Source organism: Janthinobacterium algoris, from assembly GCF_051380935.1.
Lineage (GTDB): Bacteria > Pseudomonadota > Gammaproteobacteria > Burkholderiales > Burkholderiaceae_D > Janthinobacterium.
In genome coordinates this window covers 279,989-335,143 of record NZ_JBNYXZ010000005.1, presented here as the reverse complement: position 1 = coordinate 335,143, position 55,155 = coordinate 279,989, and the positions used below count along the sequence as shown (strand labels likewise).

The window sequence follows — 55,155 nt, the reverse complement described above, 5'->3', positions numbered from 1 at the left end:
CGCGTGTGCCGACCGGCTGGCGCGTGGGCCAGTACTTGCAGGTGACGACGACGAATCTGACCGCCTTGCCGAAGACAGTGTCTGCGGCGCAAGGCGTGCTGACCCTGAACCGTTTGAATTTTGGCCTGGCGCCCGCCACCATCCGCAAGCTCGACGATCAGCGCATCGCCGCCGCTTACAAGAACCTCAACGAGCGCGTGGCCGCCATCGCCGGCGCCATGGGCCGCAATGTCAATGACGCCGTGATCGATACCATCGATTTCGAAGGTTCGGGCAACTACGCGCAGCGCGCCAACATGGCAGGTGCGCGCGCCATGAGCGCGGACTCCGTGGGCTATGGCGGCAACCAGGTAGCCGAACCGAGCTTTGAGGCGGGCGAAACGACCCTGAATATGGGCCTGGTGGCGAAAATACGCTTCAAATAAAGCTTGAATGGGCGGCAATATTGTCAGCTTGATGCTGCCGCGCTTTTCTTTGGCGGTGGCTCCTCTATAATGGCAGGATCGGCGCGCGCATGGTGTAATGGCCGTGCGCCCGTCATCTGGCGCCGAATCCCCGGCAGTACACAAGATATGGAACAACATGGCAAACTTCCCCCGTCGTAGAGGCAAGAACGGCAACCCCGCAGTCTCCAAAGCTTCCCGCTTCAGCAAATTCGTGCGCCAGCCGGTAAACGATGGTACTGGCAAGAAAACCTTGCGCCGCCGCGGCATCTATCTGTTGCCGAATGCCTTCACGACGGCAGCCCTGTTTTGCGGCTTCTACGCCATCGTCATGGCCATGAACCAGAAATTCGAACACGCGGCCTGGGCCATCTTCATCGCCATGATCCTCGATGGCCTCGACGGCCGCATCGCGCGCCTGACGAATACGCAGAGCGAATTCGGCGCCCAGTACGACAGCCTGTCCGACATGGTGTCGTTTGGCGCCGCGCCGGCGCTGGTGATCTATGAATGGTCGCTGCGCGGCATGGGTAAGCTGGGCTGGCTGGCGGCCTTCGTGTATTGCGCAGGCGCCGCCCTGCGCCTGGCCCGCTTCAACACAAATATCCAGGTCGTCGACAAGCGCTTCTTCCAGGGCTTGCCCAGCCCGGCGGCAGCGGCCATGGTGGCCGGCTTCATTCTGCTGATGAATGACCTGGAGTTTGCCGGCAACCAACTGGCCTGGGTCTCGTGGACGATTGCCCTGTTCGCCGGCCTCACCATGGTCACGAATGTGCCGTTTTACAGTTTCAAGGATGTGAATTTCCGCAAGTCCGTGCCCTTCATCGTGGTATTCCTGCTGGCATTGTTCTTCGCGCTCATTTCCATCGACCCGCCGAAAGTGCTGTTCCCGATTTTCGTCGCCTATGGCCTGTCCGGCTACGCCGTGTTTTTCTGGCGCATGGCGAAGGGCAAGCCCGTCAGCATCATCCAGACCGACCCCGAGCATTGATGCGCTGAGTCGGTAGCGTCGCCAGTCTTCAGCCAGCCAGGAGCAGCCATGAACACCAGCAACCGACTCATCATTTTTGACACCACCTTGCGCGACGGCGAGCAATCGCCGGGCGCCTCCATGACGCGCGAGGAAAAGCTACGCATCGCCAAGCAGCTCGAGCGCATGAAGGTCGACGTGATCGAAGCGGGCTTCGCCGCCGCCTCGCAGGGCGACTTCGAGTCGATACGGGCGATTGCGGGCGCCGTGCGCGAGTCCACCATCTGCTCGCTGTCGCGCGCCAACGACCGCGACATCGCCCGCGCCGCCGAAGCCCTGCAACCGGCTGAGCGCAAGCGCATCCATACTTTTATTGCCACTTCGCCCCTGCACATGCAGATGAAGCTGCGCATGACGCCAGAGCAAGTCTTGCTGCAGGCGCAAAACGCCGTGCGCTACGCGCGCCAGTTCACGGACGACATCGAATTCAGCCCCGAAGACGGCAGCCGCTCCGACGAGGATTTTTTGTGCCGCGTGCTGGAAGCCGTGATCGCCGAAGGCGCCACCACCATCAATTTCCCCGATACGGTCGGTTATGCCGTGCCTGAAATCTTTGGCAATACCATCAAGCGTTTGCGCGAACGCATACCGAATTCAGATAAAGCCATCTGGTCTGTGCATTGTCATAACGACCTGGGCCTGGCTGTCGCCAATTCGCTGGCCGGCGTCATGATTGGCGGCGCGCGCCAGATCGAGTGCACCATCAACGGCCTTGGAGAGCGGGCCGGCAACACGGCGCTGGAAGAAGTGGTGATGGCGCTGCGCACGCGCGCCGCCTATTACAACTTGACGGTGGGCATCGACACCACGCAAATCGTGGCGACCTCGAAAATGGTGTCGCAAATTACGGGCTTTGCCGTGCAGCCGAACAAGGCCGTCGTGGGCGCGAACGCCTTTGCGCACGCGTCCGGCATCCACCAGGATGGCATCTTGAAAGCGCGCGAGACGTATGAAATCATGCGCGCCGAAGACGTGGGCTGGACGGCCAACAAGATCGTGTTGGGCAAGCTGTCGGGCCGCAATGCCTTCAAGCAGCGGCTGCACGAATTGGGCATCGCGCTGGCATCGGAGGCGGAAGTCAACGCGGCCTTCCTGCGCTTCAAGGAGCTGGCGGACCGGAAATCCGAGATTTTCGATGAAGATATCATGGCCCTCGTCAGCGAGGAACAGCAGGCGCAGGAGAGTGAACACTACCGTTTTATTGCGCTGACGCAGCAATCGACGACGGGTGCCGTGCCCCATGCGCGCGTGGAATTTCTCGTCGGCGGCGTGCAACGCAGCTGCGAAGGGCAGGGCGACGGCCCCGTCGACGCCACCGTCAACGCCATCGAAAGCGCGGCCGCCAGCGGCGCAGAGCTGGTCTTGTTCTCCGTCAATGCCATCAGCACGGGCACGCAGTCGCAGGGCGAAGTCACGATGCGTTTGTCGCGCGACGGGCGCATCGTCAATGGCGTGGGCTTTGATTCTGACATCATCGTCGCGTCGGCCAAGGCGTATTTGTCGGCCCTCAATAAACTGCACGCCAAGGATGAGCGTATCAACCCGCAGCCGTAGTAAAGGATGCCTGATTAAACCTACTGCGCGTCGCGCTTTGCGGCCGGCGATGCTCACCGTGCTCTAGCACGGCTGCGCTTCTCGGCCACAAATCACTGCCACTCGCTACGGTTTTATCAGGCGTCGTTACACCGGTAATGTTTTACCAGAAAAAGCGCCGCTCTTCCTTGGCCGGATCGGGGCCGTTCATCATCATGCGCACGATGCCGTCGTGGTCGAAGTGCACGTGCATCATGGAATCCCAGACGCCCGATTCCTTGTAGCGGTAAGACCAGACGTAGAGCTTGGGTAGCGCCAGATACGATTTTTCCGTCGGGCGACCCAGGGTGTGCAACACGTCTTGCTGAGTCGACACGCCCACCTTGATGCGGGCAAAGCCTGGCGTGTCGAGTACTTGCTCGTAGGAAATTAACTTGTCGTCGGGGCCGAAGCGGGCCATATACGTGTACTGGCCGTACGGCCCCGTGGCGTATTCCAGTTCCGGGCCCGTGGGCAGTGAGTAGATGGCCGTCGGCCGGCCCAGGCGCGCTTCCACGGCGGCGCGCGGCTCGCCCGGCTGGGGCGGCGGGACGTTCCAGCTGGCGCAGCCGGCCAGCGCGGCAAACAGCAGCGGTGTTGCCAAATTGAGCAGTTTTTTCATGTTTGACCTCCTGAAATGCAGGAAAAACCTATCATGCGCCGAGAAAAGCCCGCACGACAGGATACAGGCGGGCTTTTTTCCGATATACTTGCGCGTCTGGTTGGAAGCATAGACCGGTATTTTAATAATCGTAGTTCACGGTGGATAGGGTTCAGACTCTGTGCACCGCATGTGAAAGGTTTATCATGACAGTAGAAAACATCAACAAAGCCGCTATCATCGCGGACAACGCACGTGGTCAAAACGACACCGGCTCCCCTGAAGTGCAAGTTGCACTGCTGACAGCTCGCATCAACGAACTGAACGGCCACTTCAAAGCCCACTCGAAAGATCACCACTCCCGCCGCGGCCTGATCATGATGGTCAACCGTCGTAAGAGCCTGTTGTCCTACCTGAAGGCTAAAGACGCTACCCGTTATCGCGACCTGATCGCTAAACTTGGTCTGCGCAAGTAATTTTTGCCGTACAAGGTTTATACAGAAATGCCTGCGCCAGTTCGCTGACGCGGGCATTTTGTCATTTGAATTCCGGATTTATGTCGGGAAGTACAGTATTCTCTTACCGATATCATGTTTTAAAAGTAAGGTAGTAAAGGCGGCAACGGTTTTTCCACCGCCTGTGGTGAGGTGAACGACAGCCCCTGAAAATCTGTCGGCAATTAGAAAAGGGATACCCCATGTTTAACAAAGTTACGAAAACCTTCCAGTACGGTCAACATCAAGTGACCCTGGAAACCGGCGAAATCGCACGTCAGGCATCCGGCGCAGTGCTGGTGTCGATCGAAGATACCGTCGTTCTGGCAACGGTGGTGGCACGCAAAGATGCCAAGCCAGGCCAGGATTTCTTCCCTTTGACGGTTGATTATGTTGAAAAAACCTATGCTGCCGGTAAAATCCCGGGCGGTTTTTTCAAGCGCGAAGGCCGTCCTTCCGAAAAAGAAACACTGACATCCCGTCTGATCGACCGTCCTATCCGTCCGCTGTTCCCGGAAGGCTACCTGAATGAAGTGCAAGTCATCATTCACGTGCTGTCGGTCAACCCGGAAATCGATCCGGACATCGCCGCCATGATCGGTGCATCGGCTGCCCTGTGCGTATCGGGCGTGCCTTTCAGCGGCCCGATCGGCGCCGCGCGCGTCGGTTACGCCAACGGCCAGTACATCCTGAATCCAACCGTTCAGCAACTGAAAACGTCGGAAATGGACCTGGTGGTCGCCGGTACCGAAACGGCCGTGCTGATGGTCGAATCGGAAGCGAAACAACTGTCCGAAGAAATCATGCTGGGCGCCGTGGTCTTCGGCCACGACCAGATGAAAGTCGTCATCGACGCGATTCACGACCTGGTGCGTGACGGCGGCAAGCCGGAAGTGGAATGGGCGCCTGCGCCGAAAAACGAAGCACTGATCGCCCGCGTCGCGCATTTCGCCAACGCCAAGATCAATGATGCGTATCAAACCAAGGACAAGCAAGAGCGTACGGCCAAGCTGAAAGCAGCGACGTCGGAAGTGATCGCCGACCTGTCGGCCGAAGCGGCTGCTGCCGGCGGCGCGTCCATCGACAGCGCCGAAGTCAACAACATCCTGTTCGACATCGAAGCGAAAATCGTGCGTACGCAAATCCTGGACGGTGAGCCACGCATCGACGGCCGCGACACGCGCACCGTGCGTCCGATCTCGATCCGCACCAGCGTGTTGCCACGCACCCACGGTTCGGCCCTGTTCACGCGCGGCGAAACGCAAGCGCTTGTCGTCGCCACCCTGGGCACCGCCCGCGACAGCCAGAAGATCGATGCACTGATGGGCGAGTTCACCGATTCGTTCATGCTGCATTACAACATGCCTCCGTTCGCCACCGGCGAAACGGGCCGTGTCGGTACGCCTAAGCGCCGCGAAATCGGTCACGGCCGCCTGGCCAAGCGCGCGCTGATCGCCGCCCTGCCAGCAGCTGAAGAGTTCAGCTACTCGGTGCGCCTGGTATCGGAAATCACGGAATCGAACGGTTCCTCGTCGATGGCATCGGTCTGCGGCGGCTGCCTGGCACTGATGGACGCCGGCGTGCCGATGAAAGAACACGTGGCCGGTATCGCCATGGGCCTGATCAAGGAAGGCGGCAAGTTTGCCGTGTTGTCCGACATCCTGGGCGACGAAGATCACCTGGGCGACATGGACTTCAAGGTAGCCGGTACCCGCAACGGTATCACAGCGCTGCAGATGGACATCAAGATCATGGGCATCACCAAGGAAATCATGCAAGTGGCACTGGCGCAAGCCAAGGAAGGCCGCGAGCACATCCTGGGCGAAATGCAAAAAGCCATGCCGCACGTCAAAACCGAACTGTCCGATTTCGCACCGCGTCTGATCACCATCAAGATCAACCCGGAAAAAATCCGTGACGTGATCGGCAAGGGCGGCGCCGTGATTCGTGCGCTGACCGAAGAGACGGGCACCCAGATCGACATCAGCGACGAAGGCGTGGTCACCATCGCTTCCGTCGACGCGCAAGCCGGCCAGGAAGCCAAGCGCCGCATCGAAGAACTGACCGCTTCGGTCGAAGTGGGCAAGACCTACGAAGGCACCGTGCTGAAACTGCTGGACTTCGGCGCCATCGTGCAAGTCATGCCAGGCAAGGACGGCTTGCTGCACATCAGCCAGATCGCCAACGAGCGCGTCAACGCCGTGGCCGATTACCTGAAAGAAGGCCAGCTGGTGCGCGTTAAAGTGCTGGAAACGGACGACCGCGGCCGTCTGAAGCTGTCGATGAAAGCTGCTGAAGGCAACGAAGCGCCAGCCGCTTAAGTTCGTTTAAGTTCGCCTGAGTGCGGCCTCGGCCGCATGCTCAAAACCGCCAGCGCGCAAGCCTGGCGGTTTTTTACGTCTTGTTTGCGCTGTATCGAAGGTCGATGCCGCCTTGTCCGCCTGTCTGCGCCGGCCTTGATGTAGCGCGTATCGACCGCTGTCGCTCTCTGTAGATTCGGCATGGGATCTTCCCCTGAACGAGTCTTCCAAGGAGATGCAGCATGCGCACATTCTGCGGGCTGGCCGCCGCCTTTTTGCTTGCCGTCGTGCCCGGCGTCCGGGCACAGCTGGACAGCGCGCCCACGCCGGTGCCGCTGCCGATTCCCATCGCCGCCGCGTCCACGGCCATGCCGGCGCAGGATATCGACGCCTTGCGCGCCGTGCATGCGCGCGAAATCCATGACCTCAGCACCTTCAAGACAGCGGGCTTGCAGCGGGAAGCGATCGATCCCTATCTCGATAGCGAACCAGGGCAGCAGTTCCTGCGCGAACTGCGCGCCGCCGATCCCGCCGCCCCGGCCGACACCATCTATGCGCGGGCGGTCGAGCAGCTGGCTTCCGGCAGTACCTTGCCGGACTTGCAAGCCATGTCGGCCGCGCTGGTGAAGATCGTGCCGCATGGCCAGAATGTGTCGCCGTATTCGCCGTATTTCACCACCAGCGCGCAATTGCAGCTGGCCTCGGGCCAGTGTGCCAGCCTGGCTGACTGCTTCGGCTTGCCCCTGAAGAGTGAGGCGCCGCTGTATGATGTGTATCAGATCATGCCCAAGGGCACCGTCAAGGTGTTTGTCAGCCAGGTGGCGCCCACGCAGGAGCTGGGCGGCTTGGTGCGGCGCAAGGGCGGGGCGCAACAGTATTTGCTACCCAACCGAAACTTGTGGTCAGTCCCTGTGCTGATCGGCACGATCAAAAACTGAGGAGAGATGATGGACCAGCAGCGCTTGCAAGCCCTTGCTACCGAACTGGAACAGTTGCTGGCGCGCCTGACGCCGGCCGACGGGGAGGTGGCCGACCTGCGTAGCGCGCTGGCGCCGCTGCTGGCGCAGGTGGCCGCTGGCGCCGTGAGCGCGCCGCTGGCCTGGGGTGAGATCCCCGGGGCGCGCTATTTTAACGAAGGCGGTCTGCGCCGTTACCCCGAACTGGAGCAGACGTTTGCCCGTTTCCGCATCGAGGCCACGGGCGGCGAATCGCCGGCCTTGCGCAAACTGCGCGGCGAGACGTAGTTACTATATAGTTATTAGGTAGTTAACATAAGGTATCAATTGTTGTTTATGGGTAATTGATAGTCGGTATTGCTTGACGACAAAATCTTATTCCCTGACCATGGCGCATCCCTCCCGATTTTCTCTTTTTTATTGGATGCACCATGTTGTCCTCCCTTAAGGCGCGGCTGATCGCCATCGCTGTTTCCATCGTCGTGCTGGCCATGCTGGCCGTCGCCATTGCCAATTTCTACACTACGCGCTCAAGCACCCTGGCCGCGCTCGACACGCAAATGCTGCAGTTATCGCACAGCCACGCGCAGGCCATCGCCGAATGGCTGCGTTCCAAGCAAGCCGTGGTGGCTTCGCTCAAGCAGGGCGCCACGGCGGCCGATCCGCTGCCGGCCCTGAAGGCCGCCGAGCAAGCGGGCACGTTTGACATGGCGTATATCGGCTTTGCCGACAAGCACGCCGTCTTTTCGCAAGAGCGCAAGCGCGCCGCCGACTACGACCCCACGGCGCGGCCCTGGTACAAGCTGGCGTCGGAAACGGGCGGCCCCATCATCACGGCACCGTATATCGGCGCCAGCACGGGCAAGCTGGTGGTGACGTTTGCCGAGCCGCTGGGCGGCAAGGGCAGCGTGACGGGCGTGATGGCGGCCGACGTGATGATGGATGCGGTGGTGCAAAATGTCGCCTCGATCAAGCCAACGGCGTCCAGCTACGCCTTCCTCGTCGATGGCGGCGGCAAGATCATCGCCCACCCGGACGGCAAGCTGACCCTGAAACCGCTGGCCGAGCTCGACCCGGGCTTGAGCGCGCAGGCGCTGGGCAATATTGAAAAGAGCGGCGATGGTGCCGCCATTCGCCTCGGCGAGCGCGATGGTATCTTGCATGTGAGTAAGGTGCCGGGCAGCGACTGGCTGCTGGCTACCGTGCTCGACCGTGCAGAATCCACGCAAGCCCTGAGCTCCATGCTGCGCGCCTCGGCCCTGACGGCCTTGCTGGTACTGGCCCTGGCCGCCACGGTACTGAGCGCGCTGGTGGCGCGTGCCCTGCGCCGCCTGGGTGTGGTGCGCGATGCGATGGAAGCGATCGCCACGGGCGATGGCGACCTGACCAGCCGCCTCGACGCGGATGGCACGGACGAACTGGCGCAGATCGCCAAGGCCTTCAATTTGTTCGTCGAAAAGATCGCCACCGTGCTGGTGCAGATCCGCAGTATCAGCACCCTGGTGCGCAGCGAGTCGGCGGACATTGCCGCCGGCAATGCCGACCTGTCGTCACGCACGGAAGCGCAGGCGGGCGCGCTGGAAGAAACAGCCAGTTCGATGGATGAGCTGACTTCGACCGTCAAGCAGAATGCGGAAAACGCACATGCGGCCAACGAGCTGGCCATGTCCGCCTCGGAAGTGGCGGCCAAGGGCGGCCGCGTGGTGCAGCAAGTGGTGGGCACCATGGCCGGCATTCAGGAAAGCTCGCGCAAGATCGTCGATATCATCGGCGTGATCGACGGCATCGCCTTCCAGACGAATATCCTGGCGCTGAACGCCGCCGTCGAGGCGGCGCGCGCGGGCGAGCAGGGCAGGGGCTTTGCCGTGGTGGCGTCCGAAGTGCGCAACCTGGCGCAACGGTCGGCTGGCGCGGCGAAGGAAATCAAGGCATTGATTGGCGATTCGGTGGAGAAGGTGGATGCAGGCGGTCGCCTCGTCGATGAAGCGGGCCAGACCATGGATCAGGTGGTGGCCTCGGTGCAGCAATTGACGACCATCATGAGCGAGATCACGGTGGCCAGCCGCGAACAGAGCGCCGGCATCGGCGAAATCAATACGGCCGTCACGCACATGGACACCATGACGCAGCAAAACGCGGCCCTCGTCGAGCAGGCTGCGGCCGCTGCGGAAAGCCTGCAGGAGCAGGCGGTGGACCTGGCGCAGGCGGTCGGCATGTTCCGCCTCGGTGAGGCCGGTCCTGCCGCCGCGCCCGCGCCCGTGACGCGCCTCAAGGCCAGGCCGGCCGCACCGGCGCCGCGCGTGCCGGCCCGCGCACTGTCGCCGGCCAAGCCGGTCAAGGCGGCCAAGGCGGCCAAGTCCGGCGCCGACGAGTGGGAAGAGTTTTAAGCGCGCAGCAATCAAGCGACGTTTACCCGCGACGCTTATTCGGCACGTTCATCCGCGTTTTTGTCAGGCCAGCCTGCCAAAAGCGCAGTTCGTCGCAATCGGCGTGTCTGCCGGGGGCGGTATGGCTATAGTGACACCATACCGCAAGCCCACTGCCAGACACCCGAGGAGAACAACATGAACGTCGCTAAAAACATGGAAATCATTGCCGTTGCCGCCGCCATCCTGCTCAGCGCCAGCTGCTACGCCATCGCCCCGGCCGCTCCGGCCCTGCAAGTGGCCAGTTCCACGGCCACTGTGGCCGCGCCAGCGAACAAGGCTGCCATGCAAGTGGTGGTGGTCAAGGCCAAGCGCCTGAGCGCCGCCGAAAAAGCCCGTTTTGCATAATTAATTGTCAGCAATTTTCGGCGCTGCTACAGTGGTGCTGCGCGAGCAATGCAGGCGCCCTTGGCGGGCGAGCAGGCAGATAAAAACAAGATACCGAGGATGCACTACATGAAAAAGACACTGCAACTGGCGCTGTTGTTCCTGGCGACACTGGGCCTGGTGCGCGGCGCGGCCGCCGAGACCCGTTTGCTGGAAATGCGCAACATCGACGCCCGCGTGGTGCGCGTCAAGCTCGATGGCGTGATGGAAGTGCGCATTCGCCAGGGCAATGTGCCTTCGCTGAGCATCACGGCCGACAAGCGCTACATCGCCGATGTCAGCACGGCGCAAAGCGGCGATACCCTGCACATCGAAACGGAAGTGCGCGGCTTCAAGCTCGGCCCCTCGTCGATACGCGCCGACCTGGTCTTGCCGAACTTACGCGAACTGAGCTCGGAAGGCTTTGGCAGCACGGATATCACGGGTTTCAAGGGCGAGGAGCTGACCCTGTCGCTGGAAGGGGCGGGCAGCATCAAGCTGGTGGGCGACTACCGCAAGCTCAATGCCAGCCTGGGCGGCGTGGGCAGCATGCAGCTCTGGATCGGCAACAATGAGCGCGCGGAACTGGACTTGCAGGGCGCCGGCTCGGTGGTGCTGGGCGGCCGCGGGCGCATCCTGAAAGCCAGCCTGGGCGGCCTGGGCAGCCTGAATGCGCAGCAATTCGAAGCGGACGCCGTCAACCTGGAATTGAGCGGCCTCGGCAATGCCACGGTGAATGCCCATACGAATGCCAAGTTGAACCTGAGCGGACTCGGTTCGGTGGTGGTGTACGGCAAGCCGGCCAACCGCGATGTCAGCGTCGAGGGCCTGGGCAAAGTAAGCTGGAAATAAAAGCATCCTGCCGCAAGCCTTCGGCAGGACAAGAATAAGTAGTCAGACCACATCCCATTCCGATGAAAAAACTGATCATTACATTACTCATGCTGTTGACGATACAGCTACCCGCGCGGGCTGGCTTCGTCGAAGGCGCCAGCGCCTACAACAACAAGAATTACGCGCTGGCTTACAAGGAAATACTGCCCCTTGCCAAGACCGGCAATGCCGATGCCCAGCATTTGCTGGGTTTGATGTATTACATGGGGCGCGGCTTGCCGCAGGATTACAAGCAAGCCATGTTCTGGCACCGCAAGGCGGCCGAGCAGGGCAAGGCCGATGCCCAGTATGTGGTGGGCGCCATGTATTACACGGGCAACGCCGTGCTGCAAGACCACAAGCAGGCCGTCGGCTGGTTCCGCAAGGCGGCCGAGCAGAACCATGCAGAGGCGCAGCAGGTGCTGGGGCTGATGTACCGCTACCACATGGGCGGCGTGCCGCAGGACAACGTTATCGCCTACATGCTGTGGAACCTGGCGGCAGCCAATGGCAACGCGAATGCGGCCGACCAGCGCGCCGCCGTGGTGCGCAAGATGACGCATGAGCAGGTCGAAGAAGGGCAGGCCCTGTCGTCGAAATGGAAGCCGGGCATGCCCTTGCCGCGCCAGTCGAAGACGGGCGGCGCTTAGGGGGAGGCCCTCAGCAAGGGGCGGCGGCTTGGCGTACAATCGCCGTTTTCCCTTGAAAGAGTCCCGCCATGCGTGCAGTTGCCATCAGCCAGCCAGGTCCCGCCGACGTTTTGCAGATCGCCGAACGTCCCATGCCGCAATATACGGCGGGCGAACTGCTGATCAAGGTGCACGCGGCCGGCATCAACCGCCCTGACGTGTTGCAGCGTCTGGGCAAATACGCGCCGCCAGCCGGCGCGTCGGACTTGCCCGGCCTGGAAGTGGCGGGCGAAGTTGTCGATGGCGACTTTAGCAACACCGAATTCAAAAAAGGCGACCTGGTCTGCGCGCTGGTGCAGGGCGGCGGCTATGCCGAGTATTGCGCCGCGCCTGTCGGCCAGTGCCTGCCCTTGCCGCAAGGCTTGACGCCGCTGGAGGGCGCGTCCCTGCCGGAAAACTTCTTTACCGTCTGGAGCAATGTGTTTGACCGCTGCGCCCTGGCCGATGGTGAAACCTTGCTGGTGCAGGGCGGCACCTCCGGCATCGGCGTGGCGGCCATTCAATTGGCGGCCGCGCTCGGCCACCGCGTCTTCGCCACGGCGGGCAGCGACGAGAAGGCGCGCGCCTGCGAAGCGCTGGGCGCCGAACGGGGCATCAATTACCGCACGGAAGATTTCGTGGCCGTTGTCAAGGAATTGACCGCTGGCCGCGGTGTCGACGTCATCCTCGATATGGTGGGCGGCGATTACTTGCCGCGCGAAATTGATTGCCTGGCCGACGATGGCCGCATCGGCCTGATCGCGGTGCAGGGCGGCAGCAAGGCCACGCTGGACCTTGGCCAAGTGCTGCGCCGTCGCCTGAGCGTCAGCGGCTCGACCCTGCGCCCCCGTCCCGTGGCCTTCAAGGCGGCCATCGCGCACCATCTGCGCACGACCGTCTGGCCGCTGATCGAGGCGGGCAAGATCAAGCCCGTGATCTATCAAACTTTCCCATTGGAAAAAGCCAGCGAGGCACATGCCTTGATGGAAGCGAGCACGCATGTGGGCAAGATCATGTTGCAAGTTGTTTGAAACGGGGTACTGCCTGTTTGACCGGCATCGGTGCCGGAGTTAGAATGACGGGTTATTAGAATTTAGGCTACTATGCGTCGCAAACTCGTCGTCGGAAATTGGAAAATGAACGGCAGTCGCACCTCGAACGCGGTGTTATTGTCTGAAATAGTGGCTGGCCTGACTGCCTCTGGCGCCGCCAGCGCTGTTTGTGTGCCTACGCCGTATCTGGCGCAGTGCCAAGCGCAATTGGCAGGCTCGGCTCTTGGCTGGGGTGCGCAGGATGTGTCCGCGCACGCCAGTGGCGCCTACACGGGAGAAATTTCGACCGCCATGTTGCAGGATTTTGGCTGCAGCTATGTGGTGATCGGGCATTCCGAGCGTCGTGCCTACCACGGCGAGAGTGATGCGCAGGTGGCAGCCAAGACGGTTGCCGCGCTGGCGGCAGGCATCACGCCTATCGTTTGCATCGGCGAGACGCTGGCGCAGCGCGAAGCGGGTCAGACCGACGCGGTGGTGGCGCAGCAGCTGGGCGCCGTGCTGGCGGCGATTTCCACCGACGACGTGGCGAAACTGGTGCTGGCCTACGAGCCGGTCTGGGCTATCGGCACGGGCAAGACGGCCACGCCGCAAATGGCGCAGGACGTGCATCAGGTATTGCGCGGCCAGCTGGCGGCAAAGAATGCGGTAGCGGCGGCCGGCGTGCAGATCCTGTACGGCGGCAGCATGAAGCCGGAGAACGCACAAGAATTGATGGCGATGCCGGATATCGATGGCGGTCTGATCGGTGGGGCGGCATTGAAGGCGGCGGATTTCCTGGCAATTATTCACGCCGCTGATTGAATTAATTTAAACTAAGAATGGAATTGCAATGAACATGATGTTCAATCTGGTAGTGGTAGTACAGGTTATTTCGGCATTGTCGATTATCGCGCTGGTATTGTTGCAACACGGCAAGGGCGCCGACATGGGTGCCGCCTTCGGTTCGGGCGCCTCGGGCAGCCTGTTTGGTGCGACGGGTTCGTCGAACTTCATGTCGAAATCGACGGGCGTTGCCGCCGCGATTTTTTTTGGCGCCACTCTGGCCCTGTCGCTGATGGCGAATCAGCGCGCCACCATCGTCGGCGGCGGCGTGATGGATAAAGTCGTCAAGCCAGTGCCAGTCACCGGCGCGGGCGCGATCCCGACGACGGTGCCAGCAGCCCCTGCAGCACCAGCGGCCAGCGCTCCAGCAGCGGCGGCACCGGTTGCCAGCACCCCGGCAGGCGCGATTCCAAAGTAATCGTCTAGTCACTGAGCAGTTACTGAGTGCTCGCGCGATACCTCATCGAGAGTAATTCTCATTACGGGCAGATTATTGCTGAATGTTTTAGCAGTGCGGCAGGAAAAAATCCTGGCGTGCTGGAAGATGTAAAAATTTATCGTTTTTATCTGTGTTTTGATGCATTTGTGCATTAACTTTAGCGGCAAAGCAGAGTAGAATACGGGCCTTACCGCCGACGTGGTGAAATTGGTAGACACGCTATCTTGAGGGGGTAGTGGCGAAAGCTGTACGAGTTCGAGTCTCGTCGTCGGCACCAGAAATCAGAAGCCAGCAACGGCGCACGAGCCATGGCTCGTACAAAGTTGCTGGCTTTTTTTACGAGGATGTGTCGTTCGATCCTGGTCTTAGCTTTGATTGGGGTCGTGCGTTAGATACGCTGCAAATGATCGCAGCGTCCTCATTTAACCGATCGTTCAATATAAGCTTATCAATCGTGAACCTCGAAAATTACTTCCCCGTCCTGCTGTTTATTATTATCGGCCTTGGTGTCGGTATCGCTCCCCAGCTCCTGGGGCGCCTGTTGGGCCCTCACAAGCCTGATGCAGCAAAACTCTCCCCGTACGAATGTGGCTTTGAAGCATTCGAAGACGCGCGCATGAAATTTGATGTGCGCTACTATCTGGTCGCAATCCTGTTTATTTTGTTCGATCTGGAAACGGCATTCTTTTTCCCATGGGGCGTTGCAATGCGCGACCTGGGCTGGGCCGGTTTCGTCACGATGATGGTGTTCATCGCTGAATTCGTGGTCGGATTTTGGTACATTTGGAAGAAAGGTGCCCTTGACTGGGAATAAGCCATGGCTATTGAAGGCGTATTAAGCGAAGGTTTCATCACCACCTCGGCCGACAAGCTGATCAACTGGGCGCGCACCGGGTCTATGTTCCCGATGACGTTCGGTCTGGCCTGCTGTGCGGTCGAAATGATGCATGTGGGCGCAGCCCGCTACGATATGGACCGTTTCGGCGTCGTGTTTCGTCCGTCGCCGCGTCAGTCCGACGTCATGATCGTTGCCGGCACCCTGTGCAACAAGATGGCGCCGGCCTTGCGCAAGGTCTACGACCAGATGGCAGAGCCACGCTGGGTCATCTCGATGGGTTCCTGCGCGAATGGCGGCGGGTACTACCATTACTCCTATTCCGTGGTGCGCGGTTGCGACCGCATCGTGCCCGTCGACGTGTATGTGCCTGGCTGTCCTCCGACCGCTGAAGCCTTGCTGTACGGCATCATGCAGTTGCAGAACAAGATCAAGCGTACCAGCACGATCGCACGCTAACCGGGCCGCTTCAGATTATGACAACACATTTAGAAGTATTGCAAAACGCCCTCGGCACTGCCCTGGGCGATCGCGTTAGCACGACGGTTGCGCTGGGCGAAGTTACCCTGGTCGTCAAGGCCGAGGACTACCTGGCCGTGATGCAGACCTTGCGCGACGATCCGACCCTGCATTTCGAGCAAATGCTCGACCTGTGCGGCGTCGACTACTCGACCTATGGCGACGGTAGCTGGGATGGCCTGCGTTTCGCGGCCGTCTCGCACTTGCTGTCGGTCAAGCACAACTGGCGCGTGCGCGTGCGCGTGTTCGCACCCGACGACGACATGCCGCTGCTGCCCTCCGTGGTGAACATCTGGCGTGCCGTCAACTGGTACGAGCGCGAAGCGTTCGACTTGCTGGGCATTCTCTTCGAAGGCCACAACGACTTGCGCCGCCTGCTGACCGATTACGGTTTCATCGGCCATCCGTTCCGCAAGGATTTCCCTGTCTCCGGCTATGTCGAGATGCGTTACGATCCGGAACAAAAGCGCGTGATTTACCAGCCTGTGACGATCGAGCCGCGGGAAAACGTGCCGCGCGTGATCCGCGAAGAACATTACGGGATGAAATAATGGCTGAGATTAAGAACTACACCCTGAACTTTGGGCCACAGCATCCGGCCGCGCACGGTGTGCTGCGCCTGGTGCTGGAGATGGACGGCGAAGTCATCCAGCGTGCCGACCCGCATATCGGCCTGCTGCACCGCGCTACCGAGAAGCTGGCCGAGCAAAAGACTTATCTGCAATCCGTGCCGTACATGGACCGTCTCGACTATGTGTCGATGATGTGCAATGAACATGCGTACGTGATGGCCATCGAAAAGATGCTGGGCCTGGAAGTGCCGCTGCGCGCGCAATACATCCGCGTCATGTTCGACGAGATGACGCGCATCCTGAATCACTTGATGTGGCTCGGTACCCACGCGCTGGACGTTGGCGCCATGGGCCCGTTCCTGTATTGCTTCCGCGACCGTGAAGACTTGTTCGACGCCTACGAGGCAGTCTCGGGCGCGCGCATGCACGCGGCTTACTACCGTCCGGGCGGCGTGTACCGTGACTTGCCGAACGCGATGCCGCAGCACAAGGCGTCGATCATCCGCAACGCCAAGGCCATCGGCAAGCTGAATGAAAACCGCCAGGGTTCGCTGCTGGACTTTATCGAAGACTTCGCGCGCCGTTTCCCGAATTCGGTGGACGAGTACGAAACCTTGCTGACCGATAATCGAATCTGGAAACAGCGTACCGTCGGCATCGGCGTGGTCTCGCCGGAAGATGCGCTGGCCATGGGCTTTACGGGCGCCATGCTGCGCGGCTCGGGCGTGCAGTGGGACTTGCGCAAGAAGCAGCCGTACGAAGTGTACGACCTGATGGATTTCGATATTCCTATCGGCACCAACGGCGATTGCTACGACCGCTACCTGGTCCGCGTGGAAGAGCTGCGCCAGTCAAACCGCATCATCAAGCAATGCGTGGAGTGGCTGCGCAACAATGAAGGTCCTGTCATGACCAGCAACCGCAAGGTGGCGCCTCCGGGCCGCGTCGACATGAAGACCAACATGGAGTCCTTGATTCACCACTTCAAGCTGTTTACCGAAGGTTTCCACGTGCCGCCAGGCGAGGCCTACAGCGCCGTGGAACATCCGAAGGGCGAGTTCGGCGTCTACCTGGTGTCCGATGGCGCCAACAAACCGTACCGCATGAAACTGCGCGCGCCAGACTACGCTCACTTGCAGTCGCTCGATGAGATGGCGCGTGGGCACATGCTTGCCGACGCCGTGACCATCATCGGGACGCAAGATATCGTGTTCGGCAGTATTGACCGCTAAGAGGCAAAAAGTATGTTGTTATCAGAGCAATGCTATAAGAAAATTGACCGCGAGCTGGCCAAGTACCCGGCCGACCAACGTCAGTCGGCCGTCATGGCCGCGCTGGCCCATGCCCAGGATGAACTGGGCTGGCTGGCGCCGGAAACCATGAAGGAACTGGCCGATTACATCGGCATGCCGGCGATTGCCGTGCAGGAAGTGGCCACGTTCTACAATATGTACAACGTGAAACCCGTGGGCAAGCACAAGATCACCGTGTGCACCAACCTGCCATGCGCGCTGTCGGGCGGCGTGCGCGCTGCAGACTACCTGAAGCAGAAACTGGGTATCGATTTCCGCGAAACCACCGCCGATGGCCAGTTCACCCTGGTTGAAGGCGAGTGCATGGGTGCTTGCGGCGATGCGCCTGTCTTGCTGGTCAGTAATAAAACCATGTGCAGCTGGATGTCGAACGAGAAAATCGACGCCATGCTGGAGGAACTCAAGAAATGACGTCACTCCACAACCGCCATATCGATCCATTGATCCTGAAGGATCTGGATGGCAAGAACTGGCATTTGCAAGATTATGTGAACCGCGGCGGCTATAGCGCCCTGCGGCGTATCCTGGAAGAGAAAATCACGCCGGAACAGATCATCGCCGACCTCAAGGCTTCGTCCTTGCGCGGCCGTGGCGGCGCGGGTTTCCCTACCGGCTTGAAGTGGAGCTTCATGCCGCGCCAGTTCCCGGGTCAAAAATACCTCGTCTGCAATACAGATGAAGGCGAACCGGGCACTTTCAAGGACCGCGACATCATTCGTTACAATCCCCATGCGCTGATCGAAGGCATGGCCATTGGCGCTTATGCGATGGGCATCACCGTCGGCTATAACTATATCCACGGTGAAATCTTCCAGGAATACCTGCGTTTCGAAGAAGCGCTGGAAGAGGCGCGCGCCGCCGGTTTCCTGGGCGACAAGATCATGGGCAGCGAGTTCTCGTTCCAGTTGCATGCGCACCATGGTTATGGCGCCTACATCTGCGGCGAAGAAACGGCCCTGCTGGAGTCCTTGGAAGGCAAGAAAGGCCAGCCGCGCTTCAAGCCGCCTTTCCCTGCCTCGTTTGGCCTGTACGGCAAGCCGACGACGATCAACAACACGGAAACCTTCGCGGCCGTGCCATTCGTGCTGAACATTGGTCCAGAGAAATACCTGGCGATGGGCAAGCCGAACAATGGTGGTTCGAAGATCTTCTCGATCTCGGGCGACGTGGAATTGCCGGGCAACTACGAAGTGCCGCTTGGCACGCCGTTTGCCACACTGCTGGAACTGGCAGGCGGCATGCGTGGTGGCAAAAAGATCAAGGCCGTGATCCCTGGCGGCTCGTCCGCGCCGGTGATCCGCGGCGACATCATGATGCAGACCGACCTGGACTACGACTCGATCGCGAAAGCCGGTTCGATGTTGGGTTCGGGCGCCGTCATCGTGATGGACGAAACACGCTGCATGGTGAAGGCGCTGGAGCGCCTGTCCTACTTCTACTTTGAAGAATCGTGCGGCCAGTGTACGCCTTGCCGTGAAGGCACAGGCTGGATGTACCGCATGGTGCACCGCATCGAGCAGGGGCAGGGTCGTCCAGACGACCTGGACATGCTCAACTCGATCGCCGACAACATCCAGGGCCGCACCATTTGCGCGCTGGGCGATGCGGCTGCCATGCCGGTACGGGCCTTCATTAAGAATTTCCGTGAAGAATTTGAATATCATATCGAGCACAAGCATTGCTTAGTGCCCGCATATATCTAAGCTGCGTCAGGTAACGATCACCATGGTTGAAATCGAAATAGACGGCAAAAAAGTCGAAGTCCCTGCTGGTAGCATGGTGATGGACGCCGCCAACAAATTGGGAACCTACATTCCGCACTTCTGCTATCACAAGAAATTGTCGATCGCAGCGAACTGCCGCATGTGCCTGGTCGAAGTGGAAAAGGCGCCCAAGCCTTTGCCCGCTTGTGCGACCCCGGTCAGTGCCGGCATGATCGTGCGCTCCGCCAGCGATAAAGCTGTGCAGGCGCAAAAGTCGGTCATGGAATTCTTGCTGATTAACCACCCGCTCGATTGCCCTATCTGCGATCAGGGCGGCGAATGCCAGTTGCAAGACTTGGCAGTGGGCTACGGCAAGAGCGAATCGCGCTACAAGGAAGACAAGCGCGTGGTGCAGCCGAAGGAAGCCGGTCCGCTGGTCTCCATGCAGGAAATGTCGCGCTGCATCCAGTGCACCCGCTGCGTACGCTTTGGCCAGGAAGTGGCCGGCGTGATGGAGCTGGGCATGATCGGCCGCGGCGAACACTCCGAAATCGTGTCGTTTGTGGGCCAGACGGTCGACTCCGAACTGTCGGGCAACATGATCGACCTGTGCCCGGTCGGCGCACTGACCTCGAAGCCGTTCCGCTACAGCGCCCGTACGTGGGAACTGTCGCGCCGTAAATCGGTCAGCCCGCATGATGGCCTGGGCGCGAACCTGATCGTGCAAGTGAAAGCTGGCAAGGTCAAGCGCGTATTGCCGCTGGAAAACGAAGCCGTCAACGAGTGCTGGATCTCGGACAAGGACCGTTTCTCGTACGAAGCGCTGGACAGTGCCGAACGCCTGACTTCCCCGATGCTGAAACAAGGCAATGAGTGGAAAGAAGTCGATTGGCAGACCGCGCTGGAATACGTGGCGCACGGTTTGAAAAATATCAAGCACGAGCATGGCGCTGACGCCATCGCCGCGCTGGCCACGCCGCATTCGACCGTCGAAGAGCTGGTACTGCTGCAAAAAGTCGTCAACGGTCTCGGTTCCGAGAACGTCAACTTCCGCCTGCGCCAGACCGACTTCGCGCTGGACGCAGGTGTGAAACCATGGCTTGGCATGCCGATCAACGAATTTGGCCAGATCAAGCGTGCCTTCGTCATCGGCTCGTTCCTGCGCAAGGATCATCCATTGCTGGCCACGCGTTTGCGCGCGTCCGTCAAGGGCGGCGCCAAGCTGTCGATCTTGCACGCCTCCGACGATGATCAATTGATCACCATCGCCAACAAGATGATCGTCGCACCAAGCGATTGGCTGGCGGCCTTGTCGCAAGTGGTCGTCGCGGTTGCCAAAGCCAAAGAAATCGCCGCGCCAAACGGTTTTGAAGCGGTGACCGCTTCGGACGTGGCTGTGGCCATCGCCGCCAGCCTGATGGCTGGTGACAACGGTGCCGTGCTGCTGGGTAACGCGGCCACGCAACACCCGCAAGCGTCGCAACTGCATGCTGCCGCGCAATGGATCGCCGAACAGACGGGCGCCAAGCTCGGTTACCTGACGGAAGCGGCCAATACGGTTGGCGCGCACCTGGTCGCCAAGCCGCGCGCCAATGTGCAAGCTGCCTTTGCCGCACCGAAGAAAGCTTACGTGCTGCTGCACGCCGAGCCGGAACTCGATGCCGCCAATCCACAAGCGGCCCGCGCCGCCCTGGATGGCGCCGACATGGTCGTGGCCATGTCCGCCTTCAAGCACGGCATGGACTACGCCGATGTTTTGCTGCCGATCGCTCCGTTCGCTGAAACCTCGGGCACCTTCGTCAACTGCGAAGGCCGCGCGCAAAGCTTCAACGGCACCGTCAAACCGCTGGCGGAAACCCGTCCAGCCTGGAAAGTGCTGCGCGTCCTGGGCAACATCCTGGGCCTGGCCGGTTTCGACTACGACACCTCCGAAGCGATCCGCGACGAAGCGTTTGGTGCTGGCGTGACCGATTTGTCGGCACAGCTGAACAACATCGCCAAGAACGCACCGGAAGCGGCATCGTACGCACCGGCTTCGCCAGCGCTGCAACGCATCGCCGACGTGCCGATTTACTTCGCCGACGCGCTGGTACGCCGCTCCGAACCTTTGCAACGCACGGTCGATGGTGCCGCGCCGCAAGCGCACCTGTCCCTGGCGCTGGCTGAAAAGCTGGGCATCAAGGCGGGCGACAAGGTCAAAGTGGCGCAAGGCTCCGGCAGCGCCATCCTGGTGGCGGCAATCCATGCCGGCCTGCCAGCCAATGTGGTGAAAGTGTCGGCGGCGCATGCCTCGACAGCAAAGCTTGGCGGCATGTTCGGTGATATCACAGTTGAAACAGCAGAGGGGAAAATCTGATGGCTCTGCCTGAATTTGTAAACGTCATCAACAGCAGCGGCCAGGATTTGCTGGGCGGCTCGTGGCCGTTCTTCTGGACCCTGATCAAGATCCTGTGCGTGTTGTTGCCGCTGATGGGCCTGGTTGCCTACCTGACCTTGTGGGAACGCAAGCTGATCGGCTGGATCCAGATCCGCGTCGGCCCGAACCGCGTAGGTCCGCTGGGCTTGCTGCAACCGATCGCCGATGCGCTGAAACTCTTGTTCAAAGAGATCATCATCCCGGCCAAAGCCGCCAAAGGCCTGTTCGTGATCGGTCCGATCATGACCATCATGCCGGCCCTGGCCGCCTGGTCGGTCGTGCCGTTCGGTCCGCAAGCCGTGCTGGCCAACGTCAACGCGGGCTTGCTGATGCTGCTGGCGATTACCTCGATGGAAGTCTACGGCATCATCATCGCCGGCTGGGCTTCGAACTCGAAGTACTCGTTCATGGGCGCCATGCGCGCTTCGGCGCAGATGATTTCGTATGAAATCCCGATGGGCTTCGTGATGGTCATCGTGCTGATGGTCTCGGGCAGCCTGAACTTCATCGACATCGTCAGCGGCCAGCAAATCGGCTTTTTCGCCGACAAGGGCGTGAACTTCCTGTCGTGGAACTGGCTGCCGCTGCTGCCGATGTTCGTCATCTACCTGGTGTCGGGCTTGGCTGAAGCCAACCGTCACCCGTTCGACGTCGTCGAAGGCGAGTCGGAAATCGTCGCCGGCCACATGGTCGAGTACTCGGGCATGGCCTACGCCATGTTCATGCTGGCCGAATACGCCAACATGATCCTGATCGCCGCCCTGGCTTCGATCATGTTCCTCGGTGGCTGGTCCGCACCGTTTGCTTTCCTTGAGTTCTGGGGTGGTTTCGGCGGCTTCTTCTGGCTGTTTGCAAAAACCTTCTTCATCGTGTCGGTGTTCATCTGGGTGCGCGGTACTTTCCCACGCTATCGTTATGACCAGATCATGCGCCTCGGCTGGAAAGTGTTTATCCCGTTGACGCTGGTCTACCTGGTCTTCGTCGCTGCCTGGATGCAGACATCCTGGAATATTTGGAAGTAAGAGAGTGCATACGAATGGATAAGGTAAAAGATTTCTTCAGCAGCCTCTTGTTAGGCGAGCTGATCAAGGGCATGGCGTTGACAGGCAAGTACATGTTTTCGCGCAAGATCACGGTGCAATTCCCGGAAGAGAAGACACCGATCTCGCCGCGTTTCCGTGGCTTGCACGCGCTGCGCCGCTACCCGAACGGCGAGGAACGTTGCATCGCCTGCAAACTGTGCGAAGCGGTTTGCCCGGCGATGGCCATCACGATCGAATCGGAACAGCGTGACGACGGCTCGCGCCGCACCACGCGTTACGATATCGACTTGACCAAGTGCATCTTCTGCGGTTTCTGCGAAGAGTCTTGCCCGGTCGATTCGATCGTCGAGACGCAAATCCTGGAATACCACGGCGAGAAACGCGGGGATTTGTATTACACGAAAGAGATGTTGCTGGCCGTAGGTGATCGTTATGAAAATGACATCGCCGCTGCGCGCGCCGCCGACGCACCTTATCGCTGATGGATGCGCCGTAGCCCATGGCTGCGGCGCGCCCCTCGTTCATCTGTACGTCTATTGGGTTTTTTATGGACTTTAAAACAATTTTGTTTTACGCCTTCGCGCTGATCTTGATTCTGGCAGCGACGCGCGTCATCACGGCCCGTAATCCGGTCCACGCAGTACTGTTCCTGGTGCTGTCCTTCTTTTCCGCAGCGGGCATCTGGATGCTGCTGCAAGCTGAATTCCTGGCCATCGTGCTGGTCTTGGTGTATGTCGGCGCCGTGATGGTGCTGTTCCTCTTCGTGGTCATGATGCTCGATATCAATATCGACCGCATGCGCGAAGGTTTCTGGGGCTATTTGCCGCTGTCCGTGACGGTGGGCGTGATCATTGTGCTGGAAATGGCCGCTGTCCTGTGGCACGGTTTCCGCAACTTTGCGCCTAGCATCGCTCCGGTGAACGTCAACCTGGGCGGCACCAAGGAACTGGGCCTGCTGATCTACACGAAATATGTGTTCGCCTTCGAGATCGCTGCCGTCGTGCTGCTGGTGGCCATCGTTGCCGCGGTTGCACTGACCCTGCGCAAACGCAAGGACACCAAGCATTTTGCTCCAGGCGATGCGGTACGCGTCAAGCGCAACGACCGCCTGAAGATCATCAAGATGGACGCGGTTGTCGAGCGTCCTGCGGCTGAGCCGGAAGTTAAGGAGGCACCATGACATTATCGCTCACACATTTTTTGGTCCTGGGCGCGATCCTGTTCGCAATCTCGATCGTCGGTATTTTCCTGAACCGCAAGAACATCATCGTATTGCTGATGGCAATCGAATTGATGCTGCTGGCGGTGAATATGAATTTCATCGCGTTCTCCCATTTCATGGGCGACGCGGCCGGTCAGATCTTCGTTTTCTTCATCCTGACGGTTGCCGCCGCTGAGTCGGCTATCGGTCTGGCTATTCTGGTGGTGATGTTCCGTAATCTGGATACCATCAACGTCGAAGACCTGGACAGCCTCAAAGGCTGATGTTTTTCAGACTCGATCTCTCGAATAATAACGATTAAGGTTCATCATGGCGGGGCAACTCCTCAACCCTAACCTCCTTCTTGCCGTACCGCTGGCGCCGCTGGCCGGTGCCGCGATTGCAGGTTTGCTTGGCACCCAGTTCCTGGGTAATTTGGTCGGACGCAAGACGTCGCATACCGCGACGATCCTGGGCGTACTGATTGCGTTCATCCTGTCCGTGCAGACACTGCTGGCAGTGATGGATGGCGCGACATTCAATGGCACGATCTATAACTGGATGACGATCGGCACCCTGAAGATGGAAGTGGGCTTCCAGATCGATTCGCTGTCGGCGATGATGATGTGCGTGGTCACCTTCGTCTCCCTGATGGTGCACATCTACACGATCGGCTACATGAAGGACGACGAAGGCTACAACCGCTTCTTCGCCTACATCTCGCTGTTCACGTTCTCGATGCTGATGCTGGTCATGGCCAACAACTTCCTGCAACTGTTCTTCGGTTGGGAAGCCGTGGGCCTGGTCTCTTACCTGCTGATCGGTTTCTGGTACCAGCGTCCGACGGCCATCGTGGCCAACATGAAGGCTTTCCTCGTCAACCGCGTGGGCGACTTCGGCTTCATCCTGGGCATCGGCCTGCTGCTGGCTTACGCCGGCACCATGAACTACCAGGAAGTGTTTGCCAAGAAAGACGAACTGGCGCTGTTGAGCCTGCCAGGCACCGACTGGGCCCTGCTGACCGTCGCCTGCATCTGCCTGTTCATCGGCGCGATGGGCAAATCGGCGCAGTTCCCGCTGCACGTCTGGCTGCCTGACTCGATGGAAGGTCCGACCCCGATCTCGGCGCTGATTCACGCCGCGACGATGGTGACGGCCGGTATCTTCATGGTCTCGCGCATGTCGCCGCTGTTCGAACTGTCCGACACGGCACTGTCCTTCATCTTGGTGATCGGTTCCATCACGGCGCTGTTCATGGGTTTCCTGGGCATCATCCAGAACGATATCAAGCGCGTCGTCGCTTACTCGACCTTGTCGCAGCTGGGCTACATGACGGTTGCGCTGGGCTCGTCCGCCTACTCCGTGGCCGTGTTCCACTTGATGACGCACGCATTCTTCAAGGCACTGCTGTTCCTGGGCGCCGGTTCCGTCATCATCGGCATGCACCATGACCAGGATATCCGCAACATGGGTGGCCTGCGCAAGTACATGCCCATCACCTGGATCACGTCGCTGGTCGGTTCGCTGGCCCTGATCGGCACGCCGCTGTTCTCCGGTTTCTACTCGAAAGACAGCATCATCGAAGCCGTCGAAGCGACGCACATCTGGGGCGCTGGCTTTGCCCAGTTCGCCGTGCTGGCTGGCGTGTTCGTCACCGCCTTCTACTCGTTCCGCATGTATTTCCTCGTCTTCCACGGCAAGGAACGTTTCGGCCAAGGTCACGCGCATGATGCGCACGCTCATGACGACCATCACGCAGCAGCGGCCAAGCATGATTCGGACGCGCATGATGAAGAAGAGGAAGACGATCACGCGCATCACGGCCTGGAACCTGGCCAGAAGCCGCATGAATCGCCATTCGTCGTGTGGTTCCCGCTGGTGATGCTGGCGATCCCGTCGCTGCTGATCGGTTACCTGACCATCGGCCCGATGCTGCATGGCGATTTCTTCAAGGGCGTGATCTTCGTCGGCGAAAACCATCCAGCAATGGAAGAGTTGTCGCATGAATTCCACGGCGCAATGGCGATGGCGATCCACGGCCTGTCGACGGCACCGTTCTGGTTGGCATTGTCCGGCGTCGTGGCAGCCTACTACTGCTACATGGTCAACCCGCGCGTGCCGGCCTGGTTCTTTGCCAAGTTCCACGCGATCCACACCCTGCTGGACAACAAGTACTACCTGGACAAGTTCAATGAAGTCGTGTTCGCCGGTGGTGCCCGCTTGCTGGGTAATGGCCTGTGGAACTTCGGTGACAAGAAGCTGATCGATGGCCTGCTGGTCAACGGTAGCGCCAAGGTCGTCGCCTGGCTGTCCTCGCTGGCGCGAGTGCTGCAGACCGGCTACATATATCACTATGCATTCGTGATGATCCTGGGCGTGCTGGGCTTCCTGATCTATTTCCTGCCATTCTGGCCCGCTAAGTAAGCTGACCTGATAAAAGAATACTGAGAACCATGATGCAGTCTACGATTTCTACACTACCTCCTTACCTGAGTCTGTCGATCTGGGTGCCGATCATTTGCGGCGTCCTGATCCTGGCTCTCGGCCGTGACAGCAAAGCGGGCTTTACCCGCTGGCTGTCGCTGGCTGGCGCCGTGCTCAGCATGCTGTGCACCTTGCCGCTGATCCAGCATTTCGACAATGCCGCGCACGGCATGCAATTCGTCGAAAAAGCACCGTGGATAGCAACTTTCAATATCTGGTACTCGCTGGGTATCGACGGCCTGTCGCTGTGGTTCATTCCACTGACGGCGTTCATCACGGTCATCGTCGTCATTTCCGCTTGGCAAGTGATCGAGAAGCGCATCGCCCAGTACATGGGTGCCTTCCTGATCCTGTCGGGCCTGATGATCGGCGTGTTTTGCGCGCTGGACGGCTTGCTGTTCTACTTCTTCTTTGAAGCAACCCTGATCCCGATGTTCATCATCATCGGTATCTGGGGCGGCTCGAACCGCGTGTACGCGTCGTTCAAGTTCTTCCTGTACACCTTCTTCGGTTCGCTGCTGACCCTGGTTGCCATCATTTACCTGCGCAATGTGACGGGTAGTTTCGACATCCTGGCCTGGCATGCGTTCAAGCTGACGATGAACGAACAGATCTTCATCTTCCTGGCCTTCCTGATGGCGTTTGCCGTGAAAGTGCCGATGTTCCCCGTCCACACGTGGTTGCCGGACGTCCACGTGGAAGCGCCTACCGGCGGTTCCGCCGTGCTGGCCGCCATCATGCTGAAACTGGGCGCGTATGGTTTCCTGCGGTTTTCGCTGCCGATCACGCCGGACGCCAGCCACTACCTGTCGGGCTTCATGATTGCCTTGTCGCTGATCGCCGTCATCTACATCGGTCTGGTTGCCCTGGTGCAAACGGACATGAAAAAACTGGTCGCCTATTCGTCGATCGCGCACATGGGTTTTGTCACCCTGGGCTTCTTCATGTTCAACGACATCTCGGTGCAGGGCGGTATCGTGCAGATGGTTTCGCACGGCTTCATCTCCGGCGCGATGTTCCTGTGCATCGGCGTGCTGTATGACCGCATGCATACCCGCAACATCGCCGACTACGGCGGCGTCGTGAACCGCATGCCGAAATTTGCCGCCTTCTTCGTCTTGTTTTCGATGGCCAACTGCGGTTTGCCAGCGACTTCCGGCTTTGTCGGCGAGTTCATGGTGATCCTGGGCGCGGTGCAATACAACTTCTGGATTGGCTTGCTGGCTGCAACGGCACTGATCTGGGGCGCGGCGTACTCGCTGTGGATGGCCAAGCGCGTGGTGTTCGGCAAGATCAAGAACAAGCATGTGGCCGAATTGACCGACATCAACAAACGTGAGTTCTTCATGCTTGCTGTGCTGGCCATCGCCGTGCTCGTGATGGGTCTGTACCCAGCCCCGTTCACCGACACGATGCAAACTTCGGTTGCCGACCTGCTGCAGCATGTCGCCATCAGCAAGTTGCCTTAAATAGAAGACCGATAACATGACTAATGCACCTAATCTGGTACCGCTGTACGCGGAAATCTTTCTGCTGATCGCCACATCGGCGCTCTTGCTGATCGATATGTTCTTGCCTGCGGCGAAGCGTTCGATCACCTATGTGCTGTCGCTGCTGACTTTGGCAGGCTGCGCCTTGCTGACCGTGGGCGACTTCAACGCGGGCACCACCGTCTACACCTTCCACAATATGTTCGTGTCGGACCCGATGTCGCAGCTGCTGAAACTGTTCTCGTACGGCGCCGTGGCGCTGACCCTGATCTACTCGCGTGCCTATGCCACCGACCGCAATATGCTGTCGGGTAACCTGGGCGGCGAGTTCTACGTGCTGGCCCTGTTTGCACTGCTGGGCCAGATGATCATGATCTCGGCCAACAACTTCCTGATCATCTACCTGGGTCTGGAACTGATGTCGCTGTCGTTGTACGCACTGATCGCCTTGCGTCGTGACAACGCCAAGGCCACGGAAGCGGCCATGAAATACTTCATCCTGGGCGCGCTGGCTTCCGGTTTCATGTTGTACGGTATCTCGATGCTGTACGGCGCGTCCGGCACGCTGGACCTGGGCGAACTGCGCGTGGCGCTGGAAAACGGCAAGACCAACGGCACCATCATGGTCTTCGGCCTGGTGTTCCTGGTAGCCGGCCTGGCCTTCAAACTGGGCGTCGTGCCATTCCACATGTGGGTGCCTGACGTGTATCAAGGTTCGCCAACGGCCGTGACCCTGCTGCTGGGCGGCGCGCCGAAACTGGCCGCGTTTGCCATCACCCTGCGTCTGTTGGGCGAGGGCTTGCTGCCGATGGCGCATGACTGGCAGCAAATGCTGCTGGTACTGGCCGTGATGTCGCTGGCCATCGGTAACTTCACCGCCATCGCGCAAACCAATCTGAAGCGCATGTTGGCGTACTCGACCATCGCGCAAATGGGTTTCGTGCTGCTGGGCCTGCTGGCGGGCACCGTGGACGCACCGAACAACACACTGAACGCGGCTGGCGCAGCCACCGCCTACGGTGCCTCGATGTACTACGTCATCACCTACGTGTTCACCACCCTGGGTACCTTTGGCGTGATTATGTTGCTGGCACGTAATGGTTTCGAAGCAGAAGAACTGGCCGACTTCAAGGGCCTGGGTAAACGCAGCCCGATCTTCGCGTTGGTGATGACCTTGTTCATGTTCTCGCTGGCCGGCGTGCCGCCGCTGATGGGCTTCATGGCCAAGTACTCGGTGCTGGCCTCCGTGCTGGCCACGGGCCAGCTGTGGCTGACCATCGCTGCCGTGCTGTTCTCGCTGATCGGTGCTTTCTACTACCTGCGCGTCGTGAAAATAATGTGGTTCGACGAGCCGACGGACACCAACGCGCTGGTCGTGCATGGCGACATGCGCATCGTGCTGGCCCTGAATGGCGTGTTTGTGTTGGCGTTGGGTGTGATGCCTAACAGCATCCTGGCTGCCTGCGCGACCGCCATCACCAAGACCCTGGCGTCCTGACCGATGGATGTCACCGCCTCGAGCTGGCTGGTAATCGCCCTGGGCATCCTGGGCGCCAACCTGCCATTCTTGAACGAGAAACTGTTTGCCGCCGTGCCCCTGAAAAAGGCGGCGCAGGCAGAGCAGGGCTGGCGCAAGCCGCTGGCGCTGCGCCTGCTGGAGATGGTGATTCTGTACTTCATCGTCGGCGCAGTGGCGTTCGCGCTGGAAGCGCGCATCGGCAACGGTTTCCCGCAGACCTGGGAGTTTTACGCCATCACCGGCTGTCTGTTCCTGGTGCTGGCTTTCCCCGGATTTGTCGGACGCTATCTGCGCAAACGCCGCTAGCATCACCCTCCGAAAGCGGCGCCTCTGGCGCCGTTTTTTATTGAATAAAGGAATTCCATGGATACCCAATCCACCGATACTCAATTGATTGAAACCAAAGTCGATGGCGAGCTCGTTTATCAAGGCGGTTTCCTGCGCGTGCAGCGCGACCGTGTTGCCCTGCCTGACGGCAAGATCACGGCGCGCGAATTCGTCCTGCACCCGGGCGCCGTCGTCATCCTGCCGCTGCTCGACGATGGCACGGTACTGATGGAACGCCAGTACCGCTATCCGCTGGACCGCGTCTTCATCGAATTCCCGGCTGGCAAGATTGATGCGGGCGAGGCCCACCTGGCCTGCGCCCAGCGCGAGTTGCTGGAAGAAACGGGCTACACGGCCAGCGACTGGCAATTCGTTTCCACCATCCACAATGCCATCGCCTACTCGGACGAGCACCTGGAACTGTTTTTGGCGCGTGGCCTGGTAGCGGGCGAACGCCAGCTTGACGAGGGCGAATTCCTGGAAACGTTCACGGCCACGGTGCCGCAGCTGCTCGACTGGGTCAAGGATGGCAGCATCACGGACGTGAAAACCGTCATCGGCATCTTTTGGCTGGACAAGATTACCAGCGGCGCCTGGCAGCCGGCCTGATTCCCCGCATGCGCTTGCCCATTTTCCTGCTGCTTGCCTGTGTCACCCTGGGTGCACAGGCGCAGACGCGCACGCCGTTCCAGGTGCGCTGCGAAGACACGATCAGCAAGACGGTGTCCGTGCTGACGGCGCAGCAGAACGGCTACAGCATCGACACGCATCTGCCGTACAAGGCGCTGACCGTCATGAAGGGCACGGCGCGCGCCAACACCTGGGTGCTGGGATTGACGAAGACCGACTCGCGCGTGGCCATCGCTCTGGCCGGCCCCATGCTGCAAGACCCGGCCAGCGGCTACGAATGCGTGGCGCCGCAGATTACCGTGACCCTCACCTATGCGCCCGTGGTGATCTATATCGGCCGCGAGTTTGCCCCCGGCAGCTGCGCGTATGATGAGATACTCGCACATGAACTGCGCCACATGAAAACCTATATGGAACATTTGCCGCGCGTGGAAAAGACCGTGCGCGCCGCGCTGGCCAAACGCTTCGAGGCGCGGCCCCTGTATGCGCCCAGCGGTACGGCCAAGGCGGCGCTGGCGCGCGAGATCGACACGGGCTGGTTGCCGTATATCAAGGCACAAATGCGCAAGGTGGAAACCTTGCAGGCGGCCATCGATTCTCCGCAGGAATATGCGCGCCTGGGCAAGGCGTGCAAAGGCGAGATCCAGAACATCCTGATGGGCAAGGCAGCGCCCGCCAACTAGACAAGGAATGGCATGACAGCAGCACCGAACACCGTCCGCTACTTTGCGCTGATCCCCGCCGCCGGCGTGGGCGCGCGCATGGAAGCGGGCAGTCCCAAGCAGTATTTGCCCATCGCCGGCAAACCCATGCTGCGCCACGCGCTGGACGCCTTTCTCGCCAGCCCGTTGATTGCGCACACCTATGTCGTCGTCAGCGCCGAGGATGGATTGATTGACACTGTCGTGCCGGAGCAGGGCGTGACGGTGCTGCGCTGCGGCGGCGCCACGCGCATGGAAAGCATACTGAATGGCTTGCACGCCGTGCAAGGCAGCATAGCCGCGCATGACCAGGTGCTGGTGCACGATGCGGCGCGGCCGGGCTTGACGCCGGCGCTGATTGCAAAGCTCATTACCGAAGTCGGTGAGCACCCGGCCGGCGGCTTGCTGGCCTTGCCCGTGGTCGATACCGTCAAGCGGGCCGGGCCGGACACGGGTGCCGCCACCATGTCAGCGCAGACGGTGCCGCGTGAGGGCCTGTGGCTGGCGCAGACGCCGCAAATGTTCAGCTACGCCTTGCTGCACCGGGCATTATCGGAAGCGCCCTACCCGCAAGCTATCACGGATGACGCCAGCGCCGTCGAAGCGCTGGGCCTGGCGCCCAGGCTTGTCGAAGGCCACCCGCGCAACCTGAAGGTAACCTTGCCGCGCGACATACACACGGCCGAGCTGTATTTGTCCCACTCTTGGCCCATCCTTGAATCCTGAACAGAAAGACCGCATGACGACCACCACGACTCCCGTACTTCCTTTCCGCATCGGCCAGGGCTATGACTGCCACGCGCTGGTGGAGCACCGCGACCTGATCATCGGCGGCGTGAAGATTCCGCACCACCTCGGTTTGCTCGGCCATTCCGACGCCGACGTGCTGCTGCACGCCATCACGGATGCCATCTTCGGCGCTGCCGCGCTGGGCGACATCGGCCGCCATTTCCCCGATACGGATGCGCAATTCAAGGGCGCCGATTCGCGCACCCTGCTGCGCGAAGCCGCGCGCCGCGTGCAAGCCACCGGTTATATCATCGGCAATATCGACGCTACCATCATCGCCCAGCGCCCGAAAATGGCGCCACACATCGCCGCCATGTGCGCGAACGTGGCCGAAGACCTGGGCGTGAGTTTGGGCCAGGTCAATATCAAGGCCAAGACGAATGAAAAACTAGGCTACCTGGGCCGGGAAGAAGGCATCGCGGCTGAAGCCGTGGCCTTGCTGCTGCGCGCCTGATCCCACCTTCGCATCATCCACAGACAGGAGAGAGCATGTTCCAGTTACGCCGCACCAGCATCTTGCTTGCATTGACATTGGCCGCCGCACCATCGGCCTGGGCCGAACTGCAAGCCACGGGCGAGCCGCCCGCCGCCAAACAGGCCTGGAAGGCCGAGACTGTCGCGCAGGGAGTGCGCCAGCCGTGGGGCATCGCCTGGCTGGGCGAGGGACGTGCGCTGGTCACCAGCAAGCAGGGGACATTGCATCTGCTGAATGGCAAGAAATTTGAGGATGTGGCGCTGGAAGGCATGCCCAAAGTGTTTACCGGCGGGCAGGGCGGCTTGCTCGATATCGTTATTCATCCGCAGGATGCGGGCAAGGCCGCGCCAAGAGTCTACATGACGGTATCGACGGGCACGAATGACGCGAATCGCACGACCCTGGTGCGCGGCGTGTTCGACGGCAAGAAGGTGACGGGCATCCAGACCCTGTTCAGGGTTGCCACCGACAAGAGCGGTGGCCAGCACTTCGGTTCGCGCCTGCTGTGGCTGCCGGATGGCACTTTGCTGATGAGTGTGGCCGATGGCGGCAATCCGCCGCTGCGCATCGGCGACCGGCTGGCGCGCGAGCAGGCGCAAAACCTGGCCACGCACCAGGGCTCCATCCTGCGCCTGACGGAAGAGGGCAAGCCGGCGCCCGGCAATCCGCTGGCGGCCAAGGGCGCCTTGCCGGAAATCTGGTCGTACGGCCACCGCAATGTGCAGGGCTTGGCGCTCGATCCTGTTTCCGGTCGCGTGTGGGCCACGGAACACGGTCCGTATGGCGGCGACGAGCTGAACCTGGTGGTCGCGGGCGGCAACTATGGCTGGCCCTTGCAAAGCTATGGCGCCGACTACAAGACGCATGAGCCTGTCGGCAAGCATGAGGTGCCGGGCATGCGCAATCCCAGCGTGGCCTGGGTGCCGTCGCCGGCCCCGTCAGGGCTGGCCGTCTACACGGGCGACAAGATCGCCGCCTGGCGCGGCAGCATCTTCAGCGGCGGCCTGGCGGCCAAGGATATCCGCCGCATCGTCGTCGATGCGAATGGCAAGGTGACAGGGCAGGACCGTCTGGCCATCGGCGCGCGCGTACGCGACGTGCGCCAGGGGCCGGACGGCTACCTGTACGCGCTGACCGATGAAGACAACGGCCGCTTGCTGCGCATCGTGGCGCAGTAGCACGGCAGGCGCTGTCTTCGCTTAAGATGGCGCCTTTACTACATTCAAGGTGGCGGCATGGCCCGTGATACTTATGCATACCGGCACGTCGCCGTCGAATCGCGCGCTATCCATGGCCGCGTGGAAATCCGCCCCGTGCCGGGCCAGGCTTTTTCGCCGGAACTGGCCGTGCAGTGTTCGCGCCGCCTGGTCGACCTGCAGCGTTACCCGCTGGGCAGCCGTTTTTTACTCTTTGCCAAGCTGACGGACCGCCTGGGCGGCACACCCTTCCTGTATGCGTATCACGGCGATGCGGACGTGATAATGACGCCGGCCGAAGTGAGGAAATTCCTTGGCGAATTCCGCCGCGGGCGCATCTGAACCGACTGCCTTGCTAAGTAATCCTCGGGAAATTATTGTGAATTTATGACGAACAGAACCGGATGCTGTGCAAGGCGCCTGCAGCGACGCAGTGCGAGCACTGCTAGCTGCGGGCAACACCGCACAGCGCCGGTTATGGAAGTCAGAAAACACAATAATTTATTGGGGGTTACTTAGGCCTCGCAAGCCGCGCCGGCGCCCGCCTTGGCGCCTGCTTGCGGCTTGCCGAAGAGCGCGATCGTCAAGGCGCAGCCGAGGGCGAACAGGCCACCGACCACCATCGCGCTAGACACACCCAAGCGGTCGACCGCCATGCCACCGAGCAAGGCGCCGGACGCCAGCGACACTTGTACGATGGCAACAAACAGCGCGCTGCTGCCTTCCATCAAGTGTGGCGCGGCCTTGAACATCCACGTCTGCACGGCGATCGGCATGGCGCCGAAACCGAAGCCCCACACGGCCACCAGCAGCATGGCGGTGAGTGCATGGCTGCCGAACGCGGCCAGGGCCAGGATGGACAAGCCCAGCACGGCGCCCGTCAGCATCAGCGCGGCCCGTTCGTAACGGCCGGCGGCCCAGCCGCCCACCAGGTTGCCAATGAAGCCGGAAGCACCGTACACCAGCAGCATGGCGCTGACCGTGCCGGCCGCCAGGTGCGAGACTTGCGTGAGGAATGGCGCGATATACGTGTAGGCGGCGAACTGGCCCGTGAAGAGCATGGCCGTGGCGATCAGGCCCAGCCTTGCCTTGCGAATGCCGAAAATCATCGGCAACTGGCGCAAGCGGATGGCCTGTGTCGGCGGCAGCTTGGGCAGCAGCAATAGCTGGCCGATAAAGACCAGCACGGCAATGGCGCTGGCTGCGCCGAAAGCCACGCGCCAGCCGATCAGCTCGCCCACCAGCGCGCCGGCCGGCACGCCCGCCACCGTGCCCAGCGAGACGCCGGCGAAGATGATGGACATGGCGCGCGAGGCATGCTGCGGCGACACCAGGCGCGGGCCGATGGCGCTGCCGATGGCCCAGAAGCCGCCCACGCCCACGCCCAGCATGGCGCGGCCCAGCAGTATCCAGGTATACGAGGGGGCCAGCGCCACCAGCAGGTTCGATGCGACCAGCAGGGCGGTGAGTGCCAGCAGCACGATGCGGCGGTCCAGGCGGCCCGAGCCGACGGTCACGAAGATGGCGGCAAACGCGGCAACGATGCCGGGCGTGGTGATCATCAGTCCCGCCTGGCCCTTGCTGATGGCCAGTTCGGCGGCCATGGCCGGCAGCAGCCCGACGGGCAGGAATTCCGACGTGACGAGAGCGAAGGCGCCGATGCCGACGGATAAGACGGCCAGCCAGGGCGCCACGGTGGTATCGTCGCTGGTGGCCGCCGGGGCGGTGGGGGAAGCAGGTGGTGTTTGCATGGGAGGTCCTGAAAAGCCGGGAGGTTTTTAACCGGTCGGTATATAATCAGGGCAGGCAGGTATTGTTGTCAATAATTTTTTACCGAACGGTATGAAACAAGATAAAAAAGAGCAAGCGGTCAAGGCGAAAACGGGCCGGCCACGCACCTTCGACGCGGACCAGGCGCTCGATTGCGCCATGAAAGTGTTCTGGGAAAAAGGCTATGAAGGCAGTTCCTTGCCGGAATTGACGAAAGCCATGGGCATGAACCGGCCCAGCCTGTATGCCGTCTTCGGCAACAAGGAGCAGCTGTTCCACAAGGCGCTCGAGCGCTACAGTGACACGCGCATGCAGTTCTTCGATGCGGCGCTGGAACAGCCGACGGCGCGCCAGGTGGTGCAAGCCTTGCTGACGCAGTACGTCGACGCGCAAACCATGCCCGATGGTCCGCACGGCTGCATGGGCGTCAATGCGGCGCTCGCCTGCAGCGACGATGCCTTGCCGATCCGCGATGAATTGTTTGCGCGTCGGCTGCGCGGTGAGATCAAGTTGCGCGACCGCTTGCGGCGCGCCAAGGAGGAGGGTGACTTGCCGCCCGATTCCTGCCCGGAGCAGCAGGCGCGCTTTGTCGTGACCCTGTCGCAGGGCATGGCCATCCAGGCGGCGGCGGGAGTGTCGCGCGAGCAATTGCAGCAGATGGTGGGATTGCTGCTGCGCAATTGGCCGCTGTAACTATCCGCTCGGGGCGATGGTCTTGGCCAGGTCGCTGGGCGCCTTGCGCCGCCAGGCGGCCGTCAGGGCGGCGGCCAGCATGTCCAGTTCGGCGTCCGCCAGGCGCACCGTGATGCCGGCCAGCCGTTCGCCCCACCACAGTTTTTCGCAGCCGGACGGCGTGATGACGGTGGCGATATGCGCCGCTTCCGCATCGAGCAGCACGTTGATGTGCTCGTCGTCGGGCAGGGTGGCAAAGATCTTCCCGCCCACGCGGAAGGCTGGACGGTCGTGGTGTTCTTCCTCGGTGGCGTCGGGAAACGACAGTGCCAGATAGCGTAGTTCTTCCAGGTCGACCATTTCCTCTTTCCTCCTCATCGGACAGATAGCTGCATGACTGCATTTTGCCATGCTGTTTCACCGCGTGGTGCAGCGGCATGCGAAAAGAAATGCGCAAGATGCGACAGTGGCGGACTGGTCTGTGGTGCTGCCGCGACACGCCAAGCGCCACCGATACGGGCGTATGGCCAGTGCGCCAGAGTGAGAGGCGGCACTTTTTCTCGCACCGGGAAGGTACTTGCTAGAAAAATATCTTTCATGGTTAAAAGAAAAATACTTTTCTTCCAGGGAATTTAAGATAGAATACATCCATCGTCTTACCTGACCCGTCAACTGTCTGGTTTTGTCCCGGGAACCCGAACCCTTTCCAGGACGCTTGCAGTGCCGCAATGGCATGCTGCAAGTCCGCACTTTCACGCGGAAGTCTACGCCACCGACCGCTCATTTCTGCAATTACTAGCGCGCTACGCCGACACGCCTCAATGCAGCGTGTATTCAGCGCCAGCGCCCCTTGCTGCGCCCACTGAATACTTACTTACTGGATATCATCATGAAAAACTTGCCTAAAATCGCCTTGTCCCTGATCGCTGTCGGTGTGTTTGCCCACGCGAACGCCAGCACCATCACTCTCTCCACCGGCTACTCGAACGCTGGCGCGCAAGCTTCCGCCGCCGCCTACCAGTCCGTAGTGAATGCCGCCGTGGCTACGCCGGGCGCCGGTTATGGTTCGACCTCGGTCGCCAGCTATAACAACGTCGATAACAGCAGCCTGTTTGGCAGTGGTTCGAATATCGCTTTCAAATCGACCATCAACTTCGGCGTCAGCGCGGCCAATGCGGGCGCCTGGAGCTTTCGTAGCGGCGTCGACTTCGGCAAGGGCGGCGCCCTGTTCCTCGACGGCGTGGCGCTGGACTTCAAGAGCAATGACATGTGGTGGGCAGGCAACTACAACAATGGTAGCCAGTTCTTCAGCGGTTCGAGCTCCCTGTCGGCCGGCAATCACACGCTGAGCATCTATGGCCTGGAAGGCTGCTGCGATGGCGGCCAGCAAGCGCAGTTCAAGGCGGGCAATAACAATTTCGTCAGCTTTGGCGCCAATGACGGCTTGATTTCGGCCGTTCCTGAGCCAACCACCTACGCCATGCTGCTGATCGGCCTGGGCTTGCTGGGCTTTACGGCGCGCCGCAAGCAGGAAGCCAAGTTCTAAGTTGCCATGACGTACGTGCGCGCGCCTGCAAGCGCGCGATAAAAAAGCCCGCCGGTCTGCGATGACACGGCGGGCTTTTTGCGTATTGGCGTCTTAATCGCCGCTGTCTTCGTCTTCGTCGGCCCCCTTGGCCGCCTTGCCGCGCTCGGCGTCGACGGCGCGCTGCAGGCCGGCCGCATCGCGGAAGAAAGCCTCTGTCGTGTGATCCGCGACTAAACGCAAGGTCGGCGGGTAGATCACCGACATGTACGCCTCGTCGGCCAGGCGGCCGCTGGTCTGCAGGTTGCTCAGCAGGATCAGCGTCGAGCCAATGCTGGCCAGCACGACGGCGACGAGGCCGAAGCGGCGCGGGTGCTGCGGCTTGATCGTGCACAAGTGGTAGTAGATCATGGTGCAGACGATGACGATGAATATATGCCGCCCGTAGCGCGTCAGCACTTCCAGCGACAGCGCATACGCCGCCACATTGCTGCCCAGTTCCCACACTTCCATGGCCAGCAAGCCGCAGCCGATGATGAACAGGTGGCGACCGAAGCGCGCCACATGGCCGAACAGGCGGTTTGCCACGGCCCAGATCGACGCCCACACGAGGCCGCCGGCCAGCGCGTAGGCGATGATCATCAGGTAGGAAATCGGGTCGAAGGCTTCCGCGTCGCCGAGCCAGTTGCTGAAGGCTGCCGAGGCGCCGATCATGGCCAGGCCGGCGACGGCGGGGCGCAAGCCTTCCCAGTCGTGCCTGGTGGTGTCGCTCAGTTCGGGCGCAATAGGGTGGTCGCTGGCGCGCACGCGCAGGCGCGTGTGGCCCAGGCGCACAATGCTGTTGCCGTTCAAGGCCACTTGCAGTTGCCGTTGTCCCCGGTGGATCACGCCATTCTGGCTGCCCAGGTCGCGCAGCAGCAGGCCGCCTTGGCCATCGTCCTCGACGATGGCGTGCCGGGCGGCTGTATGCGCGTCGTCGACGATGAAGTCGTTATCGTAGCCGCGGCCGATGCGAATCGGCAAGGTGGCGATGCGCTGGCGTTGCTGCACTTCGCCATTCTCGGCGAGGATTTCGATGAAGTACGGCGCTGTCATGGCTTGCGCGTCCCGCTGGTGGATGGGGCGCGCGACAGCGCTTCGAGGAAGGTGCGCGTGACGCGCATGCCGTTGGCGTAGGACACGCCGCGCGCGTCGATGCGGCTTTGCAGGCTCATGAGTGGCTCATCGGTGCTGGCGGCCAGCAGGGCAAAGTCGTACAGGCCGGTAAACTTGCGGTAGGCACGCACGCACAGGACGGCGCGCAGGTGCAGAGAGGCATTCTTGACGAACTGTTCGGTGCATTGTGGCCCCGTCAGGTGCACGCTCTTGTAGCTGCCGACACTTTCATTCTTGAACGAGGCGCTGGCCAGCTCGGAAAAGCGCAGTGCGCCCAGTTCGCTGCTGCGCAGGAATTCGTGGCGCATCGACACTTGCCCGGTCTGCAGGGCGCCGGAAATAAAAATGGCCGATTCCATGGCGCAGCTGGTGTTGTCGAGCATGTAGGGCTTGTCGGACTTGACGTTAGAGCGGCCCCAGCAGCGCATCTGATCCGATTCGCGCACGGGCACGCGGTACGGGCCCATGGCTTTCAGGCTCAAGGGCGTGTCGAGCAGGCGCGCCAGCATGAGGTCCTGGTGCGCCAGCAACTGCGCCGTCACCAGCGGTTTGAAGTCTTTCGGCGGCTTGCCTTGCAGGGCGACTTTGGCCAGCAATTGCTGGGCATAGCGGGCGGGAACGAGAAAACTGACGAGTTCGCCATCGAGGCGCTTCGAGACATTCACACCGGCCACGTCGCCGCTGGCCGTCACGCTGGGGCCGCCGCTCATGCCGGCATTGATCGGTCCGGTAAACATCAGCTGGTCGTAGAAGCTGCGCGTGACGACGCCGTTGTACGAGCCTTCCGAGATGGCGAAGCCCAGGTCCAGCGGATTGCCCATCGAATACAGGTATTGCCCCTGTGTCAGGGGCGCCAGCGGCTCGGGCATCTTGAAGAAACCCGTGCCGTGGCGGTTCACGCGCAGCACGGCCAGGTCGTGCAGCACGTCGACCGCCAGCAATTCCACATTGCCCCGCTGGCCGCTGGTATCGACCCATTCGCCCACGTAGGTATCGGGGTCGAGCGCGAATTGGGAGACCACGTGATAGTTGCTCACCACTAGGTCGCCCGTGCCGATCAAAAAGCCCGAGCCGACCGACGACTGCGTGCGGCCGTTTTTCAGCAGCACGCGCACTTGCAGGATGTCGGCGCGCGCGGCCGTGTACAGCTTTTGCGCGGCCGACGAGGGCGGTGGCAGGGCCGCATGTTCGGTGGCGGCGGGCGCGGCGGTGGCCGGCGGCGGTTTGGCGGGGGGAGTCGAAGCGGTGGGGGCCGCGGCTGGCGTAGGCGCCGGGGCCGCGTGTGCGCCAGCGGCAGCGCACAGGCTGGCCAGCAAAAAGGCGAAGTTAGATAATTTCATGCATCCTTTGTGCGTGAGCAGGAGCGAGGCCGACCCGACGCAGCATCGTGCACGCGTTGCGCCAGCCCGGGGGATTACAGGGCGCCGTCTTCCAGCGCCGGCGCCGTTTCCGGCGTCATCATGTGACCGAGCTTGCTTTGCTTGGTATTCAGGTAGTGCTGGTTGAAGGCGTTGCGGTTCACCAGCAGCGGCACCCGTTCGGCCACCGTGATGCCCAGCGCTTCCATCGCGGCGATCTTGCGCGGGTTGTTCGTCATCAAACGCAGGCTGTTAATGCCGAATTGCGCAAACATGGGCTTGCACAAGGTGTAGTTGCGCGCGTCGGCCTTGAAACCCAGCTGTTCATTTGCCTGCACCGTGTCGGCGCCCGCTTCCTGCAGGCGGTAGGCGCGGATCTTGTTGATCAGGCCGATGCCACGCCCTTCCTGGCGCAGGTACAACAAAATGCCGCGGCCTTCCTCGGCGATGCGTTTCAAGGCGCCTTCGAGCTGCGCGCCGCAGTCGCAGCGCTGGGAAAACAGCACGTCGCCCGTCAGGCACTCGGAATGCACGCGTGCCAGCACCGGTTCGCCGTTGCCAATATCGCCCAGCACCATGGCCAGGTGTTCCTTGCCAGTGGCATGCTCGACAAAGGCGTGCAGGGTGAACTGGGCCCACGGCGTCGGCAGTGCGCAGGAAGTCGTGTAATCCAATTCGCCTGTCGCCAGGAGGTCTGCGCCGCTTTGCATGGTTGTGCTCATATAAGTAATTATCAAAAATAAAAGGCGCGCGACACCACTCCGGTGCCGGCGCGCCTTGCCATCATACCAAAAAGCAGGGAAACGTTTTCCCTGGCTGCCATTCGGTCGTTGCAATGTCTGGTGATAAGCCTTACTTAGGGACACTTCCTCCTTTTACAAGGTGAATTGCTGGCTTTGCCTGGCGGATGCCGCCGCCAGGCACGGATCATCAGCTGCCGATGCGTCCGCCGTCGTTCTTGGTGATCACGATGGTGGCCGAGCGGGGACGCTTGCCGGCGCCATAACCGGCGTTGGCCGGCCACTGGCTCGTGTATTTGGATGGATCGCCGATATTCGCCAGCGCCGTGCTTTCGCCCGGATGCTGGATGTTGATGAACATGGTCTTGCCATCGGGCGTTTCGCTGATGCCCGTGATTTCCGAGCCGACCGGCCCCACCAGGAAGCGTTTGAGCGTGTCGGCGGTAGGTTTCTTGCCGATGAAGGTGTCGACCGCCAGGTTGCCGCCGGCCGCCGTGGCGTAGTTCAGGGTCGACTTGGCGCCGTCGCCCACCTTGCCGGGGATGGCCGCCAGCATCATGCAGTTGGTCACATCCGTGTACGCGCCATCGTCGGTCTGGATCCAGCAAATGCCGGTGTAGGGGCTGAAGGCCAGGCCGTCCGGGCTCGAGAAATCCTGGTCGGCCGTCAGGTTCGACAGGTTGATCTTGCTGGCGTCGGCGCCGCTCTCGGCGCCAAACAGGTAGACATCCCAGGTAAAGCTGGTGGCCGCAGCCGCGCCCGTACCTTCCTTGAAGCGGATGATGTGGCCGTTCGGATTGCCGTTCTGCGCGCTGCTGCCTTTCATGTCCGTGTAGGCGCGTGGATTGGCGCTGTCCGGCACCAGCTGCGACGAGCCGCTCGGATTGACGTTGCGGTTCGAGTTATTGGTCAGCGTGTAGTAGATCTCGCCATTGGCCGGGTTGACCGAGCACCATTCCGGACGGTCCATCTTCGTCGCGCCCACGGCGTCGGCCGCCAGGCGGGCATTCACCAGCACATCGGCCAGATCGGCGAACTTGTAGGCGCCATATGCCTGGATCAGCGCGTTCGACATGGCCAGCTCGATCCACTGGCCCGTGCCATCGGCGGCCAGCTTGGCCACGTACAGCTTGCCCGAATCGAGGTATTTGTCGCCGGTGGCCATGCGGTCGGCCGGGTTGGCGTCCGCGGCGGCCCAGGCGGCGGTCGTGACAAACTTGTAGATGTATTCGTTGCGTGAATCGTCGCCCATGTAGACGGCCAGCTGCTGACCCACGGTCGGGACGCTGAAGGCGGCGCTTTCGTGCGCGTAGCGGCCCAGTGCCGTGCGCTTGCGGATGGCGCGGGTCTTGTCGTACGGGTCCATCTCGACGATGTAGCCCATGCCATTCAATTCATTGCGGTAGTCGTCGCTGCCGTTGGTCGAGGCGCCAATCTTGCTCAGGTTCCAGCGCGCATACTTGTCGTCGCTGCCGCCCGTTTCCCAGCCGTGGCGCGAGGCGCCGCCCTGGCTGCGGCCATAGCGGTTCAGCGAGACTACGGACTTGTCGCCGCGCGCCGCATTGTCGGTGGCCGAGCGCGTGAAATAGCCGGCCCAGTTTTCTTCGCCCGAGAGGTAGCTGCCCCATGGCGACTTGCCCGTGCCGCAGTTGTTGATGGTGCCGCGCGTCTTGGTGCCGGTCGGCGAATACTTGGTCACTACGAGGGCGTTGCCGCGCACCGGGCCGGCAATCTCGATGTCCGTCAGCGGCGTGACGCGGCGGTTGAAAGCGGAATCGTTGACGGTGGCCCAGGCGCTGCCCGTCTTTTTGACTTCCACCACGCTCAGGCCGTGGACGGCCACTTCCTTGTCGACTTCGGCCGCAGGGCGCGGCAGCGAAGTGGTGCCGCCATTCACGTGCAGGAAGTGCGAGGACAGTTTTTCGTCGGTGGTCGCTTCATGGTTCATCGCCAGCACGCCCCGTTCGGCGCCGGACGCCAGCGGCGCGCCGGCGGCGGAGAGACCGTAGTATTCCATGCCGTCGTGGTGGTCGCCGGCGCGGTTATCGAAATCGGTATCGCTGCCGTCATTCTTGTAGGCTGGCGTGGCTGCGCGCAGCGAGTCGCCCAGCGCATACAGGGCCGTGGCCGTGTAGCCGGCCGGCACCGACACGACGTCGGCCAGGCTTTTCGGCACGGCGGCGAAGGCCAGCAGTTTTTCGGGTGTCGGTGTCGGCGTGACGGCGACCGCATCGCTGCCGCCGCCGCAAGCGGACAGGCCCATCGAACCCATGACGGCGGTAGCGGCCGTGACGGCGCCGCCGCGCAGCCAGTTGCGGCGGCTCAGGCGGGCGTTCAGGATGCTATTGAAATGGTTGTCGTGGGACGCGTTGCTGTCAATGTCGTTCAGATCGGTGGCGCTGATGGCCAGATCGTTGGGCTTGTTCATGGGCTGCGATGTCCTGTGGTTACGTGATTAAATGGCAACCGCATGATAGTCAGTGTATGTGACCGCACGATGTCAGCTTGATGACAATACGGTGACAGGCTGCCAAGCGGGCGAACCGCGTACGCGACGGACCCGTTCGCTCAGGCAGCTCGCGGCCTTATTTGACCTTGCGAAAACCGCGCTCCACCAGCAACAACATGCCGCCGAAGATGGACAGGTTCTTCAGGAAGTTCGTCAGCTGATCCTGGAAGTGGGTCGCATCGGCGCTCCAGAAGGCGTGGAAGATGAGCGTCGTCGGGATCAAAAACAGCGCCAGCGCCAGCGCCGCCCAGCGCGCCTGCCAGCCAGTAATCAGCAGCAGGCCGCCGCCCACTTCCAGGGCGATCACACCGACCAGCAGGATGTTCGCCAGCGGCAAGCCCTGGCTGGCCATGTAGCCGGCCACGCCCGCAAAGCCGCCGATTTTCAGCAAGCCCGACACAAAGAACAGCACGCCAAGGGCGGCACGGCCGAGGGGGAGCAGCAGATCAGTGTTATTTTTCATGTTAATCCAATTGTTTTATCAAGATTTAAGGTTGACTTGCGGTGCCTGGCAAAACCGTAGCGAGCGGCAGTGATTTGTGGCTAAGAAGCGCAACCGTACTTTAGTACGGGGGCGCCGAGCCGGTGAGCATCGCAGGCCGCAAAGCGCGACGCGCAGTAGGTTTGGCCAGGTACCATCATTTAGGCAAGTCGAAGACGAGTACTTCAGCGTCTTCTGCTTGCGTCAATGTCACGCTCGCTTCCTGCGTCAGTTTCAGCGCATCGCCCGCTTTGAGCGGCGTGCCGTTCACCACCAAGCTGCCGCGGATCAGGTGGACGTAGGCGAGGCGGCCTTCGTCCAGCGCATGTTCCAGTTGCTCGCCTTCCTGCAGGATGCTGGCGTAGATGGCCGCATCCTGGTGGATCAGCACGGAACCCTGGCGGCCGTCGGAGGAGGCGATCAGGCGCAGCTTGCCCCGTTTGCTGTCCGGCGCGAAATGTTTTTCTTCATAGCTGGGGGCAATGCCCGTCACGTTCGGCTGGATCCAGATTTGCAGGAAGTGCAAGCCATCCGTGGCAGAATGGTTGAACTCGCTGTGGCGCACGCCGCTGCCGGCGCTCATGCGCTGCACATCGCCGTAATGCAGGACGGAACCGGTGCCCATGCTGTCCTTGTGTTCGAGCGCGCCGTCAAGCACGTACGAAATGATTTCCATGTCGCGGTGGCCGTGCGTGCCGAAACCCTGGCCTGGCGTGACGCGGTCTTCATTGATCACCAGCAAGGGGCCAAAGCCCATGTGCAGCGGATCGTGGTAGCTGCCGAAGGAAAAGCTGTGGTGGGAATTGAGCCAGCCGTGGTTGGCGGCGCCGCGTTCTTCGCTGTGACGAATCTGTAACATGGTGGACTCCGTTTCTGTCAGTGAATGTGCGATAATTTCGAAGGACCGCTGCCTGGCAGTTGCCGTGGCATTTGTACTGCCCTTCGCTGTACGATGGAGAAAGTATAGGCTGGCCAGGCTGGAAAGAAAAACGGAAAATCTTGCGACCTATGATCGAAAAAATCGAATGTTAAGACTCAGCCTGGAAGCCTTGCAAATCGTCGACGCCATCGACCGCCGCGGATCGTTCTCGTCGGCGGGCAAGGAGTTGCATAAAGTGCCGTCCACCATTTCCTATACGGTGGCCAAGCTGGAAGATGACCTGGGCGTGCAGGTGTTCCAGCGCAATGGTCCGAAAGTCATGCTGACGGCGGCTGGCCAGGAATTGCTGAAAGAGGGCCGCTATCTGCTGAAGGCGGCGCAGGACCTCGAGCACCGCGTGCGCCGGGTGGCTTCCGGCTGGGAAACGGAATTGTCCATCGGTATCGATTCCATGTTTTCCGCCGTGGCCCTGGCCGACGACGTGCGCGCTTTCTACCAAGTGGCGCAGCAGACGCGCTTGCGCCTGTCGCAAGACACCCTGTCGGGCACCTGGGAAGCGCTGCTGGACCGGCGCGTCGACTTGCTGGTGGGCGCGCCCGGCGACGGGCCGGCGGGCGGCGGCTATATCGCGCAGCCTATCGGCATGCTCGACTTCGTGTTTGCCGTGGCGCCCTCGCACCCGCTGGCGCAAGTGGCGGAACCCTTGTCGCGCGGCCATTTGCAGCAATACCGGGCCGTGGTGGTGGCCGATTCGGCGCGCCAGATGGCGCCGCGCACCGTGGGTTTACTGCTGGGACAAGATGCCTTGAGCGTACCGAACATGCAGGTCAAGTTCGATTATCAAGTGCTGGGGCTGGGCTTTGGCTTCCTGCCGGGGCCGTGTGCGCGCGCCGCCATTGCGCGCGGCCTGCTGGTGGAAAAGGCCGTGGAAGAGCCAAAACCGTCGGAAACGTTTTACCTGGCGTGGCGCGTGGGCGAGGATGGCGCCGCACTGCGCTGGTGGATGGCGCGCATGCGCGAACCGGATATGTTTGCGCGCCTGGCGCAGCATCTGCCGGGCCGTGCTGTCTGACATTAAGCGGCTGCAAGCCTGGGACGCAGTGCCGTGCCATTCTGCGTAGATCTTAAAATGTTGACATACGCCAACATTTTTAAGTTACCATATTCACAGTATTTCGACCGTCTTTCTGCCCCGACCTCCATGCCCCATAGTGGGATTTTGATGATTACACACACTGCAGCGCCCCTGATACCTTCCTCTGACCTGGCCCAAGAGTGGGGTTGCCATGCTTGAGGCGAAGGTTGCGCTGTGCCTGCGCCTGGCCCAGGATGCCCGTGAACAGGCGGGGCCGCAGCAAGCCGCCACCCTGGCGCGGCTGCAGGAAGAGCTGGAGCGGCTGCGCGGCGCCAGCCGGCCCGTGGTGCGCGTGGCGCCGGCCGACGCCTTGCTGGAAATCGATCCCGATGGCTTCCTGATCGGCTGGAACCATGGCGCCGAACAGATGTTCGGCTATTCCGAACTGGAAGCGCTGGGCCAGCACATCCTGTTTTTGTATCCGGAAGACGATGCGGAAGCGAGCGTGCTGGAATTGCATTTCAAGCAGGGCGACGTGGCCACCGATGTGCGCCGGCGCAAGAAGTCGGGCATGGTGACGTGGCTGCGCATGCACCGTCACGTGATCCACGACCAGGCTGGCAAGGCGTGCGGCATGGCCGTGCGCCTGTCGGCCATGAGCGAACCGCTGTCCGACGTGGACAAGGTGAGGTTGCACGCGCGCATCATCGAAGACAGCGAGCAAGCCGTGCTGATCACGGATGCGGAAGAGCGCATCGTCTCCATCAACAGCTCGTTTTCCCGCATCACCGGCTATTCGCCGGCCGAAGCCATCGGCCGCACGCCGGACTTGCTGCGCTCGGGCGTGCACGACCCCGATTTTCGCGCCAAGGTGCGCGCCGCCATGCGTGGGCACGGCTCCTGGCGCGGCGAAATCATCGGCAAGCGCAAGAATGGCGAACTGTTCCCGCAAGACGTCACCATCAGCGTCGTGCGCGACGAATTTGGCGAAATCAGCCATGTGTTTTCCCTGTTTTCCGATATCTCAGTGCACAAGGATGCCGAAGCGCGCATGCAGCGCATGGCCAACTACGACAGCCTGACGGGCTTGCCCAACCGCTGCCTGCTGAACCAGCTGGTGAACCAGGGCCTGGCCGAAGCGAAACGCCAGGGCACGCATGGCGCGTTGATGGTCATTGACATCAGCCGCATCGGTTCCATCAGCGACACCTTGGGCCATGAAGTGGGCGACCAGTTGGTCATCGCCATCGGCCAGTTGTTCCGTGGCGCCCTGCGCGACGCGGACATTTTGGCCAGGGTCGACAATAGCAAATTCGTCGTCGCGCTGTTGCACATCGAAAAGCGCGAACACGCGGCGAATGTGGCGCAAAAACTGCTCAACCTGCTCGAAGCACCGATCAATATCGATACCCACGCCCTGCACGTGGGCGCCAGCATCGGCATCACCGTGTATCCGGAAGATGGTCTGGAAGCGCCAGCCCTGTTCCGTTTTGCCGACGTGGCCGTGGCCAAGGCGGGACAGACCATCGAATCGACTTTCCTGTTTTACCGCGAAGACATGAACCGCAGGGCCAAAGAACATTTGCGCCTGGAAAGCGAAATGCGATTGGCGCTGGGCGACAAGGAATTGGAATTGCATTACCAGCCCAAAGTGAGCCTGGCCAGCGGGCGCATCGTGGGCGCGGAAGCCCTGCTGCGCTGGAAGCATCCGATGCGCGGCATGGTCTCGCCCGGCCTCTTCATCCCCGTTGCCGAGGAAACCAGTTTGATTCTGGAACTCGGCACCTGGGTGCTGGACGAGGCTTGCCGCCAGATCCGTAACTGGGAAGACCGGGGCCTGCACATGCCGGCTATCGCCGTCAATTTGTCGGCGCGCCAGTTCGATGAACAGTTGCCTGCGCGCATAGCGGCCGTGCTGGAACGCTACCAGGTGCGGCCCGACCAGATCATGCTGGAAATCACGGAAAGCCTGTTGATGCGGGGTGCCGACAAGGTCATCGATATCATGAACCAGCTGGTGGCCATGGGCCTGGCACTGGCGCTGGACGATTTCGGCACCGGCTATTCCAGCTTGGCTTACCTGAAGAAATTTCCCATCAGCACATTAAAAATCGACCGCTCGTTTGTCATCGGCTTGCCGTTCGAGGAAAACGATTGCGCCATCGCCCGCGCCATCGTCACCATGGCGCAGCAGTTGCGCCAGGAAATCGTCGCCGAAGGGGTGGAAACGGCCGAGCAGATGCGCTTCTTGCGCGAACTGGGCTGTGACCAGCTGCAAGGCTACCTGTTCAGCCCGGCCGTGCCAGCGGCGGAATTCGAAGTGATGCTGGGCGAGGGCCGGCAGCTGCGCCTGGATGCGGTGGCGGCTTAAGCGATGTCCAGCTTCACTTTTTCCAGCAGATAGTCGAGCATCACGCGCACGCGAGCCGGCACTTGCAGGCCCGGTCCCACGAAGACGGCGTGCACGAGTTCCTTGTCGCCCGGATTGTAGTCCTGCAGCAAGGGTATTAAATGACCTTGCTCGATATCGCGCCGCACGTGCTGGCGCGACAAGCGTCCCAGTCCCATGCCCGCCAGCACCAGCTGGCGCATGCTTTCGCCATCGCTGACGCAAGTATTGCCTTGCGGCGCCACCTGCAAGGTATTGCCCTCCCCATCGAGGAAGGGCCAGGTGTCGTTCTGGCAGCGGAAGTTGAACGCCAGCAAATTGTGCTGCGATAGCTCCTGCGGTGTGCGCGGCAGGCCGTGCAGCGCCACGTAGGCGGGCGAGGCGACGACGACCATCGCATCTTCGCCCAGCTTGCGCGCCACCAGGTTCGATTCCTTCAGCTTGCCCGTGCGGATGGCGATGTCGGTGCGGTCTTCCAACAAGTCGACGATGGCGTCGCTGACAACGACGTCAAGCACGATGTCGGGATAGCGCTGCGCAAACTCGGGCAGGATGGGTAGCAGATGACGCACGCCGAATGGCACGAAACAGTTGATGCGCAAGCGCCCGCGCGGCGCCGCGCCCTGCGCCGCTTCGCGCTCGGCGCCGTCGATATCGTCGAGGATGCGCTTGCATTGCACGAAAAAGGCGTCGCCTTCGGGCGTGGTGTGCAGCCGGCGCGTGCTGCGCTGGAGCAGGCGCGCGCCGAGACGCGCTTCCAGCCGGCTGACCAGTTTGCTGACTGCCGATGGCGTCAGGGCCAGGCGGCGCGCGGCGGCGGAAAAGGCGCCCGTTTCCACCACGGCCACGAAGACGGCCATCTCGAATGCACGGTTGATGTCTTGCCTGGCCATTATTGAATCCATTTCAAAGGTGTTTCTATTATTGGAGTCTATATCAAAAGTAGTTCCATCGATACACTGGCTGGCTTGACCTCTGCCGGAGAAATCCATGACTACCGCAAGCCTTGTTTCCCCTCAAGCCAGCAAGATGCCGCCCGGCGTGCTGGCGCTGGCCGTCGGCGCCTTTGCCATCGGCGTCACCGAATTCATCGTCGTCGGCATCTTGCCGAGCATTGCGAAGGATTTGCATATTTCCATCGAATCGGCCGGCTCGCTGGTCAGCCTATATGCGCTGGCGCTGGCCATCGGCACGCCGCTGCTGGTGCTGCTGATGTCACGCCTGCCGCGCAAGGCAGCCTTGCTGGGGCTGATGAGCATGTTCCTGGTCGGCAACTTGCTGGCCGCCTTTTCGCACACGTTTGAATGGTTGCTGGCGGGGCGGGTCATCACGGCCGTGGCGCACGGCACCTTCTTTGCCATCGGCGCCACCTTGGCGGCCAGCCTGGTCGCCAAGGCGCAGGCGGGCAGGGCGATTTCCGTAATGTTTGCGGGCCTGACCCTGGCCATGGTGATCGGCGTGCCCTTCGGCAGCTTCCTCGGCAATTTGATGGGCTGGCGCTTGCCCTTCTTTGCTGTCGTCGTGCTGGCTGCCGTGGGATTGGGCGCCATGGCGCGCTGGTTGCCGGCCGGTTTGCCGCAGGGCAAGGGCGGCCAGGCCATGACGCAGCTGGCGGCCCTCGGTAGCGGTCCCATTTTGACGATGATGGCCGTGACGACGTTCGGCTTCGGCAGCAGCTTTGCCGCCTTCACCTTCATCACGCCCATCCTGACGGATGTGACGGGCTTTTCCGCCAGCATGGCTAGCGCCTTGCTGATCGTGTTTGGCGCCGCCACTTTTGCCGGCAACCTGGCGGGTGGCTACCTGACGAGCCACCTGGGCTGGCAAAAGGCCTTGCGCCTGATGCTGCTCTTGCTGGCCGTCACGCAAGCTGGCGTGGCCCTCAGTATCAGCTCGCTCTGGATGATGACGGTGATGCTGTTCGTCTGGGGCGTGTTCGCCTTCGGCCTGTCGCCCGCCCTGCAGGCCGGCATGCTGGCCACGGCCGAGCGCTATACGCCGCAAGCCGTCGATTTCGCATCAGGCCTGAATATCTCCGCGTTTAACCTGGGCATTTCCTTCGGCTCGATGCTGGGAGCGCTGATGGTCTCGCACCAATTGATGGCATCGTCGCCGTGGGCGGGCGTGGCCGCCGCATTACTCGCCTTGCTGCCGCTGGCGTGGCTGGCGCGCCGCAATCTGGCTGTCCACGTGGCGGGGGTGGTCGCGCACTGAACGCGGCGCCGCCCACCTTACTCCAGGAGCGCGGCAATCGCCAGCGGCGTGCCGCTGGTGAGGACCTGTCCCGCATCCTGATGCGCATGGAAACGGTAGACGAAGATGCGGAAACCGGCCACGGCGTCGCCGGGGAATGCGGGGCCTTCCTGCGCCGCCAGCGGAATCGCCGCACCATCGCTGCCCTGGTAGCGCACTTGCGCCGCCTCCGTCCTCGGATACGAAAACTGCACGCCGGCGCAGCGCTTGCCGCTCGCCCCGCCCGTGGAGCGCAGGTAGGCGAGCAGCTGTTCGCAGGCGGCGCGCAAGTCGGCCGCCGCATACACGCCATCGGGCCGCGTGACGATGGAGACCCAGGCGCTTGTGGTGATCTGCCCCGGCTTGCGGTTCCAGGTCAGCTCCGCATTGTCGTCATACGCGGCCTTGGAGAACGGGAAAACGGCCAGGCCCAGCGCATCGAGCGGCAGCGCCAGTTGCGCGCTCTTGCCGTGCAAGGTCAGGCGCAAGTCGCCCATGGACACGCTGGCGTCGCGCGGACGCAGGCGCAGATGGTTTTGCAGGAATTGCTTGTGCTTGCCGTACTTCTCGAACCAGATCATGTGGCGGTAGGCGTCGCGATACGCGGTCCAGTCGTTTCCTTCCTGTGCGCAGGCGAACGCGGGCAGTAGTGCCAGGCCGAGAAGCAGGGGTTTGAGCATGGTGCTTAAAACCGGTAACCGAGTCCGCTGGACCAGGTGATGACGTTGTGCCGTTCGATGAAGGGGCTGTGGGCCGGCCCGCTGCCCAGCCGCGTGCCCGTCACGGTGCTGTTGAGCAGCCACTTGCTGCTCAGGGCCCAGTTCCAGTTGATGCCAGCATGGATGGAGGTGACGCCGCCGGCCGGGCGGTAGTCGCGCGCGCCGCCGGTGGCGAAGCTGACGGCGTACTGCTCGTCCATCACGGCGCCGCTGGCCAGCGACACGCCGGTCGATAAGATCACCGTATGATGAGCCGCCAGCGAGGGCAAGGTCTTTTGCAGGCCGACCTGGCCGCGCCAGCCGCGTGCGCTCGTGTCGTACAGCAGGTTCGACGTGACGCGCGCCGCGCCGCCCAGGTAATAGCCATAGAAACCGCCCACGTCGAGCGAGCCCTTGATGCGCCGCGTGCCGCGCAGGCGCCAGCTATCTTCCGGACCGCGCGCGTTGCTGGAGGTGAGCAGCGGGCCGTACTCCACGCCCGGCGTTGCCGACAGGTGCATGCCCGCCACGCCGCTGGCAGAGACGAACACGCCGTTGCTCCACTGGACTTGCAGCAGCGGCCGCAGGACGGCGGCGCGCGGTGCGCCATTGTCCGTCGCGGAGCTGCCCGTGACAGCCGCTCCCACGTACATATCCCTGCTCCCGTCGGGCATCATCAGCGCGCTGGCGTCGTCGGCCAGTACCGGTCCGCAGGCGGCCAGCAGCAACAGCAGGGGAGAAAAACGGGAAAAAAAACGGGGAGCGAACTTGTTCATGTATTCCTTTTAAAAGCCGAAGCGGACACCGAGCGCCAGGCGGTTCATCCTGCTATCGAATCCTTCGTATTTGACTTTCGGGGCGTGCTCCCATTCGAGCTGCAGCGCCACGTCCTTGTTGATCTGGTAGGCCACTCCCACGCTTGCGTACAGGCCGGTCTTGCTTGCCGATTCGCCCTGCGGCGCATTCTTGCCGTCGATGGTGAATTCAACGCGGCTGCGCGCCACGCCAGCCTTGCCGAACAGCGACCAGTCGTCGTCCAGGTGCCATGTGCCGCGCGCCGCCAGGTAGGCGGCGCTGGAACGCACCTTGAACTGGTAGCCGGGATCGAGGTCGAAGCTGGTCGCGCCGCCGCTGGCGCGGTAGCCGCCTTCCAGGGCCCAGGCCGGCGTTAGCTCGTAGCCGGCGAAGACGCCGAAGGGTACCGCCTTGCCTCTGGCATCGCGCTGGCTCTTCGTGTCGCCATCGGCACGCAGGATCTTGCCGTCGGTAGCCGGGCTGACGTTGGCACCCACATACAGGCCTTCGGCATGGACCATCGAAGTGGCGGCGATGGCGAGCAGGGTGCTGCATACAATTTTTTTCATGTTCGGATTCCGGTTGAAGTAGGAGCTACGAATGTTAGGCAAACGTCGTTCCGGAATCCGCCCTAGTTTGTCCTTGAATTGTCCTCAATTTGTAGGGCACATTTGTATGAAAAGTGTACAGATGTGTATGTGATTGTCGAATATGCCACTTTTGCGCTGCGCTCCACTACAATACGCCACAAAAATGGCGGCGCGGAGGGGCGATGCAACGTGTAATGCTGGTGGAAGACGATGCGCGGCTCGCCGCGCTGGTCAAGGAATACCTGGATGAATACGACTATGTGGTCGACGTGGTGACGCGCGGCGACCAGGCCCTGGCGCGCTTCCGCGACCTTCAGCCTGATTTGGTCATACTCGACCTGACACTGCCCGGCGTCGACGGCCTGGTGGTGTGCCGCCAGCTGCGCCAGCTCAGCGCCGTGCCCATCCTGATACTCACCGCGCGCGAAGACACCTTCGACGAAGTCTCGGGCCTGGAGCAGGGCGCCGACGATTACGTGAACAAGCCGGTCCAGCCACGCGTGTTGCTGGCCCGCCTGCGCGCGCTGCAGCGGCGCGGCAGCGCGGCGGCCGGCAGCGACATCGTCATCGGCCAGTTGCGCATCTCGCGCGCGAACCGCGCCGTGCACTGGCGCGGACAGGAAATCGCCATGAACAGCGCCGAATTCAAGCTGTTCGCGATCCTGGCCGACGCTTCGGGCAAGGTCATGTCGCGCAACGATATCCTCGTCAAGATGCGCGGCATCGAGTTCGATGGCCTCGACCGAAGTATCGACAACTGCATCTCGCGCCTGCGCCGCAAGTTCGACGACGGCGGCGCCGAGCGCATCAAGACGGTGTGGGGCGAAGGCTATCTGCTCACGCCCTCCGCCTGGGAATGAATCGTCTTTTCTGGCGTTTCGCGCTGCTGATGCTGATGGCCATCGCGCTGGCCAGCTGCGTCATTTACTTCACCTTCAGCCGCCTGTTCGGCGATCCGCTTGAGCATATCGCGCGCGACCAGGCCGCCGGCCAGATATTCCTGCTGGAGCAGTACATCGACCAGGCGCCAGCCGACGAATGGCTGCCGCGCCTGAACAAGGTACGCGAAGTGTCGGACGTCACGCTGGAGCTGCAGCCCTTGTCCACTGTGCTGCCGGCGCTGCCGACCGCCCGGCGCGCGCAGCTGCTGCAAGGCGCCGTCGTGATGGACGTGGGCGGCAAGGCTTTTTACCGCCGCGTGGACGGCACCGGCGCGCGCTATGCCGGCAGCGAGGATGATGTGATCCACGCGCAAAACCTGCCCATCGACGTCGGCCAGGCGCTGCGCATGGAGGCGATCCGCTTCGCCGTCATCGCGCTATGCCTGCTGCTGCCGCTCGGGTGGTGGACGCGCGCACACGGGCGCAGCCTGGCGGCGCTGTCACGCATGGCCGACGATTTTGGACAGGGCGACCTGGCGGCGCGAGCGCAGGTCAGGCCTGCGTCGAGCATCGCGCCGCTGGCCGGACGCATCAATGAGATGGCCGAGCGCATCGGCTCCCTGCTGGAAGCGCGCCGGCATTTGCTGCTGTCGGTGTCGCACGAGCTGCGCACACCGATCGCGCGGCTGGAATTCGGACTGGCGCTGCTGGTTGAACGGCATGCGGGGCAAGACCCTGCCATGCGGCGGCGCATCGATGCCATGGGCGTGGATGTCGAAGAATTGAAGACGCTGGTCAATGAGTTGCTGAACCTGATGCAGCTTGATCATGCGCAAGCCTTGCCGCGCCAGCCGTTCGCCCTGGCGCCCCTGCTGCACACCTGCATGGCGGCCATCTTGCCGCGACAAGTGAGCGCCCAGATCGCCGGCGACCTGGGCGAGCTGCGCGGCGATCCCCGCCTGCTGGCGCGCGCCATCGGCAACCTGCTAGGCAATGCCGCCAAATATGCCGTCGTGCGTATCGCGCTGTCGGCCGTGCGCGATGGCGATGCGCTGCGCATTGTGATCGAGGATGACGGTCCAGGCATTCCCGCCGACCAGCGCGAACGGGTGTTTGCCCCATTCTATCGCCTGGCCCGCGAGCAGGACCATACCGCCGCCGGCCATGGCCTCGGGCTGGCCATCGCCGCCAGGGCCGTCGCGCTGCACGGTGGCGCCATCGCCATCGACGACTCGCCGCTGGGCGGCGCGCGCTTTACGATTTATATTCGGGCCTGAGCGCCGGCGCACCGCGTTTCTGGCGCTGCGCCATGTACGAGCTGCCCATGGACGCGGCCATGATCATGGCGATGGCCAGCCATTGGGGGGCGTCCAGCCGTTCATCGAGCAGGATGAACGCCAGCATGGCGGCCACGGCCGGTTCCATGCTGCTCATGATGCCGAACGCTTGCGGCGTCAGCCGTTTCAGGGCCACCATTTCCAGCGAGATCGGTATCGCGCTGGAAATCAAGGCCACGCCCAAGCCCACGGCCAGCACGACAGGCGAGAGCAGGGCGGTGCCGCTGTGCAGCACGCCCACGGGCACGACCACCAGCGCGGCCATGGCCAGGCCCAGCGACACGGAATGGCCTGCATGCAAATGGCTGGCGCGCTTGCCGAAGATAATATAGGTGGCCCAGCAGACGGCGGCGCCCAGGGCGAACAGCACGCCGGTGGCGTCCAGAGTGCTGATATCGTGGCCGAGCGGCAACAGCAGCGCCAGTCCCGCCACGGCCAATGCCACCCAGACGAAGTCGAGCGGACGGCGCGAGGCCAGCAGCGCCACGGCCAGCGGGCCGGAAAATTCGATCGCCACGGCGATGCCGAAGGGAATTGTGCGTAGCGCCATATAGAAACACAGGTTCGTCAAGCCCAGCGCGGCGCCATACAGGGCTACCGTGCGTAAGTCGGTGCGGCTCAGCTGCCAGCGCCACGGGCGCCAGAACAGCAACAGCAACAGGGCGGAAAAGCCCACGCGCACGGCCGTCGTGCCCTGTGCACCGACCAGCGGGAACAGACTATGCTTGGCCCACGACGTGCCCAGTCCCAGACAGGTGACGGAGCCCAGGATGGCCAACAAGGGGATAAAAGAAGAGTAGCGGTGCTGTAGCA

The 55,155-nt window shown here is 61.7% G+C and carries 56 protein-coding genes and 1 tRNA gene (2 of these 57 only partly in view); 43 read left to right on the top strand and 14 right to left on the bottom strand.

What is annotated here, in order from left to right:
- From ACQ4W7_RS10305 to ACQ4W7_RS10295, 3 genes are all read left to right on the top strand, one after another.
- Positions 1 to 425: the 3' portion of an SIMPL domain-containing protein gene (locus ACQ4W7_RS10305; protein ID WP_436530228.1), read on the top strand. The gene continues 343 nt to the left of window position 1, outside the view; 425 of the gene's 768 nt are visible here — the last part of the coding sequence; its start codon lies beyond the left edge, outside the window; it ends in the stop codon at positions 423 to 425.
- Positions 426 to 582: 157 nt separating this feature from the next.
- Positions 583 to 1,434, top strand: coding sequence for a CDP-diacylglycerol--serine O-phosphatidyltransferase (pssA, locus tag ACQ4W7_RS10300; protein WP_426070622.1), 852 nt, complete (start codon positions 583 to 585; stop codon positions 1,432 to 1,434).
- Between the two features lie 48 nt (positions 1,435 to 1,482).
- Positions 1,483 to 3,027, top strand: coding sequence for a 2-isopropylmalate synthase (locus ACQ4W7_RS10295; RefSeq protein ID WP_436530226.1), 1,545 nt, complete (start codon positions 1,483 to 1,485; stop codon positions 3,025 to 3,027).
- A 142-nt stretch (positions 3,028 to 3,169) separates the two neighbouring features.
- Here ACQ4W7_RS10295 and bamE read toward each other — a convergent pair whose 3' ends face one another.
- Positions 3,170 to 3,667 carry an outer membrane protein assembly factor BamE domain-containing protein gene (gene bamE / locus ACQ4W7_RS10290; protein WP_426070620.1) on the bottom strand — a complete coding sequence of 166 codons (498 nt, stop codon included), beginning with the start codon at positions 3,665 to 3,667 and terminating at the stop codon, positions 3,170 to 3,172.
- Between the two features lie 185 nt (positions 3,668 to 3,852).
- On the opposite strand from bamE, the gene rpsO reads away from it, so the two are divergent.
- From rpsO to ACQ4W7_RS10125, 33 genes are all read left to right on the top strand, one after another.
- Positions 3,853 to 4,122: a 30S ribosomal protein S15 gene (gene rpsO, locus ACQ4W7_RS10285; RefSeq protein ID WP_010399743.1), complete on the top strand. Its 270-nt coding sequence runs from the start codon at positions 3,853 to 3,855 to the stop codon at positions 4,120 to 4,122.
- A gap of 221 nt (positions 4,123 to 4,343) precedes the next feature.
- A complete protein-coding gene (pnp, locus tag ACQ4W7_RS10280) occupies positions 4,344 to 6,461 on the top strand; it encodes a polyribonucleotide nucleotidyltransferase (protein ID WP_436530224.1) in 2,118 nt (705 codons plus the stop codon).
- A gap of 221 nt (positions 6,462 to 6,682) precedes the next feature.
- Positions 6,683 to 7,378, top strand: a complete 696-nt coding sequence (locus ACQ4W7_RS10275) for a hypothetical protein (RefSeq protein ID WP_436530222.1) — start codon at positions 6,683 to 6,685, stop codon at positions 7,376 to 7,378.
- Positions 7,379 to 7,384: 6 nt separating this feature from the next.
- On the top strand, positions 7,385 to 7,684 hold the full coding sequence (locus ACQ4W7_RS10270) for a hypothetical protein (RefSeq protein ID WP_436530220.1): 300 nt from the start codon (positions 7,385 to 7,387) through the stop codon (positions 7,682 to 7,684).
- A gap of 143 nt (positions 7,685 to 7,827) precedes the next feature.
- A complete protein-coding gene (locus ACQ4W7_RS10265) occupies positions 7,828 to 9,783 on the top strand; it encodes a methyl-accepting chemotaxis protein (protein WP_436530218.1) in 1,956 nt (651 codons plus the stop codon).
- 177 nt (positions 9,784 to 9,960) lie between these two features.
- A complete protein-coding gene (locus ACQ4W7_RS10260) occupies positions 9,961 to 10,170 on the top strand; it encodes a hypothetical protein (protein WP_436530216.1) in 210 nt (69 codons plus the stop codon).
- A 108-nt stretch (positions 10,171 to 10,278) separates the two neighbouring features.
- Complete coding sequence (locus ACQ4W7_RS10255) at positions 10,279 to 11,040, top strand: GIN domain-containing protein (RefSeq protein ID WP_436530214.1); 762 nt, start codon at positions 10,279 to 10,281, stop codon at positions 11,038 to 11,040.
- A 62-nt stretch (positions 11,041 to 11,102) separates the two neighbouring features.
- The gene (locus tag ACQ4W7_RS10250; RefSeq protein WP_436530212.1) at positions 11,103 to 11,711 is read left to right on the top strand and encodes a tetratricopeptide repeat protein; all 609 of its coding nucleotides are present in this window, start codon (positions 11,103 to 11,105) and stop codon (positions 11,709 to 11,711) included.
- Positions 11,712 to 11,779: 68 nt separating this feature from the next.
- Positions 11,780 to 12,760, top strand: a complete 981-nt coding sequence (locus tag ACQ4W7_RS10245) for an NAD(P)H-quinone oxidoreductase (RefSeq protein WP_436530210.1) — start codon at positions 11,780 to 11,782, stop codon at positions 12,758 to 12,760.
- A 72-nt stretch (positions 12,761 to 12,832) separates the two neighbouring features.
- Complete coding sequence (gene tpiA / locus ACQ4W7_RS10240; protein ID WP_436530208.1) at positions 12,833 to 13,582, top strand: triose-phosphate isomerase; 750 nt, start codon at positions 12,833 to 12,835, stop codon at positions 13,580 to 13,582.
- Positions 13,583 to 13,610: 28 nt separating this feature from the next.
- Positions 13,611 to 14,021, top strand: coding sequence for a preprotein translocase subunit SecG (gene secG, locus ACQ4W7_RS10235; RefSeq protein WP_436530206.1), 411 nt, complete (start codon positions 13,611 to 13,613; stop codon positions 14,019 to 14,021).
- A 213-nt stretch (positions 14,022 to 14,234) separates the two neighbouring features.
- Positions 14,235 to 14,319 (top strand) — tRNA-Leu (locus ACQ4W7_RS10230).
- Positions 14,320 to 14,496: 177 nt separating this feature from the next.
- Positions 14,497 to 14,856 (top strand): NADH-quinone oxidoreductase subunit A, encoded by a 360-nt coding sequence (locus ACQ4W7_RS10225; RefSeq protein WP_071076971.1) that lies wholly within the window; start codon positions 14,497 to 14,499, stop codon positions 14,854 to 14,856.
- Between the two features lie 3 nt (positions 14,857 to 14,859).
- On the top strand, positions 14,860 to 15,336 hold the full coding sequence (locus ACQ4W7_RS10220) for a NuoB/complex I 20 kDa subunit family protein (protein WP_010399733.1): 477 nt from the start codon (positions 14,860 to 14,862) through the stop codon (positions 15,334 to 15,336).
- 17 nt (positions 15,337 to 15,353) lie between these two features.
- The gene (locus ACQ4W7_RS10215; RefSeq protein WP_099763027.1) at positions 15,354 to 15,947 is read left to right on the top strand and encodes an NADH-quinone oxidoreductase subunit C; all 594 of its coding nucleotides are present in this window, start codon (positions 15,354 to 15,356) and stop codon (positions 15,945 to 15,947) included.
- Positions 15,947 to 17,200 carry an NADH-quinone oxidoreductase subunit D gene (locus ACQ4W7_RS10210; RefSeq protein ID WP_426070609.1) on the top strand — a complete coding sequence of 418 codons (1,254 nt, stop codon included), beginning with the start codon at positions 15,947 to 15,949 and terminating at the stop codon, positions 17,198 to 17,200. The genes ACQ4W7_RS10215 and ACQ4W7_RS10210 overlap by 1 nt, the downstream gene beginning before the upstream one ends.
- A 12-nt stretch (positions 17,201 to 17,212) precedes the next feature.
- Positions 17,213 to 17,692, top strand: a complete 480-nt coding sequence (gene nuoE / locus ACQ4W7_RS10205; RefSeq protein WP_034749989.1) for an NADH-quinone oxidoreductase subunit NuoE — start codon at positions 17,213 to 17,215, stop codon at positions 17,690 to 17,692.
- Positions 17,689 to 18,984 (top strand): NADH-quinone oxidoreductase subunit NuoF, encoded by a 1,296-nt coding sequence (nuoF, locus tag ACQ4W7_RS10200; RefSeq protein ID WP_426070608.1) that lies wholly within the window; start codon positions 17,689 to 17,691, stop codon positions 18,982 to 18,984. Before nuoE ends, nuoF begins: the two co-directional genes overlap by 4 nt.
- A gap of 22 nt (positions 18,985 to 19,006) precedes the next feature.
- On the top strand, positions 19,007 to 21,340 hold the full coding sequence (gene nuoG, locus ACQ4W7_RS10195) for an NADH-quinone oxidoreductase subunit NuoG (protein ID WP_436530203.1): 2,334 nt from the start codon (positions 19,007 to 19,009) through the stop codon (positions 21,338 to 21,340).
- On the top strand, positions 21,340 to 22,422 hold the full coding sequence (gene nuoH / locus ACQ4W7_RS10190) for an NADH-quinone oxidoreductase subunit NuoH (protein WP_426070606.1): 1,083 nt from the start codon (positions 21,340 to 21,342) through the stop codon (positions 22,420 to 22,422). The genes nuoG and nuoH overlap by 1 nt, the downstream gene beginning before the upstream one ends.
- A 14-nt stretch (positions 22,423 to 22,436) precedes the next feature.
- Positions 22,437 to 22,925 (top strand): NADH-quinone oxidoreductase subunit NuoI, encoded by a 489-nt coding sequence (gene nuoI, locus ACQ4W7_RS10185; RefSeq protein WP_010399726.1) that lies wholly within the window; start codon positions 22,437 to 22,439, stop codon positions 22,923 to 22,925.
- 65 nt (positions 22,926 to 22,990) lie between these two features.
- On the top strand, positions 22,991 to 23,623 hold the full coding sequence (locus tag ACQ4W7_RS10180) for an NADH-quinone oxidoreductase subunit J (RefSeq protein WP_034779507.1): 633 nt from the start codon (positions 22,991 to 22,993) through the stop codon (positions 23,621 to 23,623).
- Positions 23,620 to 23,928 carry an NADH-quinone oxidoreductase subunit NuoK gene (gene nuoK / locus ACQ4W7_RS10175; protein WP_010399724.1) on the top strand — a complete coding sequence of 103 codons (309 nt, stop codon included), beginning with the start codon at positions 23,620 to 23,622 and terminating at the stop codon, positions 23,926 to 23,928. The genes ACQ4W7_RS10180 and nuoK overlap by 4 nt, the downstream gene beginning before the upstream one ends.
- A gap of 46 nt (positions 23,929 to 23,974) precedes the next feature.
- A complete protein-coding gene (gene nuoL / locus ACQ4W7_RS10170; RefSeq protein WP_436530201.1) occupies positions 23,975 to 26,068 on the top strand; it encodes an NADH-quinone oxidoreductase subunit L in 2,094 nt (697 codons plus the stop codon).
- A 29-nt stretch (positions 26,069 to 26,097) separates the two neighbouring features.
- Entirely contained in the window at positions 26,098 to 27,597 is a 1,500-nt protein-coding gene (locus ACQ4W7_RS10165; RefSeq protein ID WP_436530199.1) for an NADH-quinone oxidoreductase subunit M, read from the top strand.
- A gap of 16 nt (positions 27,598 to 27,613) precedes the next feature.
- Positions 27,614 to 29,116 (top strand): NADH-quinone oxidoreductase subunit NuoN, encoded by a 1,503-nt coding sequence (gene nuoN / locus ACQ4W7_RS10160; protein WP_436530197.1) that lies wholly within the window; start codon positions 27,614 to 27,616, stop codon positions 29,114 to 29,116.
- A gap of 3 nt (positions 29,117 to 29,119) precedes the next feature.
- On the top strand, positions 29,120 to 29,443 hold the full coding sequence (locus ACQ4W7_RS10155; RefSeq protein ID WP_070224104.1) for a DUF2818 family protein: 324 nt from the start codon (positions 29,120 to 29,122) through the stop codon (positions 29,441 to 29,443).
- Between the two features lie 57 nt (positions 29,444 to 29,500).
- Positions 29,501 to 30,073, top strand: a complete 573-nt coding sequence (locus ACQ4W7_RS10150) for an NUDIX domain-containing protein (protein WP_426070602.1) — start codon at positions 29,501 to 29,503, stop codon at positions 30,071 to 30,073.
- Positions 30,031 to 30,777, top strand: coding sequence for a hypothetical protein (locus tag ACQ4W7_RS10145; protein WP_436530195.1), 747 nt, complete (start codon positions 30,031 to 30,033; stop codon positions 30,775 to 30,777). Before ACQ4W7_RS10150 ends, ACQ4W7_RS10145 begins: the two co-directional genes overlap by 43 nt.
- 12 nt (positions 30,778 to 30,789) lie before the next feature.
- Entirely contained in the window at positions 30,790 to 31,521 is a 732-nt protein-coding gene (ispD, locus tag ACQ4W7_RS10140; protein WP_436530193.1) for a 2-C-methyl-D-erythritol 4-phosphate cytidylyltransferase, read from the top strand.
- A 13-nt stretch (positions 31,522 to 31,534) separates the two neighbouring features.
- Positions 31,535 to 32,038 (top strand): 2-C-methyl-D-erythritol 2,4-cyclodiphosphate synthase, encoded by a 504-nt coding sequence (gene ispF, locus ACQ4W7_RS10135; protein ID WP_426070599.1) that lies wholly within the window; start codon positions 31,535 to 31,537, stop codon positions 32,036 to 32,038.
- A gap of 35 nt (positions 32,039 to 32,073) precedes the next feature.
- Positions 32,074 to 33,237, top strand: a complete 1,164-nt coding sequence (locus ACQ4W7_RS10130; protein ID WP_436530191.1) for a PQQ-dependent sugar dehydrogenase — start codon at positions 32,074 to 32,076, stop codon at positions 33,235 to 33,237.
- A gap of 57 nt (positions 33,238 to 33,294) precedes the next feature.
- Complete coding sequence (locus tag ACQ4W7_RS10125; RefSeq protein ID WP_436530189.1) at positions 33,295 to 33,597, top strand: hypothetical protein; 303 nt, start codon at positions 33,295 to 33,297, stop codon at positions 33,595 to 33,597.
- 173 nt (positions 33,598 to 33,770) lie between these two features.
- Here the strand turns inward: ACQ4W7_RS10125 and ACQ4W7_RS10120 are convergent, their stop codons facing one another.
- A complete protein-coding gene (locus ACQ4W7_RS10120) occupies positions 33,771 to 35,006 on the bottom strand; it encodes an MFS transporter (protein ID WP_436530187.1) in 1,236 nt (411 codons plus the stop codon).
- A gap of 91 nt (positions 35,007 to 35,097) precedes the next feature.
- On the opposite strand from ACQ4W7_RS10120, the gene ACQ4W7_RS10115 reads away from it, so the two are divergent.
- A complete protein-coding gene (locus ACQ4W7_RS10115; protein ID WP_426070595.1) occupies positions 35,098 to 35,718 on the top strand; it encodes a TetR/AcrR family transcriptional regulator in 621 nt (206 codons plus the stop codon).
- Here ACQ4W7_RS10115 and ACQ4W7_RS10110 read toward each other — a convergent pair whose 3' ends face one another.
- On the bottom strand, positions 35,719 to 36,057 hold the full coding sequence (locus tag ACQ4W7_RS10110) for an MmcQ/YjbR family DNA-binding protein (RefSeq protein ID WP_152283168.1): 339 nt from the start codon (positions 36,055 to 36,057) through the stop codon (positions 35,719 to 35,721).
- 529 nt (positions 36,058 to 36,586) lie between these two features.
- Here ACQ4W7_RS10110 and ACQ4W7_RS10105 point away from each other — a divergent pair.
- The gene (locus ACQ4W7_RS10105; RefSeq protein ID WP_436530184.1) at positions 36,587 to 37,243 is read left to right on the top strand and encodes a CCXG family PEP-CTERM protein; all 657 of its coding nucleotides are present in this window, start codon (positions 36,587 to 36,589) and stop codon (positions 37,241 to 37,243) included.
- Positions 37,244 to 37,336: 93 nt separating this feature from the next.
- Here the strand turns inward: ACQ4W7_RS10105 and ACQ4W7_RS10100 are convergent, their stop codons facing one another.
- The 6 genes from ACQ4W7_RS10100 to ACQ4W7_RS10075 form a co-directional block, all read right to left on the bottom strand.
- Positions 37,337 to 38,317, bottom strand: coding sequence for an FHA domain-containing protein (locus tag ACQ4W7_RS10100; RefSeq protein ID WP_436530182.1), 981 nt, complete (start codon positions 38,315 to 38,317; stop codon positions 37,337 to 37,339).
- Positions 38,314 to 39,717, bottom strand: coding sequence for a S1 family peptidase (locus ACQ4W7_RS10095; RefSeq protein ID WP_436530180.1), 1,404 nt, complete (start codon positions 39,715 to 39,717; stop codon positions 38,314 to 38,316). Before ACQ4W7_RS10095 ends, ACQ4W7_RS10100 begins: the two co-directional genes overlap by 4 nt.
- 74 nt (positions 39,718 to 39,791) lie before the next feature.
- The gene (gene ribA / locus ACQ4W7_RS10090) at positions 39,792 to 40,445 is read right to left on the bottom strand and encodes a GTP cyclohydrolase II (RefSeq protein WP_099378311.1); all 654 of its coding nucleotides are present in this window, start codon (positions 40,443 to 40,445) and stop codon (positions 39,792 to 39,794) included.
- 220 nt (positions 40,446 to 40,665) lie between these two features.
- A complete protein-coding gene (locus tag ACQ4W7_RS10085; RefSeq protein ID WP_436530178.1) occupies positions 40,666 to 42,903 on the bottom strand; it encodes a PhoX family protein in 2,238 nt (745 codons plus the stop codon).
- A 157-nt stretch (positions 42,904 to 43,060) separates the two neighbouring features.
- Complete coding sequence (locus ACQ4W7_RS10080; RefSeq protein WP_436530176.1) at positions 43,061 to 43,447, bottom strand: DoxX family protein; 387 nt, start codon at positions 43,445 to 43,447, stop codon at positions 43,061 to 43,063.
- A 175-nt stretch (positions 43,448 to 43,622) separates the two neighbouring features.
- Positions 43,623 to 44,324 (bottom strand): pirin family protein, encoded by a 702-nt coding sequence (locus ACQ4W7_RS10075; RefSeq protein ID WP_436530174.1) that lies wholly within the window; start codon positions 44,322 to 44,324, stop codon positions 43,623 to 43,625.
- A 166-nt stretch (positions 44,325 to 44,490) separates the two neighbouring features.
- Between ACQ4W7_RS10075 and ACQ4W7_RS10070 the strand changes: the two genes are divergently transcribed.
- Positions 44,491 to 45,417 (top strand): LysR family transcriptional regulator, encoded by a 927-nt coding sequence (locus tag ACQ4W7_RS10070; protein WP_426070587.1) that lies wholly within the window; start codon positions 44,491 to 44,493, stop codon positions 45,415 to 45,417.
- 214 nt (positions 45,418 to 45,631) lie between these two features.
- Positions 45,632 to 47,791, top strand: coding sequence for a putative bifunctional diguanylate cyclase/phosphodiesterase (locus tag ACQ4W7_RS10065; RefSeq protein ID WP_436530172.1), 2,160 nt, complete (start codon positions 45,632 to 45,634; stop codon positions 47,789 to 47,791).
- Here ACQ4W7_RS10065 and ACQ4W7_RS10060 read toward each other — a convergent pair.
- Positions 47,788 to 48,702, bottom strand: coding sequence for a LysR family transcriptional regulator (locus ACQ4W7_RS10060; RefSeq protein ID WP_436530170.1), 915 nt, complete (start codon positions 48,700 to 48,702; stop codon positions 47,788 to 47,790). The genes ACQ4W7_RS10065 and ACQ4W7_RS10060 overlap by 4 nt on opposite strands.
- 97 nt (positions 48,703 to 48,799) lie before the next feature.
- Between ACQ4W7_RS10060 and ACQ4W7_RS10055 the strand changes: the two genes are divergently transcribed.
- On the top strand, positions 48,800 to 50,023 hold the full coding sequence (locus ACQ4W7_RS10055; RefSeq protein ID WP_436530168.1) for an MFS transporter: 1,224 nt from the start codon (positions 48,800 to 48,802) through the stop codon (positions 50,021 to 50,023).
- A gap of 17 nt (positions 50,024 to 50,040) precedes the next feature.
- On the opposite strand, the gene ACQ4W7_RS10050 is transcribed toward ACQ4W7_RS10055, so the two are convergent.
- Genes ACQ4W7_RS10050 through ACQ4W7_RS10040 form a run of 3 tightly spaced genes read right to left on the bottom strand, consistent with a single transcriptional unit; the run spans position 50,041 to position 52,103 of the window.
- Positions 50,041 to 50,721: a hypothetical protein gene (locus ACQ4W7_RS10050; RefSeq protein ID WP_436530166.1), complete on the bottom strand. Its 681-nt coding sequence runs from the start codon at positions 50,719 to 50,721 to the stop codon at positions 50,041 to 50,043.
- Positions 50,722 to 50,726: 5 nt separating this feature from the next.
- Positions 50,727 to 51,515, bottom strand: a complete 789-nt coding sequence (locus tag ACQ4W7_RS10045; RefSeq protein ID WP_436530164.1) for a MipA/OmpV family protein — start codon at positions 51,513 to 51,515, stop codon at positions 50,727 to 50,729.
- 9 nt (positions 51,516 to 51,524) lie between these two features.
- Positions 51,525 to 52,103: a porin family protein gene (locus ACQ4W7_RS10040; RefSeq protein WP_426070581.1), complete on the bottom strand. Its 579-nt coding sequence runs from the start codon at positions 52,101 to 52,103 to the stop codon at positions 51,525 to 51,527.
- Between the two features lie 203 nt (positions 52,104 to 52,306).
- Here ACQ4W7_RS10040 and ACQ4W7_RS10035 point away from each other — a divergent pair, with 203 nt between their 5' ends.
- Together ACQ4W7_RS10035 and ACQ4W7_RS10030 are read left to right on the top strand one after the other, a co-directional pair.
- Positions 52,307 to 52,984 (top strand): response regulator, encoded by a 678-nt coding sequence (locus tag ACQ4W7_RS10035; protein WP_071076386.1) that lies wholly within the window; start codon positions 52,307 to 52,309, stop codon positions 52,982 to 52,984.
- A complete protein-coding gene (locus ACQ4W7_RS10030) occupies positions 52,981 to 54,282 on the top strand; it encodes an ATP-binding protein (RefSeq protein ID WP_436530161.1) in 1,302 nt (433 codons plus the stop codon). Before ACQ4W7_RS10035 ends, ACQ4W7_RS10030 begins: the two co-directional genes overlap by 4 nt.
- On the opposite strand, the gene ACQ4W7_RS10025 is transcribed toward ACQ4W7_RS10030, so the two are convergent.
- Positions 54,260 to 55,155, bottom strand: the 3' portion of a protein-coding gene (locus tag ACQ4W7_RS10025; protein ID WP_436530159.1) for an EamA family transporter. Its footprint extends 1 nt past the window's final position; 896 of the gene's 897 nt are visible here — the last part of the coding sequence; the start codon is cut by the window's right edge — 2 of its three bases fall inside, at positions 55,154 to 55,155; its stop codon occupies positions 54,260 to 54,262. The genes ACQ4W7_RS10030 and ACQ4W7_RS10025 overlap by 23 nt on opposite strands.

Coding starts and splice junctions, on each gene's coding strand:
- pssA (WP_426070622.1), top strand. CDS start 583: ATGGCAAACTTCCCCCGTCGTAGAGGCAAGAACGGCAACCCCGCAGTC.
- ACQ4W7_RS10295 (WP_436530226.1), top strand. CDS start 1,483: ATGAACACCAGCAACCGACTCATCATTTTTGACACCACCTTGCGCGAC.
- bamE (WP_426070620.1), bottom strand. CDS start 3,667: ATGAAAAAACTGCTCAATTTGGCAACACCGCTGCTGTTTGCCGCGCTG.
- rpsO (WP_010399743.1), top strand. CDS start 3,853: ATGACAGTAGAAAACATCAACAAAGCCGCTATCATCGCGGACAACGCA.
- pnp (WP_436530224.1), top strand. CDS start 4,344: ATGTTTAACAAAGTTACGAAAACCTTCCAGTACGGTCAACATCAAGTG.
- ACQ4W7_RS10275 (WP_436530222.1), top strand. CDS start 6,683: ATGCGCACATTCTGCGGGCTGGCCGCCGCCTTTTTGCTTGCCGTCGTG.
- ACQ4W7_RS10270 (WP_436530220.1), top strand. CDS start 7,385: ATGATGGACCAGCAGCGCTTGCAAGCCCTTGCTACCGAACTGGAACAG.
- ACQ4W7_RS10265 (WP_436530218.1), top strand. CDS start 7,828: ATGTTGTCCTCCCTTAAGGCGCGGCTGATCGCCATCGCTGTTTCCATC.
- ACQ4W7_RS10260 (WP_436530216.1), top strand. CDS start 9,961: ATGAACGTCGCTAAAAACATGGAAATCATTGCCGTTGCCGCCGCCATC.
- ACQ4W7_RS10255 (WP_436530214.1), top strand. CDS start 10,279: ATGAAAAAGACACTGCAACTGGCGCTGTTGTTCCTGGCGACACTGGGC.
- ACQ4W7_RS10250 (WP_436530212.1), top strand. CDS start 11,103: ATGAAAAAACTGATCATTACATTACTCATGCTGTTGACGATACAGCTA.
- ACQ4W7_RS10245 (WP_436530210.1), top strand. CDS start 11,780: ATGCGTGCAGTTGCCATCAGCCAGCCAGGTCCCGCCGACGTTTTGCAG.
- tpiA (WP_436530208.1), top strand. CDS start 12,833: ATGCGTCGCAAACTCGTCGTCGGAAATTGGAAAATGAACGGCAGTCGC.
- secG (WP_436530206.1), top strand. CDS start 13,611: ATGAACATGATGTTCAATCTGGTAGTGGTAGTACAGGTTATTTCGGCA.
- ACQ4W7_RS10220 (WP_010399733.1), top strand. CDS start 14,860: ATGGCTATTGAAGGCGTATTAAGCGAAGGTTTCATCACCACCTCGGCC.
- ACQ4W7_RS10215 (WP_099763027.1), top strand. CDS start 15,354: ATGACAACACATTTAGAAGTATTGCAAAACGCCCTCGGCACTGCCCTG.
- ACQ4W7_RS10210 (WP_426070609.1), top strand. CDS start 15,947: ATGGCTGAGATTAAGAACTACACCCTGAACTTTGGGCCACAGCATCCG.
- nuoE (WP_034749989.1), top strand. CDS start 17,213: ATGTTGTTATCAGAGCAATGCTATAAGAAAATTGACCGCGAGCTGGCC.
- nuoF (WP_426070608.1), top strand. CDS start 17,689: ATGACGTCACTCCACAACCGCCATATCGATCCATTGATCCTGAAGGAT.
- nuoG (WP_436530203.1), top strand. CDS start 19,007: ATGGTTGAAATCGAAATAGACGGCAAAAAAGTCGAAGTCCCTGCTGGT.
- nuoH (WP_426070606.1), top strand. CDS start 21,340: ATGGCTCTGCCTGAATTTGTAAACGTCATCAACAGCAGCGGCCAGGAT.
- nuoI (WP_010399726.1), top strand. CDS start 22,437: ATGGATAAGGTAAAAGATTTCTTCAGCAGCCTCTTGTTAGGCGAGCTG.
- ACQ4W7_RS10180 (WP_034779507.1), top strand. CDS start 22,991: ATGGACTTTAAAACAATTTTGTTTTACGCCTTCGCGCTGATCTTGATT.
- nuoK (WP_010399724.1), top strand. CDS start 23,620: ATGACATTATCGCTCACACATTTTTTGGTCCTGGGCGCGATCCTGTTC.
- nuoL (WP_436530201.1), top strand. CDS start 23,975: ATGGCGGGGCAACTCCTCAACCCTAACCTCCTTCTTGCCGTACCGCTG.
- ACQ4W7_RS10165 (WP_436530199.1), top strand. CDS start 26,098: ATGATGCAGTCTACGATTTCTACACTACCTCCTTACCTGAGTCTGTCG.
- nuoN (WP_436530197.1), top strand. CDS start 27,614: ATGACTAATGCACCTAATCTGGTACCGCTGTACGCGGAAATCTTTCTG.
- ACQ4W7_RS10155 (WP_070224104.1), top strand. CDS start 29,120: ATGGATGTCACCGCCTCGAGCTGGCTGGTAATCGCCCTGGGCATCCTG.
- ACQ4W7_RS10150 (WP_426070602.1), top strand. CDS start 29,501: ATGGATACCCAATCCACCGATACTCAATTGATTGAAACCAAAGTCGAT.
- ispD (WP_436530193.1), top strand. CDS start 30,790: ATGACAGCAGCACCGAACACCGTCCGCTACTTTGCGCTGATCCCCGCC.
- ispF (WP_426070599.1), top strand. CDS start 31,535: ATGACGACCACCACGACTCCCGTACTTCCTTTCCGCATCGGCCAGGGC.
- ACQ4W7_RS10130 (WP_436530191.1), top strand. CDS start 32,074: ATGTTCCAGTTACGCCGCACCAGCATCTTGCTTGCATTGACATTGGCC.
- ACQ4W7_RS10125 (WP_436530189.1), top strand. CDS start 33,295: ATGGCCCGTGATACTTATGCATACCGGCACGTCGCCGTCGAATCGCGC.
- ACQ4W7_RS10120 (WP_436530187.1), bottom strand. CDS start 35,006: ATGCAAACACCACCTGCTTCCCCCACCGCCCCGGCGGCCACCAGCGAC.
- ACQ4W7_RS10115 (WP_426070595.1), top strand. CDS start 35,098: ATGAAACAAGATAAAAAAGAGCAAGCGGTCAAGGCGAAAACGGGCCGG.
- ACQ4W7_RS10110 (WP_152283168.1), bottom strand. CDS start 36,057: ATGGTCGACCTGGAAGAACTACGCTATCTGGCACTGTCGTTTCCCGAC.
- ACQ4W7_RS10105 (WP_436530184.1), top strand. CDS start 36,587: ATGAAAAACTTGCCTAAAATCGCCTTGTCCCTGATCGCTGTCGGTGTG.
- ACQ4W7_RS10100 (WP_436530182.1), bottom strand. CDS start 38,317: ATGACAGCGCCGTACTTCATCGAAATCCTCGCCGAGAATGGCGAAGTG.
- ACQ4W7_RS10095 (WP_436530180.1), bottom strand. CDS start 39,717: ATGAAATTATCTAACTTCGCCTTTTTGCTGGCCAGCCTGTGCGCTGCC.
- ribA (WP_099378311.1), bottom strand. CDS start 40,445: ATGCAAAGCGGCGCAGACCTCCTGGCGACAGGCGAATTGGATTACACG.
- ACQ4W7_RS10085 (WP_436530178.1), bottom strand. CDS start 42,903: ATGAACAAGCCCAACGATCTGGCCATCAGCGCCACCGATCTGAACGAC.
- ACQ4W7_RS10080 (WP_436530176.1), bottom strand. CDS start 43,447: ATGAAAAATAACACTGATCTGCTGCTCCCCCTCGGCCGTGCCGCCCTT.
- ACQ4W7_RS10075 (WP_436530174.1), bottom strand. CDS start 44,324: ATGTTACAGATTCGTCACAGCGAAGAACGCGGCGCCGCCAACCACGGC.
- ACQ4W7_RS10070 (WP_426070587.1), top strand. CDS start 44,491: ATGTTAAGACTCAGCCTGGAAGCCTTGCAAATCGTCGACGCCATCGAC.
- ACQ4W7_RS10065 (WP_436530172.1), top strand. CDS start 45,632: ATGCTTGAGGCGAAGGTTGCGCTGTGCCTGCGCCTGGCCCAGGATGCC.
- ACQ4W7_RS10060 (WP_436530170.1), bottom strand. CDS start 48,702: ATGGCCAGGCAAGACATCAACCGTGCATTCGAGATGGCCGTCTTCGTG.
- ACQ4W7_RS10055 (WP_436530168.1), top strand. CDS start 48,800: ATGACTACCGCAAGCCTTGTTTCCCCTCAAGCCAGCAAGATGCCGCCC.
- ACQ4W7_RS10050 (WP_436530166.1), bottom strand. CDS start 50,721: ATGCTCAAACCCCTGCTTCTCGGCCTGGCACTACTGCCCGCGTTCGCC.
- ACQ4W7_RS10045 (WP_436530164.1), bottom strand. CDS start 51,515: ATGAACAAGTTCGCTCCCCGTTTTTTTTCCCGTTTTTCTCCCCTGCTG.
- ACQ4W7_RS10040 (WP_426070581.1), bottom strand. CDS start 52,103: ATGAAAAAAATTGTATGCAGCACCCTGCTCGCCATCGCCGCCACTTCG.
- ACQ4W7_RS10035 (WP_071076386.1), top strand. CDS start 52,307: ATGCAACGTGTAATGCTGGTGGAAGACGATGCGCGGCTCGCCGCGCTG.
- ACQ4W7_RS10030 (WP_436530161.1), top strand. CDS start 52,981: ATGAATCGTCTTTTCTGGCGTTTCGCGCTGCTGATGCTGATGGCCATC.